The following is a 54,880-nucleotide window of genomic DNA, read 5'->3' on the forward strand; positions in this document are numbered from 1 at the left end:
TTGCTGGCTCGGCGCCGACATCCTGCGCGTCCACGACGTGCGGCCTCACGTCGAGGCCGCGAAGGTCACCGACGCCCTCGTCCGGAGTCGTGCATGACCGACCGCATCCTGCTCACCCGCATCGCCGTCTACGCCTATCACGGCATCCACCCGGAGGAAGAACGGCTCGGCCAGCGCTTCTACGTCTCGCTCGATTGCCGGCTCGATCTCCGCCCCGCCGCCGTCGCCGACGACTGGAAGCGCACCGTCTCCTACGACCGCCTCGCCAAGATCGTGGTCGACGTCGCCACCGAGCGCCGCTTCTCGCTGATCGAGGCACTGGCCGAGGTGATCGCCAAGCAGATCCTGACCACCTATTCCCAGATCCACACCGTCACCGTGAAGGTGGAGAAGCCGGCCGCGCCGATCCCCACCATCCTCGACGGCGTCGCCATCGAGATCGAGCGCCGCCGCGATGGCTGACGCACTGATCGGCCTGGGCGGCAATCTCGGCGACGTCGCCGCGACCTTCCGCGCCGCCCTCGCCCGGCTCGAGGCCGGCGGCTGCCGGATCGTCGCGCGCTCGTCGCTGTGGAAGACGCCGCCCTGGGGCGTCGCCGATCAGCCGGCCTTTCTGAACGCCTGCATCCGCGTCGAGACCGATCTCTCCCCCCGCGCCCTGCTCGATCTGTGTCTGGCCACCGAGACCGCGCTCGGCCGGGTCCGGACCGAGAAATGGGGCCCGCGCACCCTCGACCTCGACCTCCTCGACGTCGACGGCCTCGCCGTCGACGAGCCCGGCCTGACCCTGCCGCATCCCTGGATCGGTGAACGCGCCTTCGTGCTGGTGCCCCTCGCCGAGATTGCGGCGGACCGGGTCGTCGCCCGACGAAGCGTCGGCGAGATGGCGGCGGCGAGCGACCGCGCCGGCCTCGAACGGGTCGGATCCTTCGCGTGAAGCACCCGAATCGGAATCGGAACGTGAAGGCGTGAAGGCGGACCTGGAAGTTCAGCCGGTGGCCCCAAGCGATTCTCGGGACTCGTCTTTTGCGAAGAGCCTCGAGCGGCGCTCGTGATCTCCCCGGCCTCAGGCGGCGTCGCGCGCCGTCTTGGTCCGGGCGAGATCCTCGATCAGCGCCGCCGCCGCCTCGACCGTCTCGACCACCTGTTCCAGCCCGCCGCCGAAGGCGCGGAAGCCCTCGACATGGTCGGCCGTGACCCCGACCAGCAGCGGCACGCCGAGCTCGACCGCGCGCTCCACCACTTGGCGGAACCCGTGGCCCTCGATCTCGCGCTTGCCGAATTTCGACAGGACCAGAAGGTCGGGCAGCGTCTCGCCGGAGAGCGCGGCGAGCGCCAGACCCGCCGCCTCCTCGAGTGCGGCGTGATCCATGCGGCAGCCGCGCGTGTCCTTGCCGCGATCCTCCGAGAGGGGGATCTTGCGCCCCGAGCCGAGGTCGACCAGCGTCATGTCGCAGCGCCGGCGGTCGGGCCGCCGCTCGTCGTGCTGGATCATGCCGGCGACGTCGAGCCCGAGGCCGAGCGCCGCCTCCGCGAGCCGCCCCATCACCGCGCCCTCGCCGGTCGAATAGACCAGCGCCGCCAGGATCGGATCGTCGTGAGCCATGGTCATGCGCCCTTCGGCCGGAAGGCGATCATCCGCTCCGGCTTGGTGTCGAGCCGGTAGCCCCCGGCGAGATCGATGCAATAGGGAACCGCCGGCATCACCGCGTCGAGACAGTCGCGGATCGAGGCGGGCTTGCCCGGCAGGTTGATGATCAGCGAGGACCCGCGCAGACCCGCCTCCTGCCGCGACAGGATCGCCGTCGGCACGATCGTCAGGCTCTTCGCCCGCATCGCCTCGCCGAAGCCCGGCATCATCCGGTCGCAGACGGCGACGAGCGCCTCCGGCGTCACGTCGCGCGGCGCCGGTCCGGTGCCGCCCGTGGTCACCACCAGTGAGCAGCCCTCGCCGTCGCAGAGTTCGATCAGCGCCGCCTCGATCGCCGGCTGCTCGTCCTCGACGATCCGCTTGACGATCCGGAACGGCGTCGCCAGCACCTCGGCGAGATAGGTCTCGATCGCCGGGCCCGACAGGTCCTCGTAGATGCCGCGCGAGGCGCGATCGGAGACGGTGACGACGCCGATGGGCACGGCGGTGGACGGGGTCTTCTCGTCGGTCATGCGATCTTTCCGAGGGTCTGATGAGGTCGGCCGGTGCGGACGCCCTATTTTCTCGCCCATCAAAGCCCCCGGTCTTATCGAGGATCAAGGGCGGGATCACCCGCACGTGGGATCACCCTCGAGAATTTCCTCCCAAAGAAGGATGAAACCCCCATGGCGAGAACCGCCGAAGGATTGCGCGCCCATCGCGGCCCCGCCCTGCTCGCCGGTGGCTTCCGGCCCTTCTTCCTCCTCGCCGCCGCCTGGGCCGCGATCGCCATCCTCCTGTGGCTGCCGATCTGGGAGGGCCTGATCACCCTGCCGACCGCCTTCTCGCCACTCGATTGGCATGTCCACGAACTGCTCTACGGCTACGGCCCGGCCGCGATCGCCGGCTTCCTCCTCACCGCGATCCCCAATTGGACCGGCCGCCTGCCGGTGGTCGGCCGGCCGCTCGCGCTCCTCGCCGGCCTCTGGGCACTCGGCCGCCTCGCCGTCTTCGTCTCCGCGGCGATCGGCGCGATCCCGGCGGCCGTCGTCGACGTCGCCTTTCTCGCCGCCCTCGCCTTCGTCGCCGGCCGCGAGGTCGTCGCCGGCAAGAACGGCCGCAACCTGAAGGTCGTCGGCCTGATCGTCCTCCTCGCCCTCGGCAACGCGATCTTCCACCTCGAGACGATCACCCGCGGCACCGCCGCCTTCGGCCTGCGCATCGGCATCGCCGCGACGCTGATGCTGATCGTGATCATCGGCGGCCGCATCGTCCCGAGCTTCACCATCAACTGGCTGCGCAATCGCGGCCCCGGCGCCGCCGCCAGACCCTTCGCCCGCTTCGACATGGTGGTGAGCGGCGCGACCGCCGCCGCCCTCGCCCTCTGGGTCGCCTGGCCCGAGGGGCCGGTCACCGCCGGCGTGCTGCTGGTGACCGGCCTCGCCCATCTCGTCCGCCTCGCCCGTTGGGCCGGCTGGCGCACCTGGGACGAGAAGCTGGTGGTGGTGCTCCACGTCGCCTATCTCTTCGTCGCCCTCGGCTTCCTGCTGCTCGCCGCGAGCCTCTTCGGCGCGCCGCTCCTGCCCTCCGCCGCGCTCCACGCCTGGACCGTCGGCGCCATCGGCCTGATGACGCTGGCGGTGATGACACGGGCGAGCCTCGGCCATACCGGCCGCCCGCTCCGCGCGACCCGGCCGATCGCCCTCCTCTATCTCGGCGGGCTCGTCGCCGCCCTCGCCCGCATCGCCATGGGGCTCGGCTCGGCGGAATTCCTGTTGCTCCACCTCGCCGCCGTCGGCTGGCTCGTCGCCTTCGCCGGCTTCGTGGTGATCTACGCCCCGATCCTCGCCCGGCCACGCTGAGCCGAAACGGAAACGGGGGGCGGTCCCGCGACCGCCCCCCCCGTCTCTCGTCGTCCGTCGTCGCGATCGCGCCGCCGTCAGTGCCCCATCGGCTTCATGCCGGAATGGTCCATCGGCTTCGCCGCCATGTCCTGGACCTGGAACTCGACCTCGACCTTGCCGGCCTTCTCGAAGGCGAGCGTGCCCTTGAAGGTCTGCCCCGCCTCGAGCGGCTTCTTCAGACCGATGAACATCACGTGATAGCTGCCCGGCTTGAAGGCGACGCTGCCGCCGGCCGGAATGACGATGCCCTGGTCGAGCGGCTTCATCTTCATGATGCCGTCGATCACCGCCATCTCGTGTATCTCGACCTTGGCCGAGACGTCGGCGGAGGCCGACACCAGACGGTCCGGCGCGCCGCCGGAATTGGTGATGGTCATGTAGCCGGCACCGACCGGCGCCGACTTCGGCGTCGCCCGGCTCCAGGGATGATCGATCTTCAGCGCGCCGACCGTGTAGTCGTGGGCGAAGGCCGCGCCGGACGCGAGGACGAGGCCGGCGGCGAGAGCGAGTGTGCGGATGAGGGCCATGATGGGTCTTTCTTGTGGAGCGTCGCTCGGTCGGCGGATCTCGCCGCGACCTCGATCGCGAACGAGAGCACCGGACCATCGACCACACCGCCGAAGCGGCGTCATTGTCGTCGGATAAGTCGCAAGAATCGAGGTCACGCCCACCGTGGTGGCCCGCGCGCCCGCGCTCGCACCACACTCGCCGAACGCCAGGCCTCGGCGACGACCGTCACCGGCTCGATCCCGCGCCCCGGCGGCGGTGGCGGCACGATCTCCGCGACCGCCCCGAGGCCCGGCGCGGCGAAGAGAACGCAGGCGTCGCAGACCCGAAGCGTCGGCCCGCCCACGGGCGCGCCGTCCTTCGCCGACACCGGCCGCGACGCCACGCAGAACGAGCCGAAGGCGATGTTCGAGGAGCCGATCGTCGCCGTGGCCGCGTCGAACCCCGGCAACGGCCGATGCGCGAATCCGACGAGAATCGTCGCCACGGTGAGACACACCGCAGCCGCAAATCGCATCCAGGGTCGAGTTGCGCGTTCGATCATGACGGGAGCTTGCGAAATTCCGGAATGTTCCGTCAATCCGCAACTCTCGCGACTCCCCGCCGCGCCCCCGGCCTTGCGTCGGAGCAGCCGGCGTGGTTACGGTGACGACAGGATGGTGCTGCGTCGGTGCTTCGCCGGCGCGCTGAAAAGGGAACACGGAAACGCGACGTCGCCGAGCGATCGACGCCGTCGGAAGCCGTGGCTGCCCCCGCAACTGTATGCGGAGAGGGTTCGGTCCCCGAGGGTCGCGGTCGCCGCGACCGGCCACTGATCTCCCCGAGTTCCACCCGGGGGCGCGAGATCGGGAAGGCTCGACCGAACCACGACGACCCGCGAGCCAGGAGACCTGCCATCCGTCGTTGCGTCGTTCGCGTCCCTCGGGCGGGGTGTCCCGGCAGACGTGCCCTTTGTTCCGAGGAAGCGGAACGGGCAATATCGGGCGGCGCGCTCGAAGTCAGAGGTGGACGACATGCACATCATGGAAGGTTTCCTCCCCGCGAGTCATGCGCTGGGATGGACCATCGTATCCGCACCCTTCGTCGTGGCCGGCGCGGTCTCCCTGCGCCGGATCCTGCGCGACCGCCCCGAGGCGCGCCTGACGCTGGCCGCCGCCGGCGCCTTCACCTTCGTTCTCTCGGCCCTGAAGCTGCCGAGCGTCACTGGCTCCTGCTCCCACCCGACCGGCACCGGCCTCGGCGCGATCGCCTTCGGCCCCTCGGTGATGGCGCTGATCGGCACCATCGTCCTGCTGTTCCAGGCGCTGCTTCTCGCCCACGGCGGCCTGACCACTCTCGGCGCCAACGTCTTCTCCATGGCGATCGTCGGCCCCTGGGTCGGCTGGGCCGCCTGGAAGGCCGCCTCCGCCGTCGGACTGCCGGCCTCCGTCGGGGTCTTCCTCGGCGCCGCGCTGGCCGATCTCTCGACCTATCTGGTGACCTCCTTCGAGCTCGCCCTCGCCTTCCCCGATCCGGCGTCCGGCTTCTTCGGTGCCTTCGTCAAGTTCGCCGGCATCTTCGCGGTGACGCAGGTTCCGCTGGCGATCGCCGAGGGTCTCCTGGTGATCGTGGTGATGAACGCCCTGATCGGCCGCCTGCCCGGCCGCATCGACGGCACGATCGCGGGAGTGCGCTGACATGACCTCGACCCTCACCCCCCGCACCTCGATCATCCTCCTCCTGCTCGCCGCCGCGCTCGTCGCCGCCCCGATGATCCTGCCGATCACCGGCGAATTCAGCGGCACCGACGACGTCGGCTCCAAGGCGATCGAGGCCTCCCATCCCGGCTATGTCCGCTGGACGCAACCCTTCTGGGAGCCGCCCTCGAAGGAGATCGAGAGCACGATCTTCGCGCTCGAGGCGGCGATCGGTGCCGGCATTCTCGGCTACGTCATCGGTCGTCGTCACGGGAGCCGCCGTCGCGATGACACCGATCGATAGGATCGCCGCCACCAACCGCTGGCGCGATCACTCGATCACCGAGAAGGCCCTGCTCGGGCTCGGTCTTCTCGGCCTCGCGCTGACGACTCCGCCCTGGCCGACCGCCGTCGCCGTCCTCGCCGTCGCCACCCTCGCGGTGACGCGCGGGGCCGGTGTGCCGGTTCGCGTCTGGGTCAAGATCCTCGCCGCCCCGCTCGGCTTCGTGCTGACGGGCGCGGCGACGCTCCTGATCGAACTCGGGCCGCACGGGATCGGCTTCGCCGCCGACGGACTGCCGCGCGCCGCCGGGCTGACGCTGCGCGCCACCGCCGCCGTCTCCGGCCTCCTCACCCTGACGCTGACCACCCCGGCCACCGACCTCGTCGCCGGCCTGCGGCGGTGGAAGGTCCCCGCCGAAATCGTCGAGATCGCGCTGCTGACCCATCGTTTCCTGCTCCTCGCCGGCGACACCGCGAGCGCCATGCACACCGCCCAGACCGCCCGCCTCGGCCATGTCGACTGGCGCCGCCGCATCCGCTCGACCGGGCTCCTCGCGGCCAATCTCCTGCCGCGCACCCTCGACCGCGCCCGCCGCCTCGAGACCGGCCTCGCCGCGCGCGGCTGGAACGGCGCCTCGCTGGCGGTGCTGACGCCGAAGCGCCCGGTCTCGCCGCGACGCCTCGCCGCGATCGTGGCGACGCTCGCCGCCCTCGCCGCGCTCGGCCTCGCCGACGCCGACGGCCTCCTTCCCATGCTCGGGATGTTGCCCGCATGAGCCTGCTCGCGGCGGAAGCCCTCACCTACGTCTATCCCGGCGGCGTCCCCGCCCTCGACGCGATCGATCTCGAGATCGCACGCGGCCGCCGCCTCGCCGTGCTCGGCCCCAATGGCGCCGGCAAGACCACGCTGCTGCTCCACCTCAACGGCACCTTGCGGCCGACCACCGGCCGCATCCTCCTCGAAGGTGCCGCCGTCGACTGGAGCCGCGCCGGCCTCTCCGCCTGGCGCCGCCGCGTCGGCCTCGTCCTCCAGGACGCCGACGACCAGCTCTTCGCCCCGACCGTGTTCGAGGACGTCTCCTTCGGCCCGCTCAATCTCGGTCTCGGCGAAGCGGAGGCGAAGGCGCGGGTCGAGGAGGCGCTGACGGCCCTCGGCATCGCCGATCTCGCCGGCCGCGCCACCCACATGCTCTCCTTCGGCCAGAAGAAACGCGCCGCCATCGCCGGCGCCATCGCCATGCGGCCGGAGATCCTGCTGCTCGACGAGCCGACCGCCGGCCTCGACGCCCGCTCCGCCCGCCGCCTCCTCGCCACCCTCGAGGAGCTGGAGGCACGCGGCACCACCCTGGTCTTCACCACCCACGACGTGGCGATGGCCCATCGCTTCGCCCATGACGCGGTGCTCTTCGCCGACGGCCGCATCGTCGCGCGCGGCCCGGCGTCCGAGCTGCTGGTCGACGCCGAGGTGATGGATCGCGCGGGGTTGGACGCGGTCGAGGGGTGAGACCTCACACCGCCCAGAAGGCGACGGCGCCCGCCGGCAACTCGGCGAGCACCCGGTCGAAGGCCGCTTCGTCGACGACGCCGCGCAGGGCCGCGGCGACGTCGGTGATGGCGGTGTCGGGCGCGAAATTGTGGTGGACGCGCAGCGAACGAACCTCTTCGGTCGCCGCCGCGCGATCGACGAAGGGGACGGGCGCCGCCTCGACGTCCCAGTCGACCACGAACAAGGCGCGCAACACGGGCGGCAGCACCGCCGCGAAACGCAGCCCCTCGGCGACCGTCAGGCGTCGGCGGAAGACCCGAAGCACCCCGTCCACCATGGTCCAGGTCTGATTGCGGGTCGTGAGCCCGGCCCGCTCCCCGGCGATCGCCAGGAAGCGCTCGAAGTCGTCGGAGGCGTGCTGATACTCCATCGGAATGGGCATCGCCGCCTCCCCCACCCTCACCCGTCGAGCCGTTCCACGCCTTCCGGCACACCCTTGCGGATCATCGCCGCGAGCAGCGCCAGCGCCTGTTGGCGCGGCGTGTTGGCCCGATGCACCAGCCGGACCCGGCGGAAATGGTGGTCGCCCTCGAGCGGCCGCGTCTCCAGCTTGCCGACCAGACCGATGTCGTTGCCGACCGCCAGACGCGGCACCAGGGTGATGCCGTAATTGGCGGCGGTCAGATGCAGCAGCGTTTCCAGCGACGTGGCGCGAATGTCCGCCCCCGCCCCTTCGCCGCGATCGGGATGACCGCAGAATTCGAGCGCCTGATCGCGCAGGCAATGGCCGTCGGCGAGCAGCAGCAACGACTTCGGATCGAGATCGGCGGCGTGGATCGTCTCCCGCGCGGCGAGCGGATGGCCGGGCGGCAGCACCACCCAGAACGGCTCGTCGAAGAGAAGATGCGAGGTGAGGCGCGAATCGCCCGGGTCGGAGGCGATGATCGCCGCCTCGAGCCGCCCCTCGGTCAGCGCCTGCAGGAGATTGGCGGTCAGATCCTCGTAGAGCATCAGGGGGGCCGCCGGCAGCGCCTCCGCCGCGATCGGCAGCACGAAGGGCATCAGATAGGGCGCCAGCGTCGGGATCACCCCGAGCCTGAGCGGCCCGGCCAGCGGATCGCGCGAAGCGCGCGCCAGCGCCGTGATGTCGTCGGCCGAGGAGACCGCGCGGCGCGCATGGGCGAGAATCTGTTCCCCGACCGGGGTCGGCCGGATCGAACGGCCCACCCGCTCGAAGATCCGGACCCCCAATTCGTCCTCGAGCTTGAGGATCTGGCCCGAAAGGGTCGGCTGCGACACGTGGCAGGCCTCCGCCGCGCGCCCGAAATGGCCGAGATCGGCCACCGCCAGAACATATTGCAGATCGCGCAGGTTCATCGATCGGCTCCCGCTGACGCCGCATATCGATCGGCGCAGACGATTATGATCACAAATCGGATCCGCCAAATCAATCGAATTCAACCCTACCTCTAGCGCCGGGGCGCTCGCACGCTTCGGTGCCTACGGAATTTCACGATTGACCTCGCGCCCACAGATGCTATTGAATATGACAATCACTCGCAAATAGGAGGGCTTCATGCCGTCTCGTATCGCTTTCGCCTCGTTCCTCGTGCTCGCCTCCACCGCCCTCGCCGAGGCCAAGGAATATCCGATCGGCAAGCCCCAGACCAAGGCCGGTCTCGAGGTCGCCGCCGTCTATCTCCAGCCGATCGAGATGGAACCGGCCGGCATGATGAAGGCGACCGCCGACAGCGACATCCATCTCGAGGCCGACATCAAGGCGACCAAGGACAACAAGAACGGTTTCGCCAAGGGCGATTGGGTCCCCTATCTGGTCATCGAGTTCGCCCTGACCAAGGACGGCAAGGAAGTCGCCAAGGGTCCGTTCATGCCGATGGTCGCCAACGACGGCCCCCACTACGGCGACAACGTCAAGCTCGCCGGCAACGGCAAATACGAGCTGACCCTCAAGGTCGCCCCGCCCTCCGCCGACATGCACGCCCATTTCGGCCGCCACGTCGACAAGGAGACCGGCGTCGGTCCGTGGTTCGAGCCGTTCGAGCTGAAGTACGATTTCGTCTACGCCGGCACGGGGAAGAAAGGTGGCTACTGATCGCGACCACAGCCTCTCGCGAGGCCTCTTCGTCCTGCGCCTGATCGGCGCGGGGCTCGTGCTCGCCGCGGTCGCCATGGGGCTTCCGCAGACGGCGCGAGCCGACGACCCCGTCTTCCGCATCGTCTTCGAGGACGGGAAGATGACGCCGTCGCGCCTCGAGGTCCCCGCCGACACTCGCATCGAGCTGGAGCTCGTCAACGCCGGCAAGACCCCGGCCGAGTTCGAGAGCCTGCCGCTGCGCAAGGAGAAGGTGATCGCCCCCGGCGTCACCACCTCCATGGTGATCAAGGGCCTCGACCCCGGCGAATATTCCTTCTTCGACGATTTTCATCCCGATGCGCCGCCCGCGGTGCTGATCGCCAAGTGACGAGAGACCGAGCCGGATGCAGGGCAACGTGATCTTCGTGGTGTGGCGGGAGAGTGTCGAGGCGTTGCTCGTCGTCGGCATTCTCCAGTCCTGGCTCTCCACCAACGCGCCCGACGCCCGCCGCGCCCGCGCCTTCCTGTGGTCGGGCGTGGCCGCCGGTCTCGCCGTCGCGGGCCTCCTCGGCTGGGCGCTGATCGCCCTCACCGAGGCCCTCTCCGACACCGCCCAGGAGATCCTGCGCACCGGCCTCGTCCTGGTCGCCGCCGCGCTGATCCTGCAGATGGTCGTATGGATGCGCCGCCACGGCCGCACCCTGAAGCGCGATCTCGAGGGCTCGCTCGACAAGGCCGTCGCCACCGAGAACTGGTGGGGCGTCTTCCTCCTCGCGCTGATCGCCATCGCCCGCGAGGGAAGCGAGACCGTCGTCTTCCTCACCGGCATCCTCTCCGTCGACCTCGGCGGCGGCCGGCTCGGTGCGATCGCCGCCGCCGGCCTCGGCCTCGTCGCGGCGCTGGCGACCTACGCCGCGTTGCAGATCGGCGCCCGTTTCCTCTCCTGGCGTCTGTTCTTCCGCATCACCGAGACCATGCTGCTGTTCCTCGCCCTGGCGCTGCTGATGACCGGCGTCGACGGCCTCGTCGAACTCGACGTGGTGCCGCGCCTGTCGCGCCGATTGTGGGACACCTCGATGATCCTCTCCGACGGCGGCGCCTTCGGCGGCCTCGTCTCCGGTCTCACCGGCTATCGCGCCCGGCCCGACCTCACCCAGCTCTTGGTCTTCCTCTCCTATTGGATCCTCGTGCCATGGCTCTTGTCGCGCCCGCGCCGGTCGACCGTCCCGAACCCGACGTGATCGCCGGCCCCACCCGCCTCGACCGCGCGCTCGCCGCCCTCGGCGAGCGCATGGCGCGGTCGCGGCATTGGATCATGGGGATCCAATGGACGGTGGTGGCGATCTACGCCGTGCTGATCGTCGTGCCGACCGTGGTCACCCTGCCCGGTCGGCTCGACCACGTCTGGAACCACGTCACCGTCTTCGCCCAATTCGTGTTCTGGGGCATCTGGTGGCCCGGCGTTCTGCTCTCGATGATCCTGGTCGGGCGTCTGTGGTGCGGCGTCCTCTGCCCCGAGGGCGCGCTGACCGAGACCGCCTCGCGCCACGGCCTCGGCCGCGCCCTGCCGCGCTGGATCACCTGGAAGGGCTGGCCCTTCGTCGCCTTCGTCTCGACCACGATCTACGGCCAGATGATCAGCGTCTATCAATATCCGGCGCCGGTGCTGGTGATCCTCGGCGGCTCGACCGGGGCGGCGATCGTCGTCGGCCTGATCTGGGGCCGCGACAAGCGGGTGTGGTGCCGCTACCTCTGCCCGGTCAGCGGCGTCTTCGGCCTCGTCTCCAAGCTCGCCCCGGTCCATTTCCGCGTCGATCGTCCCGCCTGGGACCGCTGGACGAAGCCGGTCGGCACGCCGATGCCCCGGGTCGACTGCGCCCCCCTGGTGCCGCTGCGCACCCTCGAAGGCAATTCCGCCTGCCACATGTGCGGCCGCTGCAGCGGCTTCCGCGACGCCGTCACCCTCGCCCGCCGCTCGCCCAATCGCGAGATCGTCCACGTCGCCGGCCGCGAGGCGAAGCCGTGGGAGACCGCGCTGATCGTGCTCGGCCTGCTCGGCGTCGCCGCCGGCGCCTTCCGCTGGACCGCGAGCGCGACCTTCATCGCGTTGAAGCAGACGCTGGCCGAGACCCTGGTGGCGATCGGCGCCGACTGGGCCCTCGACTTCACCCTGCCCTGGTGGATCCTGACCGACTACCCGGAAAAGAACGACGTGATGACGCTGCTCGACGGCGCCTCCCTCCTCGGCTTCATCACCGGCGAGACCGTGCTCGCCGGTGTCGTGATCGGCGGCGGGCTGGCGCTGGCGACCCTGTCGCTCGGCCCCTGGCGCTCGGCCCGATTCCATCATCTGGCGCAGGCGTTGATCCCGCTCGCCGCCGTCGGCGTCATCCTCGGCCTGTCGATGACCACCGTGTCGCTGCTGCGCGCCGACGGTTTCGCGCTCGACTTCGTCGATCCGCTGCGCGCCGCCACGCTGATCGGCGCGACCTTGTGGTCGGCCCGTCTCGCCGGCTCGATCGTCGCCCTCCACACGCCCTCGCCGGCGCGCCGCACCCTCGCGATCGCCGCCATGGCGCTGCCCGTCACCGCCGCCGCCGCGACCTGGGCGACGCTGTTCTGGAGCATCTGACACCCGTTCGGGCGTGCCTTCGCTCGCGAGAGTTCGAACAGGTCGACACTTCGCGACCCCGCTACGACACCCCGCGACACGCACCACATACCTCGATCGGAAGTTCGACGGATCCGTTTCCGGGATCGTCTTAAGACGGCGGAAAGAGATGTCTGTCGGAATCGTTTCCTGTCCGTAACCGACGGATGACGGTCCTGTCGTCGGCGCGGTCGTAAACACCGTCGCATGAAGGTCGAGAACCATGGTGTCGCGCCTGTCGTCCCGCATCCGCTCGTCGATGACCTTCCTGATGATGGCGACGGGCTTCCTGGCGATGCTGGTGGCGACGGGCCTCCTGACGGCCGCGTCCTGGGTGGTCCTGGTCGACCACGTCGACGGCGACGCCGCCCAGCGTCAGGCGACCAACATCCGCACCGCCGCGGCGATCCTCGAACGCGACCTCTCCGGCACCCGCGTCGACTGGACCGCGCCCGGCAGCCCGAGGATCGTCCTCGAGCGCATCCCCGCCTTCGCGGATCATCGCACCATCGACGCCGTCAGCCGGATCACCGGCGACACCACCACGCTCTTCGCGCTCGACCCGGCGACGGGCGAGTTCGTGCGCCGTTCGACCAACGTGAAGAAGCCGGACGGCACCCGCGCCGTCGGCACGATCCTCGGCAAGACCGGCCCGGTCCACCCGGTGGTGGCGCGCGGCGAGACCTTCTCCGGGGTCGTCGGCATCCTCGGCGTGCCCTACGTCACCACCTACGCCCCCGTCTTCTCGCCCTCCGGCGAAGTGATCGGCGTGCTCTATTCGGGCGTGAAGACCTCGGCCGTCGACGGCGTCGTCGCCGCCTGGCGCGATTCGATCTTCGCCGCCACCGCCGTCGCGCTGCTGGTCGCCGGCCTGCTGCTGTTCGTCCTGGGGCGCCGTCTCGTCCGGCCGCTGGTCGATCTCAAGGAGGCGCTCGGCCGCGTCTCCGCCGGTGAACTCGACACGAGCGTGCCCCATTGCGACCGCCTCGACGAGGTCGGCGCCGTCGCCCGCGTCGCCGAGGCGCTGCGCGCCACCGCCCGCGAGCGCGAGACGCTGGTCGCCGCGCAGGACCGCGATCACGCGCGCCGGCGCGCCGACCAGGATCGCATCACCGGCCGCATCGCCGATTTCCGCGGTTCCGTCGCAGGCGTGATCTCGGCACTCGGCCGAGACGTCGGCACGCTGAACGAGACCGCCCACGACCTCGTCGGCCTCGCCGACGAAGCCAATGCCCGCGCCGACGGCGCCACCCGCGCGACCGAGGAGGCCTCCTCGGGCGTCGCCACCGTCGCCGAGGCGGTCTCCGATCTGACCGAGTCCGTCGCCGAGATCGACCGGCGCGTCGGCGCCGCCGCCGGCATCGTCGCCGCCGCGCGTGGCGCCGCCGAGGACTCCAGCCGGCGCATCTCCAGTCTCGCCGACGCCTCGGCGCGCATCGGCGCGGTTCTCGACCTGATCCGCGACATCGCCGCCCAGACCAACCTGCTCGCCCTCAACGCCACCATCGAGGCGGCGCGTGCCGGCGACGCCGGTCGCGGTTTCGCGGTCGTCGCCAACGAGGTCAAGACGCTCGCGGGCCAGACGGCACACGCCACCGACCAGATTTCCGGTCAGATCGGATCGATCCGCGCGGAAGTGGACGCGGCGGTTTCCGCGATCGCCGTCATCGTCGCGCGGATCGAGGAGACGGCGACCTACACCGACGCGATCGCCACCGCCGTCGGCCGCCAGACCACGGCCACCGCCGCGATTTCCGACAGCGCCCGCAGCGCCGCGCGCGGCACCGCCGAGGCGGCCGAAGGCGTCGCCGGCGTCGGCGGCGTCGCCGCCCGCACCGACGAGGCGGCGAGCCGCATCTCGACCCTGTCGAACGATCTCGAGGCCTGCGCCCGCCGCGTCGACACCGAGATCGAACGCTTCCTCGCCGACGTCGCCGCCTGACCCCGCCGGCAGACCGCCCGCGAGGGAACTCGCGACCCGGGACTACCGCGAATTTCACCGCGCATCGGCGTGTGTGAGCCGCGATGAGACGCGGGCTTCGGGGGCACCCGGTGTTGACCGAGACCGAAAATCGCCTGGGGAAACCCACGAGCGATTTCACAACCATCTGATCCGAATGGAATTTTTTGGTGGCGGGGGGCGGGATCGAACCGCCGACCTGAGGGTTATGAATCCTCCGCTCTAACCATCTGAGCTACCCAGCCGACCGGACGCCTATCTAGTTTCGCCCGAACCACCTGTCAAGCGAACTCTCCCCCTCCGTCCACCCCGCCTGTGGACGACCGCCCGACGCCCGTGCTCGAACGCGCTCCGCACGCCGCGCCGGCTCGCGCTGGGATCCCCGCGCATGCTCGCCCACCCCCACGACGAAACACGGCGCCGGGGGTGGCCGGCGCCGTTTCGTATCGATCCATTCGGGCTCGCGGAAGGATCAGTCGGCCTTGCGGCGCAGCACCGCCACCGTGAAGATGCCGAAGAGGCCAAGCCGCTTCTTCTCCACCAGTTCGAAGCCGGGACGGCCGAGGATGCGCTCGATCGGGAAATCCGGGCGCCAGCCGAGCTTCTTGGTGAAGGGCGTCAGCGCATGCTCGATCGCCTTGCGCCAGCCGCTCTCCGAGGCGAAGTGCGAGGCGAAGATCGCCTCGCCGCCCGGCTTGGTGACGCGCTCGATTTCCGCCATCACCGCATCCGGATGCGGCACCACGGTGATCGTGTACATCACCGCGACCGTGTCGAACGACGCGTCGGGAAAGGTCAGCCGCGTCGCGTCCATTTGATGGAGCGCCTCGACCGTCTCGATCTTGCCGTCCTCGACGCGGCGGCGCGCCACGGAGAGCATGTCCGGGGACAGGTCGATGCCGGTCACCTTCAGATGCGGCTTGTAGCGCGGCAGCGTCAGCCCGGTGCCGACGCCGACCTCGAGCAGCCGGCCCTGACGGCGATTGATGATCTCCACCGCGAGACGGCGGCCGGCGTCGAACACCCGCCCGAACACCCAGTCGTAGATCGGCGCCCAACGCGAATAGGCGGCGAGAACCGCCTTCTCGTCGAGCCGCGCCTCGGCGGCGAGATCGACGGCGTCGAGCGCGCGCTCGTCACGGAATTCGGCCGCGTTCGCGCCTTCGACCTTCATCTGATTCTCGAACATGTCCCGTCCCGACCTCATCGAGCGGCCGAGCCGCTCGTCGCTTCGCCGCGCGGCCGAGGCCGCCGTCCGCTTCATCCTGCGGCGGATGCCGCCGTTCGCTTCACCCCGCGGCGGATGCCGCAACTCGCTCTACTGCGCGGCCGAAGCCGCGTCGGCGGCCGGACGCACGACGATCTCGTCCGACGAGCGCACCACCCCGGCGATCGTGCCGCCGCCGAGGACGCGCGCGCCCCCTTCCGGAGCGTCGTAGAACACCGCCGCCTGGCCGGGCGCCACGCCGTGTTCGCCCTCGACCAGTTCGACCACCACCCGATCGCCGTCGAAGCCGAGGAGCGCCGGCTGGGGCGCCCGCGTCGAGCGCACCCTCGCCCAGATCTCGATCGGCTCGGCCGCCAGCGACTCGAGCGGTTCGTCGCCGAGCCAATTGACGTCACGAAGATGAAGCCTGCGTGTCATCAACGCCTCGCGCGGACCGACGATCACTCGCCGGCGATCCGCGTCGAGCCGCACCACGTAGAGCGGCTCGCCGATCGACACGCCGATGCCGCGCCGCTGGCCGACCGTGAACCGAATGATGCCGTCGTGGGTTCCGAGCACCCGCCCGTCGACGTGGACGATCTCGCCCGGCTCGACCGCGTCCGGCTTCAGCCGCTCGATCACCTCGGCATAGCGGCCCGAGGGCACGAAACAGATGTCCTGACTGTCCTGCTTCTCGGCGACCGGCAGGCCGAGCTGGCGCGCGATCTCGCGCGTCTCGCTCTTCGGCAGGGAACCGAGCGGGAAGCGCAGGAAGTCGAGCTGATCCTGGGTGGTGGCGAAGAGGAAGTAGCTCTGGTCGCGATCGAGGTCGGCCGGGCGATAGAGCCCGCGATGACCGGAGGCGAGCGGACGGGTGGTGACGTAGTGCCCCGTCGCCAGCGCCGCGGCGCCGAGCGAGCGAGCGGTGTCGAGCAGGTCGTGGAACTTGACGGTCTGATTGCAGGAGACGCAGGGCACCGGCGTCTCGCCGGCGAGATAGCTCTCGGCGAAGCGATCGATCACCTCGCGGCGGAAGCGGTCCTCGTAGTCGAGCACGTAATGAGGGATGCCGATCGTCTCGGCCACCCGGCGCGCGTCGAGAATGTCCTGGCCGGCGCAGCACGAGCCGGGCCGATGGGACGCCTCGCCGTGATCGTAGAGCTGGAGGGTGACGCCGACGACGTCGTAGCCCTCGCGCTTGAGAAGCGCCGCGACCACGGAGGAATCGACCCCTCCGGACATCGCGACGACCACGCGCGTCTCCTCGGGACGGCCGGGAAGATCGAGGGAATTGGTCATGGAGCGGGCGCACCTCGGCCTGTGGGGCCCCATCGGCGGCAGAGGAACCGCGACGGGAACGGCGAGACCGACGCCGCCGTCTCCGGGTTCCCCGCCCGTCGCCGTCGCCGCTCTCGCGAAGGCGGGACTATAACCGAGCCCCGCCGCCCGCGAAACCCGGCTCGCGGCTCGCGCCCACCGGGCATCGCTTGCCGGTACGGCAGACATTGCCGCCCGCGAGGATCGTGCGCGACCACGGCGCCCGACGCCCGGATCTCGGCTCCACGCGCCGATCCGCGCCGTTTTCCGACCTCGCGCGGCCCTGCGACCGCGTCTCGCCGAGGAGGGCGCGCGGCACGCGGCCGTTGGCCCGGCGCTTGCGAAGAGCGATCCGATCACCGTCACGTCCCTCGCCGGGAGGCAGAGTTTGCCCAGCGTCGAATCCGCCAACTCCGTCGCCACCGCCCTGCGCTCCGCCGCCGGGACGACCGCCTCCGTGCCCGGCGTCGGCGGCGCCTTCGCGCGGATGATGGAAGCCTTCGCCGCCTCCCTCGAGGGCGGGGAAGCCTCGGCGACCGCCACGGCGACCGCCGCCGCCACGCCCGCGACCCCGGCCACCGGCGCGACCACCACGGAGACCGGCGAGACCAAGTCCACCGAGACCGCCGACGCGGCCACCGCCAAGGCCGCCTCCACCGCCGCCACCGACCTCCTCGGCGCCCTCGCCCTGGTCGCCCAGGGCACGATCGTCACCTTCTCCGATGCCGGCGGCCTCGCCTCGCCCGCCTCGCTCGGCGCCGTCGGCGCCACCGCCTCGGCGACCTCCTCACGCAAGGCCGGCATCGATCCCGGCGCCGACCCGGCGAATGCCCACGCCGCCCCGACCTCGCCCGCCGCCGGTGGCGCCGCCGCGACCACCGCGACCGCCTCGGCGAGCGCCACCGCCGCTGCCGCCGCCACGGCGGCGACCGCGACCTCGACGACCGACGCCACCGCCACGACCGCCACGACCACCGCCGCCGCCGGCACGGCCGCGACCGCGTCCGCCGACCAGGAAGCCCTCGCCGCCGCCGCAACCCTGCCGCAGCGCTCGGGCCGACGGACCCTCGACGCCGGGACCGCCTCCGCCGTCATCGCCGCCGAATTGACCCGCCGCGCCTCGGGCGGCGAACGTCCCTCCCCGACCGCCGTCCCCGCCTCCGCGACCGCCGCCCCCACGACGGCGGCCGCGACCAACACCCCGGCCGCGTCCACGACCGCCGCGACCGCGTCACCGACCACGACCGACGCCACCGCGACCACTCCCGCGACCGTCGCCGGCACCGTCGTCGCAGGCACCATCGCCGGTGGGCTCGCCGCCGCTGCGGCGGCGACCCGCGCCGCCGTGCTCTCCGCCCTCTCGACCGCCGATACCGGCGCCGCTGCCGATGCCGATGCCGATGCCGGGACGAGCACCGCCGCGACCACCGCCCCCGCGACCGCGTCCACCACGACGACGACCGCCACGACCACCGCCTCGACCACCGCCGCGTCGACCACCTCGGCCGACGATGCCGCCGCCGCGCGCGATCCCCTCGCCTTGAAGACCTTCGTCGCCGAACGGGTCGTGCCCACCCACACCGATCGCTCGGCGAAACCGATCTACGCCGATCCCTCGTCGCCCGCCGCCGCCACGTCCGATCGCCGCGCCGCCGACGCCGGCCGTGGCGAAACCGCGACCGTGCCGACCGGCGAGACCACGTCCCTCGCCCGCGCCGCGACCCCGACCGCGACCGCCGCCCCGACGCCCGCGCCGACCGCGACGCCCGCCGCGAGCGAGCGTGGCCGCGCCGAGGCCCCCGCCCCGACCGAGAAGGACGACGTCACGACCACCGCGACCACCGCGACGCCGGCCGACGACGCGACCGCCACCGGCGACGCCTCCGTCGCGGCGCCCACCTCGACCGCCCGTGTCGCCGGCCTCGACCCGTCCGCCGCCCGCGCGCCCGTCGACGTGTCGCCCGCCGTCGCCGCCGCCGCGATGGCGGCGCTCGCCGAATCGATCGCCAAGCGCGGCCACCAGGGCACAAGCCGCTTCAGCGTGCGTCTCGATCCGGCCGAACTCGGCTCGGTCGACGTGCGTGTCGAGGTGAAGGCGAATGGCGAGGTCAAGGCGCATCTGGTCGTCGAGCGCGCCGACACGCTCGACATGATGCTGCGCGATCAGAAGACGCTGGAGCGCTCGCTCGCCTCCGCCGGCCTCGACGTCGGCTCGTCCGGCCTCCAGTTCTCGATGCGCGATCGCGGCGACGGCTCCGCCACGCCCGAGCGCGACGCGACGCCGACCCTCACCACCGCGATCGAGGAGGAGGAGGACGCCGGCCGTCCGAGCCCCGACGTCGCGATCGCCGCCTACCGCACGGCCCGCGCCGGCGGGGTCGACCTCAGAATCTGAATGCCCCGCGCGCGAGCGTGAACCCTCGGAGTCCCGCGCATGTCCATCCTCGGTATCGCCACGCCGACCCTGACCTCGTCCACCTCGACGACCGCCAGCGACACCGCCAGCCTGTCGTCGAACTACGAGATGTTCATGACGCTCCTGGTGACGCAGATGCAGAACCAGGATCCGCTCAACCCGACCGACACCGCCACCTTCACCAGCCAGCTGGTGCAATATTCGGCGGTGGAACAGCAGATCAAGTCGAACGCCTATCTCGCCGATCTGAAGGCGCTGGCGACCACCCAGAACGCCTCGAACCTCGTCTCCTACGTCGGCAAGACCGTCGAGGCCGAGGGCAAGACCGTCACCTTCGACGGGACCGAGGCGGCCGCCTGGAACTTCGATTCCTCGGCGAAATCGAGCGCCGCCACCATCACCATCACCAATTCCGACGGCAAGACGGTCTACACCACCACCAAGGCGCTCGCCACCGGCAGCAACACCTTCAACTGGGACGGAACGACCACGGCCGGCGGCACCGCCCCCGCCGGCGACTACACCATCAAGGTCGCCGGCACCGATGCCAGCGGCAACGCCGTCACCATCACCACCGCCCTGACCGGCGTCGTCTCGGCGATCGACTTCTCCGGCACGACGCCCCTCCTCACCATCGACGGCCAGACCATCAGCGCCTGGAAGGTGACCACCGTTTCCGGCGGTTCGTGATCCCGCCCTGGGACGAACATGTGTCGATCCTGGTCCGACGAAACTCCGGAACGCCCCCTCGGCGCGCCGGATTTTCTCGCGTTTCCGCCCCGGATCGAGTCCCGGCCGCGACACTTCGGGAAAAAATCACCGGGGTGTCCGCGTTTAGCCATATTTTAAGGCCCGGCCGCTAGTCTCACTCCCGATGTGATCGCATCGAATGTGTGAGAGTACGATGACCGATCAATTTAGACCGCGTGTGAAATACGTCATCGGCCCGGACGGAAGTCCCCTGACCATCGCCGACCTGCCTCCGCAGGGGACGAGACGTTGGGTGATCCGTCGAAAGGCCGAGGTGGTGGCCGCAGTACGAGGGGGCCTTCTGTCCCTCGAGGAGGCGTGCAACCGCTATACTCTGACCGTCGAGGAATTCCTGTCCTGGCAACAGTCGATCGACCGCCATGGACTGGCCGGACTGCGCACCACGCGCATCCAGCAATATCGGCAGTGATCCCCAGGGATCGATGCGACCGTGCGCAGGGAGTTTCGACCTCTTCGAAACGTCGTGCGTGACGTCGAGCCCGACCGGGTGTCGGTCGGTCGGGCCATGACCACGGGGCGTTCCGACGAATCGGAACGTCGTGTGGCCGGTATGAGACCCGAGGCCGCGTCGCGAGACGCGGCCTCGGGTCGTTTCGGGGCCGGCGAAGACCGAATCCGCAAGACCGAACCGGGGCCGCGCCGAAGGGTGTCGGCCCCGGCGTCGTTTCGAAGGCCCCGCGCGCCTCGCCGCCGCCGCTCGAGGGCGCCTCGTGAAAAGATTGACGCGACCCGGCAAAACCCGCCGCCGTCCTGGCGAATTCGAGCGAATTTTCTCACCTCTCGGCCACCCTCGTGCCGGAAGGAGGCGGCGCGTTAACCATCCGTTTACCAAGCACTGGGAAATTCTTGCCCAGTGGCGCCCGGGATTCTCCGCCCCCACCGGACCGGACCGCCACCGTCGCGCCCCTCGCGACGCGGAAACCCCATCGTCGGCGGCCGGATCCATCGCCTCGGACCCGGCCGCCACCACCTCGCAACCGGGAAGGTCGAGACGTGAACGGCGCCCTCGAGTTCATCAAGACTCTCGACATGGCCCGCCTCGCCGCGATGGGCGTGGTCACCGCGCTGCTGATCGGCTTCTTCGCCTTCGTCATCACCCGCGCCACCGCGCCGGTCATGACCCCCCTCTATTCCGACCTGTCCGACCGCGACAGTTCCGCGATCGTCAAGGACCTGGAGGCCCAGGGCATCGCCTACGAACTGCGTCAAGACGGATCCCAGATCCTGGTTCCCAAGGACGCCGCGCTGCGCCTGCGCATGAAACTGGCGGAGAAGGGTGTCCCGACCGGCGGCAGCGTCGGCTGGGAGATCTTCGACAAGACCGACAGCCTCGGCACCACCTCCTACGTCCAGAACATCAACCACCTGCGCGCCCTCGAGGGGGAACTCTCCCGAACCATCCGCGCCATCGACCGGGTCCAGGCCGCCCGCGTCCACCTCGTCATCCCCGAACGTCAGGTCTTCCAGCGCGAGAAGAAGGAACCGACCGCCTCGATCGCGCTGAAACTGCGCGGCCAACTCGACCCCGGCCAGATCCGCGCCATCCAGCACCTCGTCGCCGCCGCCGTCGAGGGCATGAAGCCCTCGCGCGTCTCCATCGTCGACGAGACCGGCCGCCTGCTCGCCACCGGCGAGGGCGAGGACCCGAGCGGCCTCGTCGCCGCCTCGCTGCAGGAACGCACCACCGCCTACGAGACCCGCCTCGAGAACCAGATCGAATCGATCGTCGGTTCGATCGTCGGCCAGGGCCGCGTCCGCGTCCACGTCGCCGCCGAACTCGACTTCAACCGCGTCACCCAGACCTCCGACACCTTCGATCCCAACGGACAGGTGGTCCGCTCGACCCAGACCAAGGAGGAGAGCTCCACCAACGCCTCCGCCGAGAAGGGCGTCACCGTCGCCACCCAGGTGCCCGGCACGCCCCCCGATCCGGCCGGCCCGACCTCCAAGGAGGCCTCCAGCACCTCCGAGGAGACCGTCAACTACGAGATCTCCAAGACCAGCCGCACCGAGGTGCTCGAGGCCGGCCGCCTCAAGCGCATCTCCGTCGCCCTTCTGGTCGACGGCGTCTATGCCACCGGCACCTCCGGCGAGGTCACCTATCAGCCCCGCTCGAAGGAGGACCTCGATCGCATCGCCGCCCTGGTCCGCTCCTCGGTCGGTTTCGACGAGAAGCGCGGCGATCTGGTCGAGGTGGTCAACCTGCGCTTCGCCGAGGCCCCCACCGCGGTTCCCCTCGAAGGCCAGAAGACCGGCTTCGCCGCCCTGCTCGACTTCCGCTCCGACGACGTCGTGCGCTTCGCCGAACTGGGCGCCCTGCTGCTGATGACCGCCCTGGTGCTGCTCTTCGCGGTGCGCCCGCTGATCAACCGCGTCATCGCCCCGCAACTGCCCGCCCTCGCCGCCGGTGAGGTCGCGGGCGCCGAGACCGCCGCCGGCCACCACCCCGGCGAAGCCCTCGCCCACGCCCTCGCCGGTCACGCCGGTATCCCGGCCGCCGGCGGCGACCTGATGATCGCCACCGACACCGGCCCCCATCCGACCCACATGCGCCTCGACGAGGCCAAGGCGATGGGCGCGGTTCAGGCCGGGTCGATCAAGAAGATCGGCGAGATGATCGACGAAACCCCGCTGGAAGCCGCCGCGATCATTCGCGGCTGGCTCTCCGAAGCCGCCGCCTGAGGACCCACCATGGCCCTGCCCGCCAAGACCGCGCCCCACGGCTCCCCCACCCTCCAGGTGAGCCACACGGAGAACTACCGCGAGCTCGCCGGCGCCGAGCGCGCGGCCGTGCTGCTGTTGGCGCTCGGCGAGGAACACGGCCGCAAGGTCTGGGAACAGCTCGACGAACTGGAGGTCCGTCAGGTCTCGCTGGCGATGGCCCGCCTCGGCCCGGTCAGCCCGGAGATGCTCGAGAACCTCTTCGTCGACTTCGTCACCCGCCTCTCCTCCAAGGGTTCGCTGACCGGCAACCACGACAGCACCGAGCGCATCCTCTCCTCGTTCCTGCCGCCCGAGCGCGTCAGCGCGATCATGGAGGAGATCCGTGGTCCGGCCGGCCGCAACATGTGGGAGAAACTGTCGAACGTTCAGGAGAACGTCCTCGCCAACTATCTCAAGAACGAATACCCGCAGACCGTCGCCCTGGTCCTCTCCAAGATCCGCCCGGACCACGCCGGCCGTGTCCTGGCGATCCTGCCGGAGGAGTTCGCCCTCGAGGTGGTCAACCGCATGTTGCGGATGGAGGCGGTGCAGAAGGAGATCCTCGACAAGGTCGAGCAGACGCTGCGGGTCGAGTTCATGTCGAACCTCTCGCACACCTCGCGCCGCGACGCCCACGAGCTGATGGCCGACATCTTCAACTCCTTCGACCGCCAGACCGAGGCGCGCTTCATCACCGCCCTCGAGGAGGAGAACCGCGAGAGCGCCGAGAAGATCAAGTCGCTGATGTTCACCTTCGAGGACCTCGGCAAACTCGATGCCGGCGGCATCCAGACGCTGCTCAGGAACGTCGAGAAGGACAAGCTCGCCATCGCCCTCAAGGGCGCCACCGAGGCGCTGCGCGACGTCTTCTTCCAGAACATGTCGTCGCGCGCGTCGGCCATGCTCAAGGAAGACATGGAGGCGCTCGGCCCGGTGCGTCTGCGCGACGTCGACGAGGCCCAGGGCATCATGGTCAACGTGACCAAGGACCTCGCCGCCAAGGGCGAGATCATGGTCTCCAAGTCGAAGGGAGAGGACGAGCTCGTCTACTGACGGCTCGGCGACCATCATGGCAGCACCCGCACGCTTCCTCTTCGACACCGATTTCGGCAAGCCCGAGCCCGCCGTCGCCGCCGCGCCGATCGAGCCGCCGCGCCCGACCATCGACCTCGACCAGCATCTGGCCGAACTGGTCCAGGTCGAGGAACGCGCCCGCGCCGAAGGCTATGCCGAGGGCCGCGAGGAGGGGTTCGCCAGCGGTCGCCTCGACGCCGAGGCCCGCGCCGCCGAACGTCTCGCCGATGCCGCCTCCGCCCTGGTCGGCACCGCCCGCACCCTGCTCGCCACCCTCGATGCCGAGCGTCTGGCGGCGGAGACACGCGCCGTCGAACTCGCCGTGGTCGCCGCTCGCCGCCTCGCCACCCACCTGATCGACCGCGAACCGCTCGCCGAGATCCGCGCCCTGCTCAGGGAATGCCTCGGCCCCTTGCGCAAGTCGCCGCATCTGGTCGTGCGCCTCGACACCCGCGACGCCGCCGCGCTGGAGCCGGAGGTCAAGCGCATCGCCCGCGAGACCGGCTTCGACGGCCGCATCGTCATCCTCGGCGAGGACGACGTCGGCCGCGGCGATTGCCGCATCGAATGGGCGGATGGTGGTATCCTTCGCGACGGCGACGCCCTCGCCGCCGAGATCGACGCGACCGTGGCCCGCTGGATCGAGGCGCGCCGCGCCGCTCTCGACATCACCGACGACGCCGGAACCCCGGCCGACGACCATCGGAGGACCGCCCCATGAGCGCGACGCCCGACGACGAGCCCCGCGACGGCCTGACCCTGGACATGATGGACCCTTCCACCAAGGATCGCTCCGGCGACGACGGGATCCCCCAACCGCGCACCGCCGGCGACCTCGAGGCCGTCTTCGACGTGCCGGTGAAGGTCTCCGCCGTGCTCGGTCAGGCCCGCATGCAGGTGGCCGATCTCCTCAAGCTCAATCAGGGCACCGTGCTCGAGCTCGACCGCAAGGTCGGCGAGGCGATCGACATCTACGTCAACGATCGGCTGGTGGCGCGCGGCGAGGTGGTCCTGGTCGAGGACCGGCTCGGCGTGACCATGACCGAAATCATCAAATCGGACAAATGAGGGGACGGACATGAGGCTCCTCATCGTCGGCACACTCGGTGGACAACTCGCGGTCGCCTCGCGCATCGCCATGGATCGCGGCGCCTCCGTCGCCCATGCCGATACCGTCGAGATCGCCCTGAAGACGCTGCGCTCCGGGCGCGGCGCCGATCTCCTGATGATCGACGTCGGCCTCGACGTCGGCGATCTCGTCAGGAAGCTCGAGCTCGAGCTGATCCATGTGCCGGTGGTCGCCTGCGGCGTCGCCAACGACGCCCGTGCCGCCGTCGGCGCCATCCGCGCCGGCGCCAAGGAATACATCCCCCTGCCCCCCGACCCGGATCTGATCGCCGCCGTCCTGGCGGCGGTGGCCGAGGACGGCGGCGATCTCGTCGTCCGCGACGAGGCGATGGCCCGCGTCGTCCGCCTCGCCGATCAGGTCGCCCCCTCCGACGCCTCGATCCTGATCACCGGCGAGAGCGGCACCGGCAAGGAGGTGCTCGCCCGCCACGTCCACAGGAAGTCGAACCGCGCGTCGAAGCCCTTCATCGCCGTCAACTGCGCCGCGATCCCCGAGGCGCTGCTCGAGAGCGAACTCTTCGGCCACGAGAAGGGCGCCTTCACCGGCGCCATCGCCCGGCGCATCGGCAAGTTCGAGGAGGCCGACGGCGGCACGCTGCTGCTCGACGAGATCTCCGAGATGGATCTGCGCCTCCAGGCGAAGCTCCTGCGCGCCATCCAGGAACGCATCATCGACCGCGTCGGCGGCACCCGGCCGGTCCCGGTCGACATCCGTATCCTCGCCACCTCCAACCGCAACATGGCCGAGGAGGCCCGCGCCGGCCGCTTCCGCGAGGACCTGCTCTACCGCCTCAACGTCGTCAATCTGAAGATTCCGCCGCTGCGCGATCGCCCCGCCGACGTCCAGGCGCTCGCCGACCACTTCCTCGACCGCTACGCCAAGGCGAACGGCATGAAGCCGCGCCCGCTCTCCCCCGAGGCGCGCCGCGAGCTGACCCGCTTCCGCTGGCCCGGCAACGTCCGCGAGCTCGAGAACTGCATGCACCGCGCGGTGCTGCTCGCCTCGGGCGACGTGATCGATCTCGACGCGGTCCGCACCCCCGACGGCCTGCGCCTCGACGAGGCCCACGGCGACGGCGCCCCGGCGCCCGCCCGCGACCCCGCCGCCCGCGCCGCCGAGACCGCCGAGGCCGTCACCCGCGCCCTGGTCGGCCGCACCGTCGCCGACGTCGAGCGCGAACTGATCCTCGAGACCCTCGGCTCGACGCTCGGCAACCGGACCCATGCCGCCAACATCCTCGGCATCTCGATCCGCACGCTCAGGAACAAGCTCAAGGAATACGGCGACGACGGCTTCGACATCACCCCGCCCGGCGGCGGCATCGAGGCGGCGTGAGCGGCGCCCCTTCCGAAACGACGGACGAGACCACGACCGGCGCCGACGCGCCGGTCGTCGCGTATCCGGCCGGCTTCGAAGCCGGACCTCACCCGTCCGTGACCCCGGGCCCGCGCCGATTTAACCTCGCGTTAACCATACACCCGGCAAAGATTGCCCAGTCGCGTTAACCTCGCGATGCGGGACGCCCCGGGTGACCCCGCGCCCGTCGATCGAGCCCGAGAGGACACCCGGTGCCCGTGACCGTCTCCGAGAGTTTCCAGATCATAGCCACCCTCGCCGCCGCGCAGATCGTCATCGCCATGGTGCCGGGGCCGAACACGATCCTCGTCGCCCATGCCGCGACGCGCGGGCGCCGCTTCGGTTGGGCCGCCGCCGCCGGGGTCTTTCCCGTCGGGCTCGCCTGGGCGACACTCGGATTGACCGGCCTCGGCGCGACCTTCGAGGCCCTGCCCCGCCTCGCCGTGGCGATGAAACTCGTCTGCGGCCTCTATCTGCTCTGGCTCGGCGTGAAGACGGTCCGCCTCTCCTTCGCCGCGCCCGAGGCCGTCGCCGCCCCGGTGCCCGCCTTCACCCTCTTCGGCGCCTGGCGCGCCGGGGTGATCACCAACGTCACCAATCCCAAGACCATCGCCTATTACATGTCGATCTTCGCCGCGACCGGCGCCCATCGCCTCGGCGCCGGCGAACAGGCGATCGCCCTCGTCATGATGCCGGCGATCTCCTGCCTCTGGTACGGGCTCGTCGCCGCCACGGTGGCGAGCCCGCCGGTCGCGCGCGTGCTCGATCGCGGCCGCTCCTGGCTCGACCGGCTGGCCGGCGGCATCATGCTGATCTTCGGCCTGCGCCTCGTCTTCGGCCGGGATTGAGCCGCGCGCCATTCGTCGCGCCACGACCGATTACGGACGCGCTCGCCCGCGCGCGGCGCTAGACTCGCGATCACCGAGGGTTCCACCCTCTCCTCACCGAGGAGGTCGCCATGGATCCCGCCGTCGTCGCCGGTCTGATCGAGACCATCGGCTTTCTCGTCGTCGTGGCGGTCCTCGCCATGATGACGAAACGACTCTTCTCCCGCGCGATCGGGTCCCGCCGTTCGGAAGGGCCGACGATCGCCCCTTCCGGCGGCTGGTCGGATCTCGCCGCCCGCTTCGGCGTCGAACGCGGCCCCGAGCCCCCGCTCGTCCGTGGCGCCACCCTCATGGTCGGCCCCGTCGTCTGGAAGAACTGCGTCGCCGTCGGCGCCGAGGTGGACGGGCTTCGCCTCGCGGTGAAGATGCCGCTCTTCGGTGGGGTCGGAAAGGCGCCGCTGCGCATTCCCTGGGACGAGATCGTCGAGATCGCCCCGGCCCGCCTCCACTGGGGCGCCGCCCGCCTCGTCGTCGTCGGCCGTCCCACCGTCGCCACGCTGACCCTGCCGGAGACGCTCTTCCAGGCGATCGCGGCGCGCGGACATCTCGGCGCCGACCTCGCCGCCTCGGCACGGGCGACACCGTCTTAACCACCCGTTAACCATGACCCCGGCAAATATTGCCGAGTGGCGACGCGCGGCCCCCGCGCGTCGCCCCCGACGACGATCGAGCCGAGGCCACGATGACCGACACCACCGTCGAACCGAAGGGTCCCGCTCTGGCGATGCCGTTCGGCCTGCCCGGACCGAGAGGGCTCCTCGCCCACGCCCGCCGTGGCGACGTCGGTCTGGCGATGGGCGTCATGACCATTCTGGTCGTGCTGATCGTCCCGCTGCCGGCGTGGATGCTCGACGTCTTCCTCGCCGTCTCGATCACCCTGTCGGTGCTGATCCTGATGACGGCCCTGTTCATTCAGGCGCCACTCGAGTTCTCGTCCTTCCCGACCCTGCTGCTCATCGCCACGATGCTCAGGCTGTCGCTGAACCTCGCCTCCACCCGCCTCATCCTCGGCCACGGCCACGAGGGAACCGCCGCCGCCGGTCACGTCATCGAAGCCTTCGGCAACTTCGTGATGGGCGGCAACTTCGTCATCGGCATCATCGTCTTCGCGATCCTCCTGATCGTGAACTTCATCGTCATCACCAAGGGTTCGGGCCGCATCGCCGAGGTCGCCGCCCGCTTCACCCTCGACGCCATGCCCGGCAAGCAGATGGCGATCGACGCCGACCTCTCCGCCGGCCTGATCGACGAGAAGGAGGCGAAGAAGCGCCGCAAGGAACTCGAGGGCGAGAGCAGCTTCTTCGGCGCCATGGACGGCGCCTCGAAATTCGTCCGCGGCGACGCCATCGCCGGCCTGCTGATCACCTTCATCAACGTCATCGGCGGCATCGTCATCGGCGTGATGCAGCAGGGCATCACCTTCGCCGAGGCCGGTCACTCCTACACGACCCTGACCGTCGGCGACGGCCTCGTCACCCAGATCCCCGCGCTGATCGTCTCGACCGCCGCCGGTCTGCTGGTCTCCAAGGCCGGTGTCGCGGGCGCCGCCGACAAGGCCTTGAGCGCCCAGCTCTCCGGCTATCCGCGCGCGCTCGGCATGTCGTCCTTCGTGATGATCGTGATGGGCCTGCTGCCGGGCATGCCGACCCTGCCCTTCCTGATCCTGGCCGGCGGCGCCGGCGCGCTCGCGCTCGCCGCCGAGAAGAAACGCAAGGGCGAGGCCGCGGTCGTCACCGCCGAGAAGAAGGCCGAGGAAGCCAAGGCCGCCGCCCCGAAGGAGGAGCCGATCACCGAGAGCCTCCGGATGGACGACCTCAAGATCGAGTTGGGCTATGCCCTGCTCGGCCTGATCAACGGCCCGGATGGCTCCGACCGCCTCACCGAGCAGATCAAGGCGCTGCGCCGCCAGATCGCCGGCGACATGGGCTTCGTCATGCCGCCGTGCCGGCTCCTCGACAACGTCCAGCTCCAGCCCAACGAATACGTGGTCCGGATCAAGGAGGTCGAGGCCGGCCGTGGTCAGGTCTTCCCCAACCTCTTCATGGTGATGGACCCGGAAGGCCGCCAGATCGACCTGCCCGGCACCCACACCACCGAGCCGACTTTCGGCCTGCCCGCGACCTGGGTCGATCCGGCGCTGAAGGAGGAGGCGGCGATTCGCGGCCTGACCGTGGTCGACCCCGCCACCGTCATGTCGACCCATCTGACCGAGCTCCTGAAGGCCAACATCGCCGACCTCCTCTCCTATGCCGACGTCACCCGCCTCCTCGCCGAACTGCCCAAGGAACAGCACAAGCTGATCGAGGACATCGTCCCCGGCTCGATCACCGTCTCCGGCATCCAGCGCGTCCTCCAGAGCCTCCTCGCCGAGCGCATCTCGATCCGCGACCTCTCCACCATCCTGGAGGGCGTCGCCGAGGCGGTGTCCTTCACCCGCACCGTGCCCTCGATCACCGAACACGTGCGCTCGCGCCTCGCCCGCCAGATCTCCGCCGCCAACCTGTCGCCGCTCGGCTATCTGCCGATCCTGTCGCTGTCGCCGGCCTGGGAAGTGGCCTTCGCGGAGGCCCTCGTCGGCGAGGGCGACCAGAAGTCGCTCGCCATGGCGCCCTCCAAGCTCGGCGAATTCGTCAACGCGGTCCGCGACGGCTTCGAGGCGGCGGCCCGGATCGGCGAGATCCCGGTGCTGCTGACGAGCCCCGGCATCCGCACCCACGTCCGCGCCATCGTCGATCGTTTCCGCCCGCACACGGTCGTCATGTCCCAGGCCGAGGTCCACCCGCGCGTCCGCCTGAAGACGGTCGGGACGATGTGAGGCGCGATCTTTTCGCATTGTGGCCGTCGCGCACTGGACCTTCGGTGACGAACGGTCAACCATCCCGTGCCAAGACTGCGACATCGATCCCCGCCGGGATCCTCGACACCTCAGGGACGACCATGCGCCGCCTTCTCCGCTCCGCCCTCGCCACGAGCCTCGCCGGCGTCGGCCTCCTCGCCGCCGCGCCGGCCCTCGCCCAGAGCTTCCCCGGTCCGGCCGACGACGTCGTCCTCACCGTCGGCGGCGGCCTCAACGTCTCGCCCGATTGGGAAGGCTCCAAGACCTACGTCCTGTCGCCCTGGCCGATCGTCGGGCTGAAGTTCCTGCGCTCACCCCTGACCGGGCAGCCCTCGTCCGATACCGGCTTCGGCATCGCCCCGAGCTTCCGCTATCTGTCGAAGCGCACCTTCGGCGGCGCATCGGTGCTGGCCGGCCTTCCCGACGTCCCCCAGGCCTTCGAGGCCGGTCTGACGGTCGACTACACCGACACCAACTTCCGCGCCTTCGCGAGCCTGCGGCAGGGCATGGGCGGCCATCACGGCCAGATCGCCGAACTCGGCGTCGACGCCATTCTCCATCCGATGGACAAGCTCACCATCGCCGCCGGCCCGCGCGTGTCCTTCGCCTCGGCCGACTACATGCGGACCTATTACGGCGTCTCCCCCGTCGCCGCGCTGGCGACCGGCATCCCCGCCTATGATCCCGGCGCCGGCTATCGCGGCGCCGGCCTCGGCGCCACCGTCACCTGGGACATCGACAAGCGCTGGTTCGTGAAGAGCGAGGCGTCGTGGACGCATCTCTCCGACGCCATCGCCCGCTCGCCGATCGTCAAGGCCGACGGCGCCCGCGATCAGTTCTCGATCTCCGCCGGCGTCGGCTGGCGCTTCGGGATCGACGCGTGGTGAGCGAGGGGGGCGAGGAGAACGGAGCCGTGACCCTGACCTTCCCGGCGGAAGGCTACGGCCCCCTGCCGCCCGGCTGGCTCGCCGCCGCCGTGACCTACCTCGAAATGCGCGCGCCCCCGCCCCGCGCCGCGCCCCCTCTGCCCGAGGGCGTCGCCCTGGAGCCGATCGGCGCCGCCGACGTCGCCCGTTACCGCCGCCTGTTCGCCGCCGTCGGTGAGGACTGGCTGTGGTTCGGCCGCCGCCTCCTCGACGACGCGGCGCTGGCGGCGATCCTCGCCGACGCGGGCGTATGGTGCCGCGCCGTCGTCCGCGACGGCCGCGACGTCGGCCTCGTCGAACTCGACCGGCGCGTCGAGGGCGAGGTCGAACTCGCCTATTTCGGCCTGACCCGGGAGGCGATCGGCGGCGGCCTCGGCCGCGCCCTGATGGGGATCGCCCTCGACGAGGCATGGAAGGACGCGCCCGAACGGGTCTGGGTCCACACCTGCCATTTCGATCATCCCGGCGCGCTCGGCTTCTACCGCCGCTCCGGCTTCACCCCCTACGCCCTCGCGCTCGAGCTCGGCCCCGACCCGCGCCTGACCGGCGTGCTGCCGCGCGACTGCGCCCCCCACGTTCCCTTGATCGACCCGGCGGCGTGATCCCTCCCCCCGAAACGAAGAAGGCCGCCCGAGGGCGGCCAGTTCGTTCGCGTTCACGTCTCGACCCCACTGGGGTTCCTGCGGCGGCGCCCCCCGACGCCGCCTCGTCTCTCAACGCCCGAAGGCGTGACGGCGCGCCGCCACCTCGTCGAGCGCCTCCTGCTCGTGAGCGTCCTTCTCGGCGCGGTCGCGCGCCTGATCACGCTCCTCGATCAGTTCGATCTTCTTCAGATCCTCGACGGCGATCGACAGTTCCTCGCGCGCCGCTTCCATCTTGTCCTCGAGATCCTTGACCGACACCCGCAGATTTTCGCGCCGCTGGATCGCCGCCTTGGCGAAGGTCGGATAGGCGAAATGGGTGATGTCGTGGATGCCGACGCGGTTCTGCTCGCCGACGATCTGGTCGTCGAGATCGGAGATCATCCGCTCGAAATCGGCGATCATCATCTCGATCTGGGTCACCTGGCGACGTTTCTCGTCGACCTGGAACCGCTTCAGACGAATGAGACTGTCTCGGGACTTCATACTCGATACTCCCCCGTGGTGCAGACGACCTTAACGGAGATCGGTTGCCAAAAGGTGAGTCGGCGCACTCAAGACGTCAGAATTGCCGCCAGCCGATCGTAGCCCTCGGCCATCGAGGTGGATTCGCTCTTCCCCTGTTGCAGAAATGCCTCGAAGGCCGGATTGAGCGCGATCGCCCGGTCGACTTCCGGGCTCGATCCCTTGCGATAGGCGCCGAGCCGGATCAGTTCCTCCATGTCGCCATAGGTCGCCATCAGCCGTTTCGCCTCGGTGATGAGCGGGCGCCGCGCCTCCGGAATGGCGCGCGGCATCGTCCGCGACACGCTCTTCAAGACGTTGATCGCCGGATAGCGCCCGCGCTCGGCGATCTGCCGTTCCATCACGATGTGGCCGTCGAGAATGCCTCTGACCGCGTCGGCGACCGGCTCGTTGTGATTGTCGCCCTCCACCAGCACGGTGAAGAGGCCGGTGATCGAGCCCTCGCCGACCCGCCCCGGCCCGGCCCGCTCGAGCAGGCGCGGCAACTCGGTGAAGACCGTCGGCGTATAGCCCTTGGAGGCGGGCGGCTCGCCGGCCGCGAGCCCGATCTCGCGCTGGGCCATGGCGAAACGCGTGACCGAATCCATCATGCACAGCACGTCGCGCCCCTCGTCGCGGAAGTGCTCGGCGACCGCGAAGGTCATGTAGGCCGCCTGCCGCCGCATCAGCGCCGGTTCGTCGGAGGTCGCGACGATCACCACCGAGCGGGCGAGACCCGCCTCGCCGAGATCGTCCTCGATGAACTCCTGCACCTCGCGCCCGCGTTCGCCGACGAGGCCGATCACCGCCACGTCGGTCGAGGTGTAGCGCGCCAGCATCGACAGGAGCACCGACTTGCCGACGCCGGAACCGGCGAAGATGCCCATGCGCTGGCCGCGGCAGCAGGTGACGAAGGTGTTGAGCGCGCGCACGCCGAGGTCGATCGGCCCACCGACCCGGGCCCGCTCGCCCGCCGGCGGCGGCCCTGCGCGCAAGTGCCGCGACACCGCCCCCTGCGGCAACGGCCCCTTGCCGTCGAGCGGCTCGCCGAGCGCGTTGACGACGCGCCCGAGCCAGGCATCGGACGGCCGGATCGACCCGTCCGCCGCCGCCACCACCGCGCGGCAGCCCATCCGCACCCCCTCGAGCGCCCCGAACGGCAGGCAGAGCGCGCGATCTCCTTGAAATCCCACCACCTCCGCCGGCACGACCCGCCCCGAGGCGGCGTCGATCGCCAACCGCGAGCCGACGCTCATCTCGTGGATCGGCCCGGCGACCTCGATCATCAGACCGCGCACCGCCACGACCCGCCCGAAGGTGGTGACGGGGGACAACTCCGCGATCTCACGGCTCAGGGAATCCATTGGTTTCGAATCTCTTGATGAAGCAGGCCGTCTCGGGCCGCTCCAGTAACGGCTTGTTAACGTCCTTCGTCAAACAATATGAACGAGCGGGCGATGTGGGGTCGCACGCGACGCTTTCCGAGGGACCTCGGAGAGGTGATTCCGCAGAATCGGTTAGGCGCCCTTCCTAAAGTGACGCATTAACTTTTTCGCCGCGAGATTCCCTTTTCGTTTCAGTCACCTGGAGAGAAATTAGGCCGAGGCGTCACTCGACTCTTGCCGAGGCGAATCAGAGTCTGTTAACCATTGTCCGGTACGCTACCGAGTCGGGGGTTGACGGGGGTGCTTCGCTGAGGCCGGTCGGGGGCCGATGCGCCAAACCCGGTAGAGGCGACAAAGGGGATTGGCATGCGCGTACTACTCATCGAAGACGACAGCGCCACGGCGCAGAGCATCGAGTTGATGCTCAAGTCGGAAAACTTCAACGTCTACACGACGGATCTGGGCGAAGAGGGCATCGACCTCGGCAAGCTCTATGATTACGACATCATTCTTCTGGATCTGAACCTGCCGGACATGTCGGGTTACGAGGTCCTGCGGACGCTGCGCGTCTCGAAGGTGAAGACCCCGATCCTGATCCTCTCCGGTCTCGCCGGCATCGAGGACAAGGTGCGCGGCCTGGGCTTCGGCGCGGACGACTACATGACCAAGCCGTTCCACAAGGACGAGCTGGTCGCCCGCATCCATGCCATCGTCCGCCGTTCCAAGGGTCACGCCCAGTCGGTCATCACGACCGGCGATCTGGTGGTGAACCTCGACACCAAGACGGTCGAGGTGAACACCCAGCGCGTGCATCTGACCGGCAAGGAATATCAGATGCTGGAGCTCCTGAGCCTGCGCAAGGGCACCACGCTGACCAAGGAGATGTTCCTCAATCATCTCTACGGCGGCATGGACGAGCCCGAGCTGAAGATCATCGACGTCTTCATCTGCAAGCTGCGCAAGAAGCTCGCCTCCGCCACCGGCGGCAAGAACTACATCGAGACCGTCTGGGGTCGCGGCTACGTGCTGCGCGAGCCCGACGAGAGCGACGTCTACGCCGACATCGCCTGACCCCCGACGTGCCTCCCCACTCCGTCCAGACCCCGCCGCGAGCCTCGTCGGCGGGGTTTCGCGTTTCTCGCCCGGCGAGCCGCCGAGGCCGCCGTCTCGGCGTCGACATCCCCACCCGCATGAATTAAGAGAAAGCCGTTACACCCCGGAAAAGCGGCTCGGACGAGCCCTCCTCCGTCTTCCGATCGTTCGTTGCCGAAAGCTCCTCCCATGACCTCCCGTCTTCGCAGGAAATACACCCGCAGCCTCAAGAAGCGGACCTTCGCCGTGCTGGCCCCGGTCATCCGCTGGCTCAAGGAAGACGAAGATCTCTTCGGTCGTTCCGACGTGTTCTATCGCAACGTCGCCAAGACCCTCGACGGCACCGTGACGGTCATCGATCCCTTCGAGATGGCCCGGCGCGCGCTGGCGATCCTGCGTCCCTTGCGCCCCTATTCGGTCCAGGGCGTCGCCAAGATCCGCCTCGGCAGCGACGGCGACGGCGGCTACGTCTGCCTCGACGACTTCGCGAACGTCCGCGTCGCCCATTCGCTCGGGATCGGCAACAACGACACGCTCGACGTCGAGCTGGCGAACAAGGGCATCGACGTGCGCCAATACGACGGCACCATCAAGGCCGCGCCCAGCACCCACCCCAATCTGCACTTCTTCCGGGAAATGATCGCGACGGAGGATTCCCCCGGCAATCGCTCCATGTCCTCGTTGATCCGCGAGACCGGCGGCGAGGCCACCGACCTCTTCCTGAAGATCGACATCGAAGGCTTCGAATGGCCCGCCTTCGACGCCACCCCGATCGAAGAGATCTCCAAGTATCGCCAGATCGTCACCGAGCTGCACGGCTTCGAGCGCCTCGCCGAGACCGATCAGTACGAGATCATGCAGCGCGTGCTGGACAAGCTGAATCAGGCGTTCTTCGTGTGCCACGTCCACGCCAACAACATCAGCGGCCTGTCGAACTACGGCAGCGTCGTCGTTCCCCAGACGCTCGAGGTGACCTTCGCCAACCGCGCGCTGTTCACGCCGGTCGACGATCGCCGCACCTTCCCGACCGAGCTCGATCACCCCTGCACGATCGAGCGCCCGGACATCACGCTCGGCACCTTCTGGTACTGATGCCAAAGGCCGAAGGTGCTGACGCGCCCGGCCTTTGAAGACACGCGAATTTCCCATCTGCGTCAGAAGCATGAGAAGTTCGCGTCAGGAATGCCATCGGCCATTTTCAATGCCCGACGGTATGCCCCGACGACGGGTCCGGGCGGATCGTCCGTCCACGCCGCGCCGGCACGCGTCGCCCCACGCCCCCACCCGAGCCTCGAAACGTTGCGGCCCGCGCTCTCCACCGAGAGCGCGGGCCGATCACGTTGCGACGCGCGTCGCCCGACCGTCGTCGATCGGCCCGCCGCGCGGCCGATCACGGGACGATCACTTGCAGGGAACGAGCTTGTAGTGATCGGGTTCGACCGTCTTCGACGTCTCGAAGTAGACCGCCGGGCTGCGCACCTTCTCCCAGCGATCACCCGTCACCACCCAGCCGACGCTCTCGCGCTTGGCGAGAATTCCGCGCGTGTTGTACTGCACGGTGGCGGGAACATACACCTGCTGATAGCAGGCCATCACGGTCCCGCGGGCCTCCTTGACCACATACTTCTCGGCGAAGGCAGCCGAAGACACGCACAGACCGGCGAGCATCGCCGTCATACCCAGAATATACCGCATGATACCCTCCTGTGTTCTGTTCAGTAGCCTCGGTATTCGCCGCGCGCGAACGTTACGCCGCCGAGAAATGAAGGTCAACGATACTTTCCAATGCGGAAACAACGCAAATCGTATACGTATCACAGCGAAGGATCCGACTCCGACCCGACGGCCATCGAAAATTATTCAAACGTTTCATATCTTTGTCGAAATCGAGAGGCGCCCTCGCGACACGCGTCAACCAGCGGCCTCGAGCCCCCTCCCGCCGCCCTCGCGCCCTCGGACGGCATGCGAAAGGGGCGCGCCGTCACCGGCACGCCCCTCGATGTCGTCTCGGTCCACGGCGTCGCCCGTAGTCAGCGCCCGAAGCTCGCAAACCGCGAGGCCCCGATCGGGGCCGCCGTTCCGACCGCCCCCAGGGAGCTCGACCTGAGCCCCGGGGCAGTGCCGTCGCCGACCTGATAGAGGCCGCGCTTCTCGGTCATGGGCCGGAAGACGTCGGTGAGACCGACCACGGTCTCCGCCGCGCCCAGCACCAGATAGCCGTCCGCCGGCATCATCTTCGCCATCCGCTCCAGGATCTCGACCTTGGTCTTGTTGTCGAAATAGATCAGCACGTTGCGGCAGAAGATGATGTCGAACTGGCCCAACGAGGAGAAATTCTCCAAGAGGTTGAGCTTTCGATACTGCACCATCGAACGCATGTTCGAATTGATCTGCCACGTGTCGCCGATCTGCGTGAAATACTTCAGCAGATGGTTGATCGGCAGACCGCGCTGCACCTCGAATTGCGTGTAGACGCCGGCTTTGGCCTTCTCCAGCACGTCGGTGGAGAGGTCGGTGCCGAGGATCTCGACGCGCCAGCCGGCGAGCTTCGCCTCGGCGTCCTTGAGACACATCGCCAGCGAATAGGGCTCCTGGCCGGTCGAGGCGGCCGCGCACCAGATCCGGAGACGGCGTTCGCGGGCGCGGGCCTCCAGCATCTTCGGCAGCATCGTGTCGGTGAAATGCTCGAACGGCGTCTTGTCGCGGAAGAAGAAGGACTCGTTGGTGGTCATCGCCTCGACCACCGTCGCCGCCAGCATCGACTGCCCCGGCTCCTTGATCTTGGCGATCAGCGCCGAGAGCGAGGCGAGCCCGGCCTTGCGCGCCACCGGCAAAAGGCGGCTTTCGATCAGATACTGCTTCTCGTTGGTCAGGACGAGGCCGGACTGCTGCTTGAGAAACGCTCTGAGCCAGTCGAACTCTTGCGGCGTCATCGACGTCCCCCCAGGATACGCGTGATCTTCGAACCGATCTGGTCGAGCGGCAGGATCTCCGCCGCCGCGCCCGCCTGCGCCACCGCGCCGGGCATGCCCCAGACCACGCTCGATTCTTCGTCTTGTGCGATCACCGAACCACCACCGTTGGCGATCCGGACCGCGCCGGCGGCGCCGTCGTGCCCCATGCCCGTGAGCACGCAGGCCAGGATCGAGGCTCCGAAGATCGAGGCCGCGCTTTCGAACAGCGGATCGACCGCCGGCTTGCAGAAATTGACCGGCGGCAGGTCGTTGAGCAGCACACAGGTCTCCATGCCCTGCTTGCCGACCACCATGTGCCGGCCGCCCGGCGCCACGTAGATGCGCCCCGGCATCAACGGCTCGCCGTGCACGCCCTCGGCGGCGCGACGGCCGGCCGCCTTGGTGATGTGCTCGGCGAGGATCGAGGTGAAGGTCGCCGGCATGTGCTGGGTGACCAGCACCGGCACGTTGACGATCGCCGGACCGATCTCGGAAAAGAGCTTGGTGAGCGCCTGCGGTCCGCCGGTCGAGGAGCCGATCAGCAGCACCTTCGGCGCCATCGAGGAATAGGGCCGCAGCGACGGCCCCGCCCCGGATGTCGTCGCGCGCGGCGCGGGCGACGCGATCGGACGCGCCGTCGGCGCGGGCGAAACGGGAGGCGCCTGACGCGGGCTCGGCTCGGGGTGTGACACGTGTCCGCGCCCGCCGCGCATCTGCGCGCGCTGCCCCAGCGTCTTGACCTTCTGCACCACCTCGGTGCGGAACCCGGCTGAGGTGGTCACGCCGCTGTTGGATTCCGGCTTCGGCACATAGTCGGCCGCGCCGAGCGACAGACACTTGAGCGAGATCTCGGCATTGCGCCGCGTCAGCGTCGAGGCCATCACCACCACGAGGCCGGGCTTGGCCTTCAGCATCAGCGGCAGCGCCGTGATGCCGTCCATCTCCGGCATTTCCACGTCGAGCACGACCACGTCGGGGTTGGAACGCACGATGTCGTCGACCGCCAGCTTGCCGTTGCGGTGGCTGGCCACCACCGCGAGCGCCGGATCCTCGTCGATCCACCGTCCGATCAGGCCGCGCACGACGACGGAATCGTCGACGACCATCACCCGGACGGGATCCGTCACCGTCGTCTGCGGCCGCGCCGTCGCGGCCCCCCCCATGAACGCCATGCCGGCCTCCCGTTCAGATCAGGCCGACTTCTGCGAACTTCGCTTCCACGATCTCGCGGTCGAACGGCTTCATGATGTACTCGTCCGCCCCCGCGCGCATCGCCTTGGCAATGTGACCGACGTCGTTCTCGGTCGTGCAGAAGACCACCTTCGGCTTCTCCCCGCCCGGCTCGCGACGCAGATGAGCGAGGAATTCGAGCCCATCCATCACCGGCATGTTCCAGTCGAGCAGGATCGCGTTCGGCATCTCCTTACGGCAGGCGTCGAGCGCCTGGGCGCCGTCTTCCGCCTCGACGATCTCGAAGGCGAGATCCTCGAGGATGCGGCGGGCCACCTTGCGAATGACGCTCGAGTCGTCGACGACCAGACAGTTCTTCATCGAAGTCCACTCCATGCGGCCGGTCAGGCGGCGATCGCTTCGGCCATCCCGCCGAGGACACGATCCACGTCGAGAATGACCATCAGTTGTCCGTTGAGGCGATGGACACCGCCGGAGATGGCCGCCCAACGCTGATCGAGGTTCACCGGATTGGGTTCCCGCCCGTTCGACGGGAGATCGAGGACCTCGCCGACGTTGTCGATGAGGAGGCCATAGCTCTCGCCCTTGTGCTCGATGCCGACCGCCATCACCTGAGCGCCGTCGCCGCGCGGCGGCAGATCGAGCCGGCGGCGCATGTCGATGGTGGTGACGATACGGCCGCGCAGATTGAGCACGCCGGCGATTTCGGGACGCGACAGGGGAACGCGCGTGATCGATTCCGGCACGAACACGTCGTGGACGCGCGAGATCGGCAATCCGAACAATTGTCCGCCGATCACCACGGTGACGTATTGGATGCTGTCGTTGAGGACGTTGACGTCGTCGGTCATGCCGCGATCCCCATCTCGTGGTTCGACACTTCCTTGAGGGCGGCGATCAGGCCGGGACGATCGAATTTGGCGATGTAGTCGTCGAATCCGGACTGACGGCCGCGCTCGATCGAGGCGGGCGTGCACACCGACGACAGCGCCAGGATCGGCAGGCTGCGCAGCCGCGGATGACGGCGCACCGCCTCTGCGAATTCGAAGCCGTTCATGTCGGGCATCTCGATGTCGGAGACGACGACGTCGAACTTGCGCCCGTCCTCGAGCATCGCCAGCGCGTCGACCGCCGAGGCGCACACCGTCACCCGATAGCCCGCCGCCTTCAGCACCGGACCGAGCATGTTGCGGAAGAACGGCGCGTCGTCGATGAACAGCAGCGAGCGCGTCAGCGCCTCCGCCGAGATCTCCTTGCGACGGAACCAGTCCTCGAAGGCCTGCGGCAGGAAGTGACCGATGTCGACCACTTCCGTCGCCTTGCCCTTGATCACCGCGGAGCCGAGCACGCCCGGACGTTCCGAGCCGACCTCGATCTCGAGCCGGTCCTCGACGATGTCGATGATCTCGTCGACCACCAGTCCCATCGACCGGCCGGCGTCGGAGAACACCAGCATCGGCAGACCGCCCTCGGTCTTGCGCTGGGCATATTCGTCGAAATAGACGAGCGGCATCAGCGAGCCGCGATACTGCACGAGATCACGCCCGTTGGAGCGCTCGACCTTGTCGACCGAGAATTCCTCGAGGCGGGTCACCAGCGACAGCGGCACCGCCTTGGGCTGATCGGAGCCGGCGCGGAACAGGAGCAGCGACACGAGCTGAGCCTCGTCGCGCGCCTTCTCCTCCTCGTGTTCGGTCTCCTCGATCCCGGCCGCCGCCTGCGACGGGCCGATCGCCTGAGCGATGCCGTTGGGATCGATGATCATGATCACCGAGCCGTCGCCGAGGATGGTGTTGCCGGAGAACATGCCGATGTGACGCAGCATCGTCGACATCGGCTTCACGACGATCTCCTCGGTGTGGAACACCGCGTCGACGACCACGCCGAAGGTCTGATTGCCGATCTGCATGACGACGATGAAGCCGTCCTCCTCCGACACCGGCTCGCGGGCGTCGCCGCCGATCGCAGTGATGCCGAGAAGCTTGGAGAGATGCACCAGCGGCAGGAGCTTGTTCCTGAGGCGCAGCACCGGCGTGTCGCGGATCCGCTCGATGCGATGCTCCGAGTTCTGCTGAGCCCGGACCAGTTCGACCACCGACAGCTGCGGGATGGCGAAGCGATCGCCCGCCGATTCCACGATCAGCGTCGAGACGATCGCCAGCGTCAGCGGGATCTTGATGGTGAAGGTCGTGCCCTTGCCGGCCACGCTCTTCAGATCGACCGTGCCGCCGATGGCGTCGATGTTGGTCTTGACCACGTCCATGCCGACGCCGCGGCCGGAGACGTTGGTGACCTTGCTGGCGGTCGAGAAGCCCGGCGCGAAGACGTACTTGAAGATCTGCGCCTCGGTCATCTTCTCGAGCTCGAACTCGGTCGCGAGCCCGTTGTCGACGATCTTCTGGCGGATCTTCTCCACGTCGAGGCCGCGTCCGTCGTCGGCGATCTCGATGATGATGTGGCCGCCCTCGTGATAGGCGGCGAGGCGGATCGTGCCCTTCTCCGGCTTGCCGGCGGCCTTGCGCGCCTCCGGACCCTCGAGACCGTGATCGGCGGAATTGCGCACCATGTGGGTGAGCGGATCCTTGATCAGCTCGAGCACCTGACGGTCGAGTTCGGTCTCCTGACCGACCATCTCCAGCTCGATCGCCTTGCCGAGTTCGTTGGAGAGGTCGCGCACGATGCGCGGCAGCTTCTGCCAGGCGCTGCCGATCGGCTGCATGCGCGTCTTCATGACGCCTTCCTGCAGCTCGGCCGTCACGTTGGAGAGCCGCTGCAGCGGCACCTTGAATTCGCTGTCCTCGTGACGACGGACGATCTCGAGCAACTGGTTGCGGGTCAGCACCAGTTCCGAGACCATGGTCATCAGATGTTCGAGCGTGTCGACCGCGACGCGGATCGACTGCGACGAGACGCTGCCGGCGGTCGACTTGCCCTCGCCGTCCTCCTTCGCCTCGACGACCGCCTTGGCCGGCTTCCTGGCGGCGACGGCCGCCGGTTCGGCGTGGACGGCGGGCTCGGCCGCGGCGACCGGCTCGGGCTCGGCCTGGACCGCGAACACCGACTCGTCGACCGTCGCCTCGCGGAAGGCGCGCTCCAGATCGTCGAGCGAGACCTCGCCGGGACGCAACTGGCGCTCGAGCACCTGATAGACCATCGCGCCTTCGGTGTGCTTGGGCGCCTCGGCGGCGATCGCCGGCTTGCCGGCTTCCGACATCCGCTCCAACTCGGAGATGAGATCGCGGTCGTCGCCGACCGGCTCCGTCTCGCTCGCCTCGAGATCGGCCACCAATTGCTTGATCCGGTCGATCGACTGGAGCACCAGCGTCACCGCCGCCTCGGTCACCGGGACACCGTCCCGGAACTTGCCCATCAGCGTCTCGGCCGCGTGCGCGATCGCCTCGAGCCGCGGCAGGCCGAGGAACCCGCAGGTTCCCTTGATCGTGTGCACGAGCCGGAAGATGTTTCCGAGGATCTTCTCGTTGTTCGGGTCTTGCTCGAACTTGACCAGCTCCACGTCGACGACGTCGAGGCTCTCATTCGTCTCGGTGAGGAATTCGCGAAGCAGATCGTCCATGGCCCCTACCTTGAAGCAGTCGTCGACGGGGACGTCGCGAGGGGGCTTCCCCCGGTTCGAAACCGAGTATCGAGACAAAGCGTTAAGAGAGACTTTCCGGGACGATTCACCGTCCGCGACAGCGACGATCGAAAGAAGAGAATGTCGGGCAGGAGGCGAGAATGCCGATTTCGACACGCTCAGATCCACACCGCGAGCCGTCGCACGCGGCTTCGGAGAAGGAAAAATCACCCCTCCTGCGTATCGTTCCGGATATGACCTTGCGGAATATCCAGTTTCCGTGAAGTCGTCGCCGCCCGGGCGTGCAAAGAAAATGGCCCGCCTCCCGAAGGAGAACGAGCCTCTTCACCGCCGACCGCGCCCGAGGGCGCCGTCGCCTCGCTCCGGATCCGCGATCACTCCGCGCCGGCGGCCTCGACCGGCTTCGGCCGCGCCTCGAACACCACCACGTCGCCGTCCTTGGTGACGCTCACCGCCATGCCCGCCGCCGCCGCCAACAGGCCGGCGTAGATCGGCTGCACCGTGTGGGCGTCGGGCGCGTGCGCCCCGATCCGTCCGGCGAGCGCGTCCTCGGCATGGGCGGGGATGCGGGCATTGGTGCCCTTGCAGGAGAGGGTGAAGGTCGGCCGTTCGGCCTCGCCGGTCACCACCACCTCGATCACCCCGCCGCGCGGGATCGCATGGCCCGCCATCAGGATGAGATTGAGCAGCAGCTTGACCAGGTTCTTCGGCATCAGCACCCGGGTCGCGGTCCAGGTGAGATCGGCCTTCTCGCCGGCCATGAAGCCCTTGGCGACGGTCTCGGCGTCGCCGAGATCGATCGAGGCGCCGGCGGAGCCGGCCGCGCCGAAGGCCAGACGCGCGAACTGCAGCTTGGCGGAGGCCTGACGGGCGCTCTTGCTGATCAGCTCCATCGCGAAGGCGCGCATGTCCTCCGACTGGCCCTCCTCGGCGAGGACCTCGAGGCCGTTGTTGATCGCCCCGACCGGCGAGATGATGTCGTGGCAGACCCGGCTGGCGATCAGCGCGGCGAGGTCGAGAGCGGTGATGTCCGACGTGGCATCCATGGCGGCGAAGCTCCTCGGCAACGAGCGGAGCACGGCCGTCGACGAGGTCGAATCGGCCGTGGCGGCGTTCCCCGAGGGTTACAGGGGCCGCGCCGCGATTTCAAACGGCCTGCCCCCGTTCTCCCGCGAGAAGGCGCGCTCCGGCGCCCTCCCCTCACGGCATCGACAGCTTGTAGTGATGCGACTTCGGCCGCGTCAGCGTCTCGTAGCCGACCGCCGACAGCGCCGCACCCCGGCCGGTGTCCTTGACCCCGGTCCACACCAGACCCGGATCGACGTAGTCGCAGCGGTTCATGAAGACCGTGCCGGTCTCGAGATCGGCGTCGATGGCGCGCGCGGCGGCGACGTCCGAGGTCCAGATCGAGGCGGTGAGCCCGTAGCGGCTGTCGTTCATCAGCCGCACCGCCTCCGCGTCGCTCGCCACCTTCATGACGCCGACCACCGGCCCGAAACTCTCCTCGCGCATCACCGTCATCGAATGATCGACCCCGGTCAGCACCTGCGGCATGAGATAGGGCGTCCCCGCCTTCGAGGCCGGGAACAGCGCCGGATCGATCGCGCAGCGCGCGCCCTTGGCGACCGCTTCCGCCGTCTGCGCCCGGACCGTCTCGGCGAAGGCCGTGCGCGCCATCGGCCCGAGCGTGGTCGCCGGGTCGAGCGGATCGGCGAGCACATATCGCTCCGTCGCCGCCACGAAGGCGTCCAGGAACCGATCGTGGACGGCCTCGTGGACATAGACCCGCTCGATGCCGCAGCAGCATTGGCCGGCATTGAAATAAGCCCCGTCGACCAGCGCCTCCACCGTGGCCTCGAGCGCGGCGTCGGGCCGGACATAGGCCGGATCCTTGCCGCCGAGCTCCAGGCCCGACGTGGTGAAGGTGCCGGCGCAGGCCCGCTCGATCGCCCGCCCCGCCTCGACCGACCCGGTGAAGGCGACGTGGTTGACGTGACCGCCCGAGATGATGCCGAGCGTCTGCTCGTGATCGAGCACCAGATGCTGGAACAGGCCCTTCGGCAGATCGGTGGCGTCGAACGCCGCCTGGAAGCGATCGCCGACGCCGAGCGTCTGCGCCGCGTGCTTGAGGATCACCGCATTGCCGGCGATCAGTGCCGGCACCACCGAATTGACCGTGGTGAGATAGGGATAGTTCCACGGCGCCACGGTGAAGACGATGCCGACCGGCTCGCGGCTGACCCAGCGCTCGAACCCGGGCCGCGGCGGCGGCACCACCGGCGCCAGCGCCTCCGGCGCGATCTTCGCCATGTGCTCGGCCCGCTCGCGGCTGCCGCGCAACTCGCCGAGGCCGTAGCGGATCGGCCGCCCCATCTGCCGGGTCAGATCCTCGCCGAGGCTCGGCCCCATCGCCTCGAGGGCGTCGATCAGACGCACCACGATCGCCGCCCGATCCGCGACCGGAACCCGCCGCCAGTCCCGCTGCGCCGCCCGCGCCCGCGACAGCGCCGCCGCGACCTCCTCGGAGGTCGCCGTCCGGCGGCGCAGATATTCGCTCCCGTCGACCGGGGAAATGCAGACGATTTCGCGTGCCATCATCGCGCCTCGTGCTCGTCGACGGCCGCTCCGGCCGTCCGTCGCGGCGAATGTGATCACATTTCCGGCCGGACGAAAAGACGCTTTCGCGCGCCGCTCTCGTGGACCCGGCGCCCGCGTGATCACGGATGGCGCGATGCGCTCAGGTGGGCCCGGCCGCCGCGGCCTCCGCCGCCTGCCGCCGCAGCCGCCGGATCCGCGCGGCGAGACTGGGCGCCTCGCCCTCCCCCGCCTCCGGCGCCGCGACGATGCGGTCGATCGGCGAGGTCGGCCCCTCGGCGAGCCGGGTGAGGTGGACTATTTCCGCCGCGAGATCGGCGAGCGAGTCGCGCAGCGCCGCCCGGGTCGTCGCGTCGCCCGGCCCCGTCGCGACGCCGGCCGGCGCGGGCGCCTGGCCGCCGGCCAGGGCGGCGAGCTTCTCTTCCAATTCGCGATTTCGGCTTTCGACCTGGGCGAGCGAGCGCAGCAGATTGTCGCCCGCCGTCGGCGGCGCCCCGTCGGTGCCGCTGGTCAGGGCCGCGACCCGCGCGTTGGCGAAGACCAGCGCCTCGCGCGCCCGGTCCAGCTCGCGCCCGCGCCGATCGGCCATGTCCTCGCGCGCGGCGACGTCGGCGACCAGCCGCTCGATGCGCCGGTCGAGCCGGTCGGCGCGATCGCGCTCCTGCGCCGCCGCCGCCTCCGCGAGCCCGCGCGCCGTCTCGCTGGCGTCGTATTTCGCCGCGACCTCGGCCGCCTGCAGACGCAGCGACCGGATCTGCGCCTCGTTCGCCGCGAGCGTCGTCTTGCGCGCCGCCGCTTCGACGCCGGCCCGCGCCAACTCGTCCTCGAACGCGGAGACCGTCGCCTCGTGCTCGCCGATCAGCGTCGCCGTCGCCTCCTCGTGCGCCGTCGCCGCGTCGGTGACCGCGCGCCGATGTTCCTCGATCAGCCGTTTGATGCCGTCGTCGCGCTCGACGATGATCTCTCGGAGCGACGCCGCGTCCTCGAGCGACGCCCGAAGATCCGTCTCCAGGGCGTCGATCCGCCGGTCCCGCGTCTCGAGCGTCGCGACGAGCGTCGCCTCGCGCGCCTCGGCCGCCGCGCGCGCCCCCGTCTCCGCCGCGAGCGCGTCGCGCACCGCTTCGATCTCGACCCGTCCGCGGCCGACCGCCAGACGCTCGTCGGCATGGCGCCGGCGCAGATCGGCGAGAGCGAGTTCCATCCGCCGCTGGTCGCGCGCGTGCCGGGCGCGCAGGAGATCCTTCTCCGCGAGGACGTCGTCGACCCCGGCCGGGACGCGCGCCGCCATCCGCCGCGCGGTCAGCCGCACGGCGCGGCGCCACACCGCTCCCATCACCAGCAGAGCCAGAATTCCGGCCGCCAAGAAGCCGAGAGCGAACCACATCGCCCACTCGATCGACATGCGCCCCCTCTCGGATCCGTCGACAGTCTCCGCTCGGGTCTAGCATCTTCCCCGACGGCGTGCATCCCGTTCGCGCCCGCGCGTCGCCGCCGGCGCCCCGAGGCGCGACGGACGGCCGCGACGCGCGGCCGTCGCGTCGATCGATCCCGAACTCAGAAGGGGTTCCAGGTCGCCTGCGGCGTGAACTTCAGATAGCCGACGTTGACGCCGAGCCGGAGCCCGACGCCCGAGCGCACCGGCACCACGTAGATGCGGTTCGCCACCAAGGCCGTCATGCCGAAGCCGCCGACGAAATAGGCCGATCCGTCGACCCCGGCGAAGCGCTGCCACAGCGCGTCGGTGCCGGGGAGGTTGTAGACCAGCATCATCGTGCGCGAGCCTTCGCCGCCGAAGTCCCAGCCGAGCGAGGGGCCCTGCCAATAGACCTTGCGCTTGCCGCGATCGCGGGTGTTGAGCTGGCCCTCGCCGTAGCGCAGGCCGCCGACGAAGGCGCCGCCGCCCTCCTCGCCGAGAATGTAGCCGTTGGGGTGTCCGTAGCGCGACACCGCCTCCTCTATCACCGTCGCCAGTCCGCCCGACACCGTTCCGAAGAACTTGTGTCCGGTGCGGACCAGTTCTTCGGTGGAATAGGTGCCGCCGCGGTCCTGCGCCCGCGAGGGCGAGGCGAGGCCGATCCAGGCCAAGAGCGTCGCGGCCAGGACGAGGCCGAAGACCCGGGCCGGTCCGAAATTCGTCACATCGAGCTTGCGCATGCGTCCTCATCCCAGCTTTCGTGAGAAGCCGATCGGCGAATCGACGATTCGCTCGACCGAGGTCCTCGCGCCGCGATCGTCGTCGTCCGCCGCCCGAGCCCCCACGGAGGTCGAATCGTACATGTCGGACTTTAGCGGAATTCGGGCGACGGCGCGGCGGAACCGGGACGGAGGCGCCCGCGCCCGATCGGCGCGCCTCCCCCTCGGTCTCGCCACCGTCCTCGCCTGCCTCGCCGCCGCCGTCGCCCCTGGTGTCGGCCGGGCCGAAGATCCCCACGCCGCGACCCCGGCTCCGGCGACCCCGGCCGTGCCCGAGGCGCTGCGCTCGCCGCCGCCCCGGCTCTCCGGGCCTATCGCCGCGGCCCGCCCGCGCCCCCGCCTCACCTGGCTCGCCGATCCCGAGAGCGGCCGCGCCCTCGGCGGCTACGATCCGGTCGCCTATTTCCTCTTCGGCCGGCCGGAGCCGGGCGATTCCGAGCGTCAACTCGACTGGGGCGGCACCACTTGGCTCTTCGTCGACGAGGGCACCCGCGCCGCCTTCCGAGAGGCCCCCGAGGCCTACGCGCCGCTCTTCGGCGGCCATTGCGCCTTCGCCGTCGCCCAGGGCCGGCCGGCGGAAGGATCTCCGCAATTCTTCCTGATTCACCGGCAGCGGCTGCTCCTCTTCGCCGACGCGGTCTCGCGCGCCGCCTTCCTGCTCGATCCCGACCGCCGCCTCGCCGAGGCCGAGCGGCGCTGGCCCGACCTGCTCGCCGATCTGCCGTGAAGGGGCGGCCGCGTCGCCGCCCGGTTATCCCCGCCCCCGGACCGCACGTCACCTTTCGGCCACGATTCCCCATTGCGCAACGAACCGCATTGCGATTTGATCGCCCGCACAGGAAGCGACGTTCGGTTCGGCATCGGTGAAATTCGCGAGCAATTGCTCCTTCCTTTTCGCTCCTCCCCGTATGGCCTCACGGCATTCGGTGCGTTTGTGGAAAGGATTTTCCCTGCCCCGACCACCGAACTCGCCGACCGGCAACCGTTCGATCCCCTCGCGGAACGTGAAGGAGCATTCTCGATGAAACGGACCCTCACCACCGGCGCCGCAACGCTTCTGGCGATGCTCGCCCTCGGCGCCACGGCGCTCCAGGCCAAGACGCTGGTCTATTGTTCGGAAGGCAGTCCCGAGAACTTCACGCCGGCGCTGAACACCACCGGCACCTCCTTCGACGCCGCGCGGCCCGTCTTCAACCAGCTCGTCGAATTCGAGCGCGGCTCGACCAACGTGGTCCCCGGCCTCGCCGAGAAGTGGGACATCTCCGCCGACGGCCTCACCGTCACCTTCCATCTGCGCAAGGGCGTGAAGTTCCACACCGGCGTCAACGGCTTCAAGCCGACCCGCGACTTCAACGCCGACGACGTGTTGTTCTCGTTCAACCGCCAGTGGAAGGACGACAACCCGTACCACAAGATTTCCGGCGGCGCCTACGACTACTTCTCCGACATGGACATGCCGAAGCTGCTGAAGTCCGTCGAGAAGGTCGACGACTACACCGTCAAGATGGTGCTGACCGAGCCCAACGTGACGATCATGGCCAACCTCGCCATGGACTTCATGACCATCCAGTCGGCCGAATACGCGGACTATCTGCTGAAGAAGGGCACCCCCGAGCAGTTCGACCAGATTCCGGTCGGCACCGGCCCGTTCTCCTTCGTCGCCTATCAGAAGGACGCGGTGATCCGCTACAAGGCCTTCGCGCCCTATTGGGGCGGCAAGTCCAAGTTCGACGATCTCGTCTACGCCATCACGGGTGACGCCACCTCGCGCTACGCCAAGCTCAAGAAGGGCGAGTGCAACGTGATGTTCGGCCCGAACCCGGCCGACCTCGAGGCGATCGGCAAGGACACCTCGCTGAAGCTGATGAGCCAGCCCGGCCTCAACATCGCCTATTGGGCCTTCAATCTGGAGAAGCCGCCCTTCGACAAGAAGGAAGTGCGTCAGGCCTTCGCCATGGCGATCGACAAGGCGGCGATCATCAAGGACGTCTTCCAGGGTGCCGGTCAGGCCGCCAAGAACCTGATCCCGCCGACCATCTGGTCCTACAACGACAAGATCGTCGACTACCCCTACGATCCGGCCAAGGCCAAGAAGATGCTCGAGGACGCCGGCGTCAAGCTGCCGCTCGACGTCGACCTCTGGTACATGCCCAAGCAGCGCCCCTACAACCCGAACGGCAAGCGCATCGGCGAGATGATGCAGGCCGACCTCGCCAAGGTCGGCGTCAACGCCAAGCTCGTGACCTACGAGTGGGGCGAGTATCGCAAGCGCATGCAGCAGGGCGAGCACATGACCGGCCAGCTCGGCTGGACCGGCGACAACGGCGACCCGGACAACTTCTTCTTCCTGCTCGGCTGCTCGGCCGCCCGTCCCGGCGGTCAGAACCTGTCCAAGTGGTGCGACAAGGGCTTCGACGACCGTCTGAACGAGGCCAAGAAGCTCACCGACAAGGCCGCCCGCACCAAGCTCTACGAAGAGATGCAGCAGATCGCCCACGACGAGATGCCGACCTACTACATCGCCCACTCGGTGGTGTTCGAGGCGACCACCAAGAACGTGGTCGGCTACAAGATCTCGCCGTTCGGCCGTCACGAGTTCTACGGCGTCGAGATCCAGTGATCGCGGCGAAGCTCTGAACCCAACCCCCGGCGAAACGTCCCTTCGCCGGGGGTCTCGCATTCGAAGCAGGAGTGGGAGTCTCCATCCATGCTGGCCTTCGTCCTGCGCCGCATCGCATTGACGGTCCCGACGCTGTTCGCGTTGAGCTTTCTCACCTTCGTGGCGATCCGCCTCGTCCCCGGCGACCCGATCGAGGTGCGGCGCGGCGAACGCGGCATTTCGCCCGAGCGCCTCGAGTTCTTCCGCCACGAACTGGGTCTCGACCAGCCGGTGTGGAAGCAGTTCCTGGATTACATCTGGGGCCTCATGCACGGCGACTTCGGCGTCTCGATCATCTCTCAGGACTCGGTCTTGCGGGAGTTCCTCACCCTCTTCCCCGCGACCCTCGAACTGTCGCTCTTCGCCATGCTGTTCGCGGTCGTCTTCGGTGTGCCCTTCGGCGTGCTGGCGGCGGTCAAGCGCGGTTCGGTCTTCGACCACGGCCTGATGGGCGTGGCGCTGTTCGGCTATTCGATGCCGGTGTTCTGGTGGGGTCTGCTCCTGGTCCTGTTCTTCTCGGTGACGCTGGATCTGACCCCGGTCTCCGGCCGCATCGACCTGCTCTACTATTTCGAGCCGGTCACCGGCTTCATGACCGTCGACAGCCTGCTCTCCGGTCAGGAGGGCGCCTTCTCCTCGGCGCTGTCGCATCTGGTGCTGCCGGCGATCGTGCTCGGCACCATCCCGCTCGCGGCCATCGCCCGCATGACCCGCTCCTCGATGCTCGAGGTGCTGGAGGAGGACTACGTCCGCACCGCCCGCGCCAAGGGCCTCTCGCCCTTCCGGGTGATCGGCCTCCACGCGCTCCGCAACGCGCTGATTCCGGTGGTGACCACCATCGGCCTCCAGGGCGGCACCATGCTCGCCGGCGCGGTCCTGACCGAAACCATCTTCGCCTGGCCCGGCGTCGGCAAATGGCTGATCGAGTCGATCTTCCGTCGCGACTATCCGGCGCTTCAGGGCGGGGTCCTGCTCATCTCGACCCTCCTGGTGCTCGTCAACATGACCGTCGATATTCTCAACGCCGTCATCAACCCGCGGATCCGCCATGGCCGATGACGTCGCCCTCGCCCCCCCTTCGCCGGCCCGTGCCCTCTGGGCGGACTTCGCGGTCAATCGCGGCGCGGTCCTCGGCCTCGCCGTGCTGTGCACCATCCTGATCATCGCCGCCTTCGCCGACGTGATCGCCCTGCACGACCCGATGATCCAGTTCCGCGAGCACGTGCTCCAGCCGCCGGTCTGGGCGGCGGGCGGCTCGTGGGAGTTCCCGCTCGGCACCGACGACGTCGGCCGCGACCTGATGGCGCGCATCGTCCACGGCGCCCGCTTCTCGCTCTTCATCGGCTTCTCGGTGGTGGTGGTGTCGCTCGCCGTCGGCGTCTGCCTCGGCCTCGCCAGCGCCTTCATGGGCGGCCTCGTCGACACGCTGATCTCGCGAGTGATGGATCTGATCATGTCGGTGCCGAGCCTGGTGCTCGCCATCGTCGTCATCGCGATCATCGGCCCGTCGCTCGCCAACACGATCGTCGCGGTGACCGTGGTCTACATGCCGCGCTACGTGCGCATCGTCCGCGCCACCGCCCAGGCCGAACTCGCCAAGGACTATGTCACCGCGAGCCGCGCCTGCGGCGTCGGCCCGTTCCGCCTCGCCTTCGTGACGGTGCTGCCGAACTGTCTGGCGCCGCTGATCGTCCAGGCCGCGCTCGGCATCTCCGACGCCATCCTCGAGGCGGCCGCCCTCGGCTTCCTCGGCCTCGGCGCCCAGCCGCCGACGCCGGAATGGGGCGCCATGCTCTCCTCCGCGCGCGAGTTCATCCAGCGCGCGCCCCATGTGGTGACCCTGCCCGGCCTCGCCATCCTGATCACCGTGGTGTCGATCAATCTCATGGGCGACGGCCTGCGCGACGCCCTCGACCCCAAACTCAAGCGGAGCTGAGCCCATGCCTCTGCTCGAGATCGAAAACCTCTCCGTCGACTTCGAGACCCGCGCCGGCGGCCTGTTCCGGGCCGTCGATCGCGTCTCGCTGAAGGTGGAACCGCGCGAGATCGTCTCCGTCGTCGGCGAGTCGGGCTCCGGCAAGTCGGTCGCCATGCTCGCGGTCATGGGCCTCCTGCCCAAGACCGCCCGCGTCACCGCCGATCGCCTCGCCTTCGAGGGCGAGAACCTGCTCGGCCTGACGCCCGCCGCTCGGCGCAAGCTGGTCGGCAAGGACATCGCGATGATCTTCCAAGAGCCGATGTCGTCGCTGAACCCGTGTTTCACGGTCGGCTTCCAGATCGGCGAGGCGCTCGCCACCCACCTCGGCATGGGCCGCGCCGCCCGCCGCGCCCGGGCGATCGAACTCCTCGAGCAGGTCGGCATCCCCTCGCCCGAGAGCCGCCTGTCGGCCTTCCCCCATCAGCTCTCCGGCGGCATGAGCCAGCGCGTGATGATCGCCATGGCGATCGCCTGCTCGCCCAAGCTCCTCATCGCCGACGAACCCTCGACCGCCCTCGACGTCACCATCCAGGCCCAGATCCTCGATCTCCTGGTGCGGCTGCGCGACGAGAAGGACATGGCGCTGGTGCTGATCACCCACGACATGGGCGTCGTCGCCGAGACCGCCGAACGGGTGGTCGTGCAATATGCCGGCCGTCAGGTCGAGGAGGCGACCACGGTCGATCTCTTCCGCGACCCGCATCACCCCTATACCGCCGCCCTCCTCGCCGCCCTGCCCGAGCGCGCCACCGAGAAGCGCCTGCCCGCCATCCCCGGCGTCGTGCCCGGTCAATGGGATCGCCTCGAGGGCTGCATGTTCGCGCCGCGCTGCGACTTCGCCACGCCGCTGTGCTCGACCACGCGCCCGTCCCGCGCCGCGCCCGAGCTCGGCTACGCCCTCTGCCACACGCCGTTGGTCGCCGGCCGCCCGACCGAGCGAACCGCCCGCCGCGAGGAGCTTCCGGCATGAGCGACGCCGCCACCCTCCCCCGCGCCGAGGCCGCCGTCACGCCGGTCATCGAGGCCCAGGATCTGGTCAAGACCTACGAGGTCGGCCGCGGCCTGTTCTCGCCCCCCGGCGTGGTCCGCGCCGTCTCCGGCATCTCGCTGTCGCTGGCGCCGCGCCGCACGCTGGCCGTGGTCGGCGAGAGCGGCTCCGGCAAGTCGACCCTCGGCCGCATGCTGGCCCTGATCGAACCACCCACCGGCGGCCATCTCGCCATCGACGGGGTCGACGTCACCGGCGTCGACGGTGCCCGCCTCAAGGGCCTGCGCCGCTCGGTGCAGATGGTGTTCCAGAACCCCTACGGGTCGCTCAATCCGCGCCGCACCATCCGCGCCTCCCTGGAGGAGCCGCTGCTGGTCAACACCGACCTGACGCCCGACCAGCGCCACGCCCGCGCCGTCGACATGCTGACCCGCGTCGGCCTGCGCCCCGAACATGCCGAGCGCTATCCGCACATGTTCTCCGGTGGCCAGCGCCAGCGCATCGCCATCGCCCGCGCGCTGATGCTCAGGCCGAAGATCATCGTCCTCGACGAGCCGGTCTCCGCCCTCGACGTGTCGGTGCGCGCCCAGGTCCTGAACCTGCTCGCCGATCTCCAGCAGGAGTTCGACCTCGCCTATGTCTTCGTCAGCCACGACCTCTCGGTGGTGCGCCACATCGCCGACGAGGTGATGGTGATGTATCTCGGCGGCGTGGTCGAACAGGCGCCCAAGGAGGCGATCTTCGCCGATCCGCGCCACCCCTATACCAAGGCGCTCCTGTCGGCGACGCCGGTCGCCGATCCCGGCCGCAAGCGCGATCGCATCGTGCTGACCGGCGAGCTGCCTTCGCCCTTCGCCCCGCCGCCGGGCTGCGTCTTCCATCCCCGCTGCCCGGTCGCGATCGACAGGTGCCGCGTGGAGAAGCCGGTGCTCGCCGGCGACGGCACCCGCCTCACGGCTTGCCATCTGGCGCCGTGACCGCCTCCGGGCACGGCGCCCGGGGTACCCGGGGTGCCGGGCCGCTTCAGGCGCGGCGCGATGTTGTGGCGACGAGCTGCGCCGCGTCGAGGGCCTCGGCCCTCTCTTCCGGCGTCGCCTCGGAGCCGAGCACGCGGATCATCGCGTCCTCGCCCGACAGCCCGTTGGGCGAGACCCGCGAGAAGCCGACCATGTCCTGCGTCAACCGGCCGCCCTCGCGCCCGCCGGCGCCGCCGAAGGCAGAGAGTCCGGTCTGCCGGCCCGCCCGCGCCGGGCCGATGTCCTCCATGCCGACGATGACGAAATGGGTCCCGCCGGCCGCGAGCGTCGTCTCCGCCGCCTTGAGTAGAACGAAGTCCTGAGCCGTCGCCGCCTCGGTCAGCGCACTGGCGCGCCCGGAGATGCGCCAGACGTCGTCGGTCATCTTGGAGGCGCGCACGCCCCCCTCACCGGCCCCAACTCCGGATACCGCGACGCGCACCCGCCCAGACCCAGAGTCACCGCCGACACCACACCCCAGCGCATGCCACACCTCGACTGCCGAGGATCACAGCCTGAGGCAGCAGAATGAGGCACCGGAGGCGAGTCCGACAAACGCCCATACCCGCCCCGCGCCCCGCCGGCGCGGCGAGCGCGACGCGAGGCGACGGTGAGAGGACGCGGGGATCGGCGGCCCCGAAACGCCGAAGGCCACCCCGAGGGGTGGCCTTCGCAACCGGCGCTTCCGCCGCGAATGGTACAGCTGGGTGGACTCGAACCACCGACCTTCGGAGCCACAATCCGACGCTCTAACCAACTGAGCTACAGCTGCATGTCTCGCGACCGCGCTCCTCATAGGGGCTGACGACGCACTTGGCAAGCCCCGTTCGTTCCTGTCCACACCCGACGTGATCCCCCCGCCCCGCGACGCCCCGAAACGACGACGCCGCCCCCCGGGGGGAGCGGCGTCGTGAGCACGTTCGAACGTCGGTCCGGCCGATCGATCAGTCCTTCTTGAGGACCTCGAGCGTCTTGCCGAGCACGTCCTTGGCCGGCTTGGCGGCGTCGCCGGCGAGCTTGGTGGCCATCTCCTGGAGTTCCTTGGCCTGAGCGCTGAGCGCCTCGTACTGCTGGCGCAGGAAGGTCGACTGCAGCTCGATCGCCTCGGCGAAGGTCTTCACGCCGAGCATGTCCTTGGCATGGCCGAGGGTGGCGTCGGAATTGGCCTTGGCCGCGTCGATCGACTTGGAGCTGAATTCGATGGCGCCGGCGCGGGTGGTCTCGTAGGCGTCTTCCATCGCGTCGGTGGTCTCTTCGGCCACCACCTTCAGCTTCTC

56 protein-coding genes, 2 tRNA genes and 1 riboswitch (2 of these 59 running past the window's edge) are annotated in these 54,880 nt (G+C 69.4%); of the genes, 34 read left to right on the forward strand and 24 right to left on the reverse strand.

Annotation, left to right across the window (positions count from 1 at the left end):
* The 3 genes in view from folP to folK are tightly spaced (each overlapping or abutting the next) and all read left to right on the forward strand, a layout consistent with a single transcriptional unit that may run on beyond the window.
* Nucleotides 1-97, forward strand: the 3' end of a protein-coding gene (folP, locus tag J3S89_RS05055) for a dihydropteroate synthase (RefSeq protein ID WP_217926386.1). Its footprint begins 722 nt before the window's first position; only the last 97 of its 819 coding nucleotides appear in the window; its start codon lies off the left edge, out of view; its stop codon occupies nt 95-97.
* Nucleotides 94-462, forward strand: a complete 369-nt coding sequence (folB, locus tag J3S89_RS05060) for a dihydroneopterin aldolase (RefSeq protein WP_217926387.1) — start codon at nt 94-96, stop codon at nt 460-462. The genes folP and folB overlap by 4 nt, the downstream gene beginning before the upstream one ends.
* Entirely contained in the window at nt 455-937 is a 483-nt protein-coding gene (gene folK, locus J3S89_RS05065) for a 2-amino-4-hydroxy-6-hydroxymethyldihydropteridine diphosphokinase (protein ID WP_217926388.1), read from the forward strand. Before folB ends, folK begins: the two co-directional genes overlap by 8 nt.
* Before the next feature lie 129 nt (nt 938-1,066).
* On the opposite strand, the gene J3S89_RS05070 is transcribed toward folK, so the two are convergent.
* Together J3S89_RS05070 and mog are read right to left on the reverse strand one after the other, a co-directional pair.
* The gene (locus tag J3S89_RS05070; RefSeq protein WP_217926389.1) at nt 1,067-1,612 is read right to left on the reverse strand and encodes a DUF2478 domain-containing protein; all 546 of its coding nucleotides are present in this window, start codon (nt 1,610-1,612) and stop codon (nt 1,067-1,069) included.
* The gene (gene mog, locus J3S89_RS05075) at nt 1,609-2,163 is read right to left on the reverse strand and encodes a molybdopterin adenylyltransferase (protein ID WP_217926390.1); all 555 of its coding nucleotides are present in this window, start codon (nt 2,161-2,163) and stop codon (nt 1,609-1,611) included. Before mog ends, J3S89_RS05070 begins: the two co-directional genes overlap by 4 nt.
* Nucleotides 2,164-2,316: 153 nt before the next feature.
* Here mog and J3S89_RS05080 point away from each other — a divergent pair, with 153 nt between their 5' ends.
* Complete coding sequence (locus J3S89_RS05080) at nt 2,317-3,492, forward strand: NnrS family protein (protein ID WP_217926391.1); 1,176 nt, start codon at nt 2,317-2,319, stop codon at nt 3,490-3,492.
* Between the two features lie 77 nt (nt 3,493-3,569).
* Here J3S89_RS05080 and J3S89_RS05085 read toward each other — a convergent pair whose 3' ends face one another.
* Both J3S89_RS05085 and J3S89_RS05090 read right to left on the reverse strand, forming a co-directional pair.
* On the reverse strand, nt 3,570-4,061 hold the full coding sequence (locus J3S89_RS05085; protein WP_217926392.1) for a copper chaperone PCu(A)C: 492 nt from the start codon (nt 4,059-4,061) through the stop codon (nt 3,570-3,572).
* A 134-nt stretch (nt 4,062-4,195) separates the two neighbouring features.
* Nucleotides 4,196-4,528 carry a hypothetical protein gene (locus J3S89_RS05090; protein ID WP_217926393.1) on the reverse strand — a complete coding sequence of 111 codons (333 nt, stop codon included), beginning with the start codon at nt 4,526-4,528 and terminating at the stop codon, nt 4,196-4,198.
* A gap of 153 nt (nt 4,529-4,681) precedes the next feature.
* A riboswitch (cobalamin riboswitch) is annotated at nt 4,682-4,953 on the forward strand.
* A 101-nt stretch (nt 4,954-5,054) separates the two neighbouring features.
* On the opposite strand from J3S89_RS05090, the gene J3S89_RS05095 reads away from it, so the two are divergent.
* Genes J3S89_RS05095 through J3S89_RS05110 form a run of 4 tightly spaced genes read left to right on the forward strand, consistent with a single transcriptional unit; the run spans nt 5,055 to nt 7,503 of the window.
* Entirely contained in the window at nt 5,055-5,717 is a 663-nt protein-coding gene (locus tag J3S89_RS05095; RefSeq protein WP_217926394.1) for an energy-coupling factor ABC transporter permease, read from the forward strand.
* 1 nt (nt 5,718) lies between these two features.
* Entirely contained in the window at nt 5,719-6,021 is a 303-nt protein-coding gene (locus J3S89_RS05100) for an energy-coupling factor ABC transporter substrate-binding protein (protein ID WP_217926395.1), read from the forward strand.
* Entirely contained in the window at nt 6,005-6,775 is a 771-nt protein-coding gene (gene cbiQ / locus J3S89_RS05105; protein ID WP_217926396.1) for a cobalt ECF transporter T component CbiQ, read from the forward strand. Before J3S89_RS05100 ends, cbiQ begins: the two co-directional genes overlap by 17 nt.
* Entirely contained in the window at nt 6,772-7,503 is a 732-nt protein-coding gene (locus tag J3S89_RS05110) for an energy-coupling factor ABC transporter ATP-binding protein (protein ID WP_217926397.1), read from the forward strand. The genes cbiQ and J3S89_RS05110 overlap by 4 nt, the downstream gene beginning before the upstream one ends.
* A gap of 4 nt (nt 7,504-7,507) precedes the next feature.
* On the opposite strand, the gene J3S89_RS05115 is transcribed toward J3S89_RS05110, so the two are convergent.
* Together J3S89_RS05115 and J3S89_RS05120 are read right to left on the reverse strand one after the other, a co-directional pair.
* Nucleotides 7,508-7,927, reverse strand: a complete 420-nt coding sequence (locus J3S89_RS05115; RefSeq protein ID WP_217926398.1) for a DUF2267 domain-containing protein — start codon at nt 7,925-7,927, stop codon at nt 7,508-7,510.
* Nucleotides 7,928-7,944: 17 nt separating this feature from the next.
* Nucleotides 7,945-8,862, reverse strand: a complete 918-nt coding sequence (locus J3S89_RS05120; protein ID WP_217926399.1) for a LysR substrate-binding domain-containing protein — start codon at nt 8,860-8,862, stop codon at nt 7,945-7,947.
* A 199-nt stretch (nt 8,863-9,061) separates the two neighbouring features.
* On the opposite strand from J3S89_RS05120, the gene J3S89_RS05125 reads away from it, so the two are divergent.
* The 5 genes from J3S89_RS05125 (at nt 9,062) to J3S89_RS05145 (ending at nt 14,172) form a co-directional block, all read left to right on the forward strand.
* Nucleotides 9,062-9,598: an iron transporter gene (locus J3S89_RS05125; RefSeq protein ID WP_217926400.1), complete on the forward strand. Its 537-nt coding sequence runs from the start codon at nt 9,062-9,064 to the stop codon at nt 9,596-9,598.
* Between the two features lie 34 nt (nt 9,599-9,632).
* The gene (locus tag J3S89_RS05130; protein ID WP_274383303.1) at nt 9,633-9,968 is read left to right on the forward strand and encodes a cupredoxin domain-containing protein; all 336 of its coding nucleotides are present in this window, start codon (nt 9,633-9,635) and stop codon (nt 9,966-9,968) included.
* A gap of 16 nt (nt 9,969-9,984) precedes the next feature.
* Complete coding sequence (locus J3S89_RS05135; RefSeq protein WP_217926401.1) at nt 9,985-10,821, forward strand: FTR1 family iron permease; 837 nt, start codon at nt 9,985-9,987, stop codon at nt 10,819-10,821.
* Nucleotides 10,773-12,212, forward strand: a complete 1,440-nt coding sequence (locus J3S89_RS05140) for a 4Fe-4S binding protein (protein ID WP_217926402.1) — start codon at nt 10,773-10,775, stop codon at nt 12,210-12,212. The genes J3S89_RS05135 and J3S89_RS05140 overlap by 49 nt, the downstream gene beginning before the upstream one ends.
* 241 nt (nt 12,213-12,453) lie before the next feature.
* Nucleotides 12,454-14,172, forward strand: a complete 1,719-nt coding sequence (locus J3S89_RS05145) for a methyl-accepting chemotaxis protein (protein WP_217926403.1) — start codon at nt 12,454-12,456, stop codon at nt 14,170-14,172.
* A gap of 186 nt (nt 14,173-14,358) precedes the next feature.
* On the opposite strand, the gene J3S89_RS05150 is transcribed toward J3S89_RS05145, so the two are convergent.
* The 3 genes from J3S89_RS05150 to mnmA all read right to left on the reverse strand — a co-directional run bounded on the left by J3S89_RS05150 (nt 14,359) and on the right by mnmA (nt 16,696).
* Nucleotides 14,359-14,435 (reverse strand) — tRNA-Met (locus tag J3S89_RS05150).
* A 227-nt stretch (nt 14,436-14,662) separates the two neighbouring features.
* Nucleotides 14,663-15,364, reverse strand: coding sequence for a class I SAM-dependent methyltransferase (locus J3S89_RS05155; protein ID WP_217926404.1), 702 nt, complete (start codon nt 15,362-15,364; stop codon nt 14,663-14,665).
* Between the two features lie 144 nt (nt 15,365-15,508).
* Nucleotides 15,509-16,696 carry a tRNA 2-thiouridine(34) synthase MnmA gene (mnmA, locus tag J3S89_RS05160; protein ID WP_217926405.1) on the reverse strand — a complete coding sequence of 396 codons (1,188 nt, stop codon included), beginning with the start codon at nt 16,694-16,696 and terminating at the stop codon, nt 15,509-15,511.
* Between the two features lie 406 nt (nt 16,697-17,102).
* Here mnmA and J3S89_RS23365 point away from each other — a divergent pair, with 406 nt between their 5' ends.
* The 13 genes from J3S89_RS23365 to J3S89_RS05225 all read left to right on the forward strand — a co-directional run bounded on the left by J3S89_RS23365 (nt 17,103) and on the right by J3S89_RS05225 (nt 31,414).
* Nucleotides 17,103-19,109 (forward strand): flagellar hook-length control protein FliK, encoded by a 2,007-nt coding sequence (locus J3S89_RS23365; protein WP_217926406.1) that lies wholly within the window; start codon nt 17,103-17,105, stop codon nt 19,107-19,109.
* A 39-nt stretch (nt 19,110-19,148) separates the two neighbouring features.
* Nucleotides 19,149-19,820, forward strand: a complete 672-nt coding sequence (locus J3S89_RS05170) for a flagellar hook assembly protein FlgD (RefSeq protein ID WP_217926407.1) — start codon at nt 19,149-19,151, stop codon at nt 19,818-19,820.
* A gap of 214 nt (nt 19,821-20,034) precedes the next feature.
* Nucleotides 20,035-20,310, forward strand: coding sequence for a CtrA inhibitor SciP (gene sciP / locus J3S89_RS05175; RefSeq protein ID WP_217926408.1), 276 nt, complete (start codon nt 20,035-20,037; stop codon nt 20,308-20,310).
* 584 nt (nt 20,311-20,894) lie between these two features.
* The gene (gene fliF / locus J3S89_RS05180) at nt 20,895-22,583 is read left to right on the forward strand and encodes a flagellar basal-body MS-ring/collar protein FliF (RefSeq protein ID WP_217926409.1); all 1,689 of its coding nucleotides are present in this window, start codon (nt 20,895-20,897) and stop codon (nt 22,581-22,583) included.
* Nucleotides 22,584-22,592: 9 nt separating this feature from the next.
* The gene (fliG, locus tag J3S89_RS05185) at nt 22,593-23,657 is read left to right on the forward strand and encodes a flagellar motor switch protein FliG (protein ID WP_217926410.1); all 1,065 of its coding nucleotides are present in this window, start codon (nt 22,593-22,595) and stop codon (nt 23,655-23,657) included.
* A gap of 16 nt (nt 23,658-23,673) precedes the next feature.
* Nucleotides 23,674-24,399, forward strand: coding sequence for a FliH/SctL family protein (locus J3S89_RS05190; RefSeq protein WP_217926411.1), 726 nt, complete (start codon nt 23,674-23,676; stop codon nt 24,397-24,399).
* Nucleotides 24,400-24,443: 44 nt separating this feature from the next.
* Nucleotides 24,444-24,746: a flagellar motor switch protein FliN gene (gene fliN / locus J3S89_RS05195; RefSeq protein ID WP_230489277.1), complete on the forward strand. Its 303-nt coding sequence runs from the start codon at nt 24,444-24,446 to the stop codon at nt 24,744-24,746.
* 10 nt (nt 24,747-24,756) lie between these two features.
* Nucleotides 24,757-26,142, forward strand: a complete 1,386-nt coding sequence (gene flbD / locus J3S89_RS05200; RefSeq protein ID WP_217926413.1) for a sigma-54-dependent transcriptional regulator FlbD — start codon at nt 24,757-24,759, stop codon at nt 26,140-26,142.
* A gap of 233 nt (nt 26,143-26,375) precedes the next feature.
* Complete coding sequence (locus J3S89_RS05205) at nt 26,376-27,011, forward strand: LysE family translocator (RefSeq protein WP_217926414.1); 636 nt, start codon at nt 26,376-26,378, stop codon at nt 27,009-27,011.
* A gap of 110 nt (nt 27,012-27,121) precedes the next feature.
* Nucleotides 27,122-27,640, forward strand: a complete 519-nt coding sequence (locus tag J3S89_RS05210; RefSeq protein WP_217926415.1) for a hypothetical protein — start codon at nt 27,122-27,124, stop codon at nt 27,638-27,640.
* A gap of 92 nt (nt 27,641-27,732) precedes the next feature.
* A complete protein-coding gene (flhA, locus tag J3S89_RS05215; RefSeq protein ID WP_217926416.1) occupies nt 27,733-29,865 on the forward strand; it encodes a flagellar biosynthesis protein FlhA in 2,133 nt (710 codons plus the stop codon).
* A 122-nt stretch (nt 29,866-29,987) separates the two neighbouring features.
* Nucleotides 29,988-30,773 carry a MipA/OmpV family protein gene (locus tag J3S89_RS05220; protein ID WP_217926417.1) on the forward strand — a complete coding sequence of 262 codons (786 nt, stop codon included), beginning with the start codon at nt 29,988-29,990 and terminating at the stop codon, nt 30,771-30,773.
* A 26-nt stretch (nt 30,774-30,799) separates the two neighbouring features.
* Nucleotides 30,800-31,414, forward strand: a complete 615-nt coding sequence (locus J3S89_RS05225; RefSeq protein WP_230489261.1) for a GNAT family N-acetyltransferase — start codon at nt 30,800-30,802, stop codon at nt 31,412-31,414.
* A gap of 111 nt (nt 31,415-31,525) precedes the next feature.
* On the opposite strand, the gene fliJ is transcribed toward J3S89_RS05225, so the two are convergent.
* Both fliJ and fliI read right to left on the reverse strand, forming a co-directional pair.
* Nucleotides 31,526-31,939 carry a flagellar export protein FliJ gene (fliJ, locus tag J3S89_RS05230; protein ID WP_217926418.1) on the reverse strand — a complete coding sequence of 138 codons (414 nt, stop codon included), beginning with the start codon at nt 31,937-31,939 and terminating at the stop codon, nt 31,526-31,528.
* Between the two features lie 68 nt (nt 31,940-32,007).
* Nucleotides 32,008-33,321 (reverse strand): flagellar protein export ATPase FliI, encoded by a 1,314-nt coding sequence (fliI, locus tag J3S89_RS05235; protein WP_217926419.1) that lies wholly within the window; start codon nt 33,319-33,321, stop codon nt 32,008-32,010.
* Between the two features lie 387 nt (nt 33,322-33,708).
* Between fliI and ctrA the strand changes: the two genes are divergently transcribed.
* Nucleotides 33,709-34,413 carry a response regulator transcription factor CtrA gene (gene ctrA, locus J3S89_RS05240; protein ID WP_217926420.1) on the forward strand — a complete coding sequence of 235 codons (705 nt, stop codon included), beginning with the start codon at nt 33,709-33,711 and terminating at the stop codon, nt 34,411-34,413.
* A gap of 210 nt (nt 34,414-34,623) precedes the next feature.
* The gene (locus J3S89_RS05245) at nt 34,624-35,526 is read left to right on the forward strand and encodes an FkbM family methyltransferase (RefSeq protein ID WP_217926421.1); all 903 of its coding nucleotides are present in this window, start codon (nt 34,624-34,626) and stop codon (nt 35,524-35,526) included.
* Nucleotides 35,527-35,835: 309 nt separating this feature from the next.
* Here the strand turns inward: J3S89_RS05245 and J3S89_RS05250 are convergent, their stop codons facing one another.
* The 10 genes from J3S89_RS05250 to J3S89_RS05295 form a co-directional block, all read right to left on the reverse strand.
* Complete coding sequence (locus J3S89_RS05250; protein ID WP_217926422.1) at nt 35,836-36,129, reverse strand: hypothetical protein; 294 nt, start codon at nt 36,127-36,129, stop codon at nt 35,836-35,838.
* 335 nt (nt 36,130-36,464) lie between these two features.
* Nucleotides 36,465-37,367 carry a CheR family methyltransferase gene (locus J3S89_RS05255; protein WP_217926423.1) on the reverse strand — a complete coding sequence of 301 codons (903 nt, stop codon included), beginning with the start codon at nt 37,365-37,367 and terminating at the stop codon, nt 36,465-36,467.
* Complete coding sequence (locus tag J3S89_RS05260; protein WP_217926424.1) at nt 37,364-38,560, reverse strand: protein-glutamate methylesterase/protein-glutamine glutaminase; 1,197 nt, start codon at nt 38,558-38,560, stop codon at nt 37,364-37,366. The genes J3S89_RS05255 and J3S89_RS05260 overlap by 4 nt, the downstream gene beginning before the upstream one ends.
* Before the next feature lie 13 nt (nt 38,561-38,573).
* Nucleotides 38,574-38,939, reverse strand: coding sequence for a response regulator (locus J3S89_RS05265; protein ID WP_217926425.1), 366 nt, complete (start codon nt 38,937-38,939; stop codon nt 38,574-38,576).
* Between the two features lie 23 nt (nt 38,940-38,962).
* Nucleotides 38,963-39,430: a chemotaxis protein CheW gene (locus J3S89_RS05270; RefSeq protein WP_217926426.1), complete on the reverse strand. Its 468-nt coding sequence runs from the start codon at nt 39,428-39,430 to the stop codon at nt 38,963-38,965.
* Entirely contained in the window at nt 39,427-42,153 is a 2,727-nt protein-coding gene (locus J3S89_RS05275) for a hybrid sensor histidine kinase/response regulator (protein WP_217926427.1), read from the reverse strand. The genes J3S89_RS05270 and J3S89_RS05275 overlap by 4 nt, the downstream gene beginning before the upstream one ends.
* A gap of 395 nt (nt 42,154-42,548) precedes the next feature.
* On the reverse strand, nt 42,549-43,220 hold the full coding sequence (chpT, locus tag J3S89_RS05280) for a histidine phosphotransferase ChpT (RefSeq protein WP_217926428.1): 672 nt from the start codon (nt 43,218-43,220) through the stop codon (nt 42,549-42,551).
* Nucleotides 43,221-43,374: 154 nt separating this feature from the next.
* On the reverse strand, nt 43,375-44,769 hold the full coding sequence (locus tag J3S89_RS05285) for an aldehyde dehydrogenase family protein (protein WP_217926429.1): 1,395 nt from the start codon (nt 44,767-44,769) through the stop codon (nt 43,375-43,377).
* Nucleotides 44,770-44,911: 142 nt separating this feature from the next.
* Nucleotides 44,912-46,171 (reverse strand): coiled-coil domain-containing protein, encoded by a 1,260-nt coding sequence (locus J3S89_RS05290; protein WP_217926430.1) that lies wholly within the window; start codon nt 46,169-46,171, stop codon nt 44,912-44,914.
* Between the two features lie 152 nt (nt 46,172-46,323).
* The gene (locus J3S89_RS05295) at nt 46,324-46,923 is read right to left on the reverse strand and encodes a DUF1134 domain-containing protein (protein ID WP_217926431.1); all 600 of its coding nucleotides are present in this window, start codon (nt 46,921-46,923) and stop codon (nt 46,324-46,326) included.
* Between the two features lie 121 nt (nt 46,924-47,044).
* Between J3S89_RS05295 and J3S89_RS05300 the strand changes: the two genes are divergently transcribed.
* The 6 genes from J3S89_RS05300 to J3S89_RS05325 all read left to right on the forward strand — a co-directional run bounded on the left by J3S89_RS05300 (nt 47,045) and on the right by J3S89_RS05325 (nt 53,564).
* Nucleotides 47,045-47,689: a YHS domain-containing (seleno)protein gene (locus tag J3S89_RS05300; RefSeq protein ID WP_217926432.1), complete on the forward strand. Its 645-nt coding sequence runs from the start codon at nt 47,045-47,047 to the stop codon at nt 47,687-47,689.
* Between the two features lie 294 nt (nt 47,690-47,983).
* Nucleotides 47,984-49,582, forward strand: coding sequence for an ABC transporter substrate-binding protein (locus tag J3S89_RS05305; RefSeq protein ID WP_217926433.1), 1,599 nt, complete (start codon nt 47,984-47,986; stop codon nt 49,580-49,582).
* Between the two features lie 87 nt (nt 49,583-49,669).
* Nucleotides 49,670-50,680: an ABC transporter permease subunit gene (locus J3S89_RS05310; protein WP_217926434.1), complete on the forward strand. Its 1,011-nt coding sequence runs from the start codon at nt 49,670-49,672 to the stop codon at nt 50,678-50,680.
* Nucleotides 50,670-51,557 carry an ABC transporter permease subunit gene (locus tag J3S89_RS05315; protein ID WP_217926435.1) on the forward strand — a complete coding sequence of 296 codons (888 nt, stop codon included), beginning with the start codon at nt 50,670-50,672 and terminating at the stop codon, nt 51,555-51,557. Before J3S89_RS05310 ends, J3S89_RS05315 begins: the two co-directional genes overlap by 11 nt.
* 4 nt (nt 51,558-51,561) lie before the next feature.
* Complete coding sequence (locus J3S89_RS05320; RefSeq protein ID WP_217926436.1) at nt 51,562-52,569, forward strand: ABC transporter ATP-binding protein; 1,008 nt, start codon at nt 51,562-51,564, stop codon at nt 52,567-52,569.
* Complete coding sequence (locus J3S89_RS05325; protein ID WP_217926437.1) at nt 52,566-53,564, forward strand: ABC transporter ATP-binding protein; 999 nt, start codon at nt 52,566-52,568, stop codon at nt 53,562-53,564. Before J3S89_RS05320 ends, J3S89_RS05325 begins: the two co-directional genes overlap by 4 nt.
* A gap of 46 nt (nt 53,565-53,610) precedes the next feature.
* On the opposite strand, the gene J3S89_RS05330 is transcribed toward J3S89_RS05325, so the two are convergent.
* The 3 genes from J3S89_RS05330 to J3S89_RS05340 all read right to left on the reverse strand — a co-directional run.
* Entirely contained in the window at nt 53,611-54,003 is a 393-nt protein-coding gene (locus J3S89_RS05330) for a hypothetical protein (RefSeq protein ID WP_217926438.1), read from the reverse strand.
* A gap of 295 nt (nt 54,004-54,298) precedes the next feature.
* Nucleotides 54,299-54,375 (reverse strand) — tRNA-His (locus tag J3S89_RS05335).
* A gap of 172 nt (nt 54,376-54,547) precedes the next feature.
* On the reverse strand, nt 54,548-54,880 hold the 3' end of the coding sequence (locus J3S89_RS05340; RefSeq protein ID WP_217926439.1) for a phasin. 372 nt of this gene lie beyond the right edge of the window; 333 of the gene's 705 nt are visible here — the last part of the coding sequence; its start codon lies off the right edge, out of view; it ends in the stop codon at nt 54,548-54,550.

This window comes from Pinisolibacter aquiterrae (assembly GCF_019160155.1).
GTDB classification, from domain to species: Bacteria; Pseudomonadota; Alphaproteobacteria; order Rhizobiales; family Ancalomicrobiaceae; genus Pinisolibacter; species Pinisolibacter aquiterrae.

What these genes read in the sequence shown, in the direction of transcription:
- J3S89_RS05110 (WP_217926397.1), top strand. Translation starts at nt 6,772, where the DNA reads ATGAGCCTGCTCGCGGCGGAAGCCCTCACCTACGTCTATCCCGGCGGC.
- J3S89_RS05080 (WP_217926391.1), top strand. Translation starts at nt 2,317, where the DNA reads ATGGCGAGAACCGCCGAAGGATTGCGCGCCCATCGCGGCCCCGCCCTG.
- J3S89_RS05305 (WP_217926433.1), top strand. Translation starts at nt 47,984, where the DNA reads ATGAAACGGACCCTCACCACCGGCGCCGCAACGCTTCTGGCGATGCTC.
- J3S89_RS05085 (WP_217926392.1), bottom strand. Translation starts at nt 4,061, where the DNA reads ATGGCCCTCATCCGCACACTCGCTCTCGCCGCCGGCCTCGTCCTCGCG.
- J3S89_RS05320 (WP_217926436.1), top strand. Translation starts at nt 51,562, where the DNA reads ATGCCTCTGCTCGAGATCGAAAACCTCTCCGTCGACTTCGAGACCCGC.
- J3S89_RS05190 (WP_217926411.1), top strand. Translation starts at nt 23,674, where the DNA reads ATGGCAGCACCCGCACGCTTCCTCTTCGACACCGATTTCGGCAAGCCC.
- J3S89_RS05250 (WP_217926422.1), bottom strand. Translation starts at nt 36,129, where the DNA reads ATGCGGTATATTCTGGGTATGACGGCGATGCTCGCCGGTCTGTGCGTG.
- J3S89_RS05100 (WP_217926395.1), top strand. Translation starts at nt 5,719, where the DNA reads ATGACCTCGACCCTCACCCCCCGCACCTCGATCATCCTCCTCCTGCTC.
- J3S89_RS05255 (WP_217926423.1), bottom strand. Translation starts at nt 37,367, where the DNA reads ATGACGCCGCAAGAGTTCGACTGGCTCAGAGCGTTTCTCAAGCAGCAG.
- J3S89_RS05095 (WP_217926394.1), top strand. Translation starts at nt 5,055, where the DNA reads ATGCACATCATGGAAGGTTTCCTCCCCGCGAGTCATGCGCTGGGATGG.
- J3S89_RS05245 (WP_217926421.1), top strand. Translation starts at nt 34,624, where the DNA reads ATGACCTCCCGTCTTCGCAGGAAATACACCCGCAGCCTCAAGAAGCGG.
- J3S89_RS05265 (WP_217926425.1), bottom strand. Translation starts at nt 38,939, where the DNA reads ATGAAGAACTGTCTGGTCGTCGACGACTCGAGCGTCATTCGCAAGGTG.
- J3S89_RS05155 (WP_217926404.1), bottom strand. Translation starts at nt 15,364, where the DNA reads ATGAAGGTCGAAGGCGCGAACGCGGCCGAATTCCGTGACGAGCGCGCG.
- fliG (WP_217926410.1), top strand. Translation starts at nt 22,593, where the DNA reads ATGGCCCTGCCCGCCAAGACCGCGCCCCACGGCTCCCCCACCCTCCAG.
- J3S89_RS05275 (WP_217926427.1), bottom strand. Translation starts at nt 42,153, where the DNA reads ATGGACGATCTGCTTCGCGAATTCCTCACCGAGACGAATGAGAGCCTC.
- J3S89_RS05285 (WP_217926429.1), bottom strand. Translation starts at nt 44,769, where the DNA reads ATGGCACGCGAAATCGTCTGCATTTCCCCGGTCGACGGGAGCGAATAT.
- J3S89_RS05325 (WP_217926437.1), top strand. Translation starts at nt 52,566, where the DNA reads ATGAGCGACGCCGCCACCCTCCCCCGCGCCGAGGCCGCCGTCACGCCG.
- chpT (WP_217926428.1), bottom strand. Translation starts at nt 43,220, where the DNA reads ATGGATGCCACGTCGGACATCACCGCTCTCGACCTCGCCGCGCTGATC.
- folK (WP_217926388.1), top strand. Translation starts at nt 455, where the DNA reads ATGGCTGACGCACTGATCGGCCTGGGCGGCAATCTCGGCGACGTCGCC.
- J3S89_RS05310 (WP_217926434.1), top strand. Translation starts at nt 49,670, where the DNA reads ATGCTGGCCTTCGTCCTGCGCCGCATCGCATTGACGGTCCCGACGCTG.
- J3S89_RS05135 (WP_217926401.1), top strand. Translation starts at nt 9,985, where the DNA reads ATGCAGGGCAACGTGATCTTCGTGGTGTGGCGGGAGAGTGTCGAGGCG.
- J3S89_RS05295 (WP_217926431.1), bottom strand. Translation starts at nt 46,923, where the DNA reads ATGCGCAAGCTCGATGTGACGAATTTCGGACCGGCCCGGGTCTTCGGC.
- J3S89_RS05115 (WP_217926398.1), bottom strand. Translation starts at nt 7,927, where the DNA reads ATGCCCATTCCGATGGAGTATCAGCACGCCTCCGACGACTTCGAGCGC.
- J3S89_RS05145 (WP_217926403.1), top strand. Translation starts at nt 12,454, where the DNA reads ATGGTGTCGCGCCTGTCGTCCCGCATCCGCTCGTCGATGACCTTCCTG.
- folB (WP_217926387.1), top strand. Translation starts at nt 94, where the DNA reads ATGACCGACCGCATCCTGCTCACCCGCATCGCCGTCTACGCCTATCAC.
- sciP (WP_217926408.1), top strand. Translation starts at nt 20,035, where the DNA reads ATGACCGATCAATTTAGACCGCGTGTGAAATACGTCATCGGCCCGGAC.
- J3S89_RS05290 (WP_217926430.1), bottom strand. Translation starts at nt 46,171, where the DNA reads ATGTCGATCGAGTGGGCGATGTGGTTCGCTCTCGGCTTCTTGGCGGCC.
- J3S89_RS05300 (WP_217926432.1), top strand. Translation starts at nt 47,045, where the DNA reads ATGTCGGACTTTAGCGGAATTCGGGCGACGGCGCGGCGGAACCGGGAC.
- J3S89_RS05270 (WP_217926426.1), bottom strand. Translation starts at nt 39,430, where the DNA reads ATGACCGACGACGTCAACGTCCTCAACGACAGCATCCAATACGTCACC.
- J3S89_RS05170 (WP_217926407.1), top strand. Translation starts at nt 19,149, where the DNA reads ATGTCCATCCTCGGTATCGCCACGCCGACCCTGACCTCGTCCACCTCG.
- J3S89_RS05220 (WP_217926417.1), top strand. Translation starts at nt 29,988, where the DNA reads ATGCGCCGCCTTCTCCGCTCCGCCCTCGCCACGAGCCTCGCCGGCGTC.
- mnmA (WP_217926405.1), bottom strand. Translation starts at nt 16,696, where the DNA reads ATGACCAATTCCCTCGATCTTCCCGGCCGTCCCGAGGAGACGCGCGTG.
- mog (WP_217926390.1), bottom strand. Translation starts at nt 2,163, where the DNA reads ATGACCGACGAGAAGACCCCGTCCACCGCCGTGCCCATCGGCGTCGTC.
- flbD (WP_217926413.1), top strand. Translation starts at nt 24,757, where the DNA reads ATGAGGCTCCTCATCGTCGGCACACTCGGTGGACAACTCGCGGTCGCC.
- fliI (WP_217926419.1), bottom strand. Translation starts at nt 33,321, where the DNA reads ATGGATTCCCTGAGCCGTGAGATCGCGGAGTTGTCCCCCGTCACCACC.
- J3S89_RS05140 (WP_217926402.1), top strand. Translation starts at nt 10,773, where the DNA reads ATGGCTCTTGTCGCGCCCGCGCCGGTCGACCGTCCCGAACCCGACGTG.
- flhA (WP_217926416.1), top strand. Translation starts at nt 27,733, where the DNA reads ATGACCGACACCACCGTCGAACCGAAGGGTCCCGCTCTGGCGATGCCG.
- J3S89_RS05120 (WP_217926399.1), bottom strand. Translation starts at nt 8,862, where the DNA reads ATGAACCTGCGCGATCTGCAATATGTTCTGGCGGTGGCCGATCTCGGC.
- J3S89_RS05125 (WP_217926400.1), top strand. Translation starts at nt 9,062, where the DNA reads ATGCCGTCTCGTATCGCTTTCGCCTCGTTCCTCGTGCTCGCCTCCACC.
- cbiQ (WP_217926396.1), top strand. Translation starts at nt 6,005, where the DNA reads ATGACACCGATCGATAGGATCGCCGCCACCAACCGCTGGCGCGATCAC.
- J3S89_RS05315 (WP_217926435.1), top strand. Translation starts at nt 50,670, where the DNA reads ATGGCCGATGACGTCGCCCTCGCCCCCCCTTCGCCGGCCCGTGCCCTC.
- ctrA (WP_217926420.1), top strand. Translation starts at nt 33,709, where the DNA reads ATGCGCGTACTACTCATCGAAGACGACAGCGCCACGGCGCAGAGCATC.
- J3S89_RS05260 (WP_217926424.1), bottom strand. Translation starts at nt 38,560, where the DNA reads ATGGCGTTCATGGGGGGGGCCGCGACGGCGCGGCCGCAGACGACGGTG.
- J3S89_RS05070 (WP_217926389.1), bottom strand. Translation starts at nt 1,612, where the DNA reads ATGACCATGGCTCACGACGATCCGATCCTGGCGGCGCTGGTCTATTCG.
- J3S89_RS05210 (WP_217926415.1), top strand. Translation starts at nt 27,122, where the DNA reads ATGGATCCCGCCGTCGTCGCCGGTCTGATCGAGACCATCGGCTTTCTC.
- fliN (WP_230489277.1), top strand. Translation starts at nt 24,444, where the DNA reads ATGATGGACCCTTCCACCAAGGATCGCTCCGGCGACGACGGGATCCCC.
- fliJ (WP_217926418.1), bottom strand. Translation starts at nt 31,939, where the DNA reads ATGAAGTCCCGAGACAGTCTCATTCGTCTGAAGCGGTTCCAGGTCGAC.